The organism is Kribbella sp. NPDC051718 (assembly GCF_040681515.1).
Classification (GTDB): domain Bacteria; phylum Actinomycetota; class Actinomycetes; order Propionibacteriales; family Kribbellaceae; genus Kribbella.
Genome location: NZ_JBFAYZ010000008.1, coordinates 283,572 through 338,520, shown reverse-complemented (window position 1 = coordinate 338,520; position 54,949 = coordinate 283,572). Strand labels below are relative to the sequence as shown.

Here is a 54,949-nt window from a genome sequence, read left to right as displayed (position 1 = left end):
GTCGCCGTCGGCCCGCAGCGCCGCGACTTCACAGGGGCTGGCGACGCGGGCACCGAATTTCTGGGCCTGGACCGCGGCGGTTGCGGTCAGCTCGGCGCCGCTGATGCCGGAGGTGAAGCCGAGGTAGTTCTCGATCCGCGAGCTGGCCGCGGCCTGTCCGCCGGCCGCGACGGAGTCCAGTACCAGGGTCTGCAGGCCTTCGGAGGCCCCGTAGACCCCAGCGGCCAGGCCGGCCGGGCCGGCGCCGATCACGAGCAGGTCGACCTCGTCATCGCCGGCAGGCCGGTACGACAGCCCGAGGTGCTCCGCGAGAAGGCTGGGGGTTGCGTGTCGAATGACGGCGCTGGGGGTGATCACGACCGGCAGGTCCTCGGGGGAGGCCGAGACGGCCCGCGCCAGCGCGGCGCCGGTGGGTGTGTCGATCTCGTTCCAGGTGTGCGGTAACTGCAGCCGGGCGGCGTAGGTCCGTAGCGCGAGGGCGGCCGCAGAGTTGTCACTGCCGACGATCTCGACGCTGCGCGCCGCCTGTCCATCGCGCAGGCTGCGGCGCCGTGCGATCAGCGCCCGCAACACGAGGTCGGACAGCTCCGGGTCGCGATCCATCATGGAGCGGAACGCAGTCGGGTTGATCCGCAAGATGGCCGACGCTTCGGCGGTCCGCGCGCTGAGATAGGCCGATTGCCGCGTCAGGATGTTCAGCTCGCCGCTGAACTCGTGGCGGCCGTAACTGGCCACGACCGCCTCGTCATCGTCCGAGGTCGAGGGCCGTACGATCTGCACCCGGCCGGATTCGACCAGGATCATGTCGCACGCATCATCGCCGGCCCGAAAGATCCATGTGCCGCCCGGCAGTTTCGCCGGGACACCGTAGGCACTCAATCGTCTCCACTGTTCGTCGGTGAGGACGGGTTGGGCTTCAGAAGCATTCGGTGTGGACATCGGGTTCCTCCGTCTGGGTTGATGCTTGCGGGTCCTGCAACCGCGGGCCAGCCAAGGAGTTCTCGACGGCGCGTTCGCGACGAGCAGCCTGGCCGGATCACGGGTTCTGGGTGGATGACCCCTGCGCGCCGGATCTGGCGCGGCCGGCGGCGCCGGTGTCATCGCCGTCGCGACGAGCCAGGCTGGTGGCGCTGTTGGCGACCCGCGACAGGCGCCGATCCGAGCCGAGGGCCGGGGTCTGCTCAAGCATGTAGAAGCCGCTGATCAACGCGTAGCAGCCCAGCATCGCTGGGATCGAGAACAGCCCGACAACCGTCGCGACTGGGTAGAGCACACCTCCCAGGCCGAAGCGGATTACCCATCGGCGACGCTCGCTCGGGCTCACATCCTTTACCGACAGATGGTGGCCCAGAATGTGGCGCAGCATCAGGGTGAAGCTCAACGCCATGCCCTCCGAGGACGCGCCATAGAGCATCACCGCCAACCGGGCATCCTGGCCGCCATCCCGCATGAAGCTGGCCAGGGTCGCCGTGGTGAACGGGATTGTCGTCGCCCACGACAACAAGAGCAGGTTGTAGAACAGCAGGCCCCGATCCACCTTCTGCGTGAAGGCGAGCAGCGCGTGGTGGTTGACCCAGATGATGCCCACAACGAAGAAGCTCACCGCGTAACCCAGAAACGACGGCCACTCATGAGCCAACTGCCGGCTCAGGCTGTCCGCCGCCTCCCGGTCGACGTGGAGATCGAGGACGAGGAGCGTGATCACCACGGCGAGAACGCCGTCGCTGAACGCCTCCAGCCTGCTCGTGCCCATCACATGACCTCACACCCTCGGCTGCATTGTGAAAACCAATGTAGCAGGGTTTGCGGTCGCCCTACGCCGGAAGGGATCCGGCTGGCGACACGAGGCTCTAGCGCGACGTCAGGTGCGCGTCCGCGGAGTTCGGGGCTCGGCGCGCTAGGCGGGGTAGGCGGCAGTGTGCAGGGTCTCGACCTGGTCGAGAGGAATCTCGCGGCCGCGCTCGTCAACGAACGCGACCCGGACCGGCCTGCCGGTCTTGCGCGACTGGCGCACGACGGTCGGCCCGTCATCCCAGGGCATGTGATCGTCACCCCATTGCTGCAGGCCACCGATGACCACATGCAGTTCCCGGCCGGCCTCGGTGAGGTGATACTCGTAGCGCGTACGGCTGCCCGGCTCCTGGTAGGCCTCCTTGGTCATCACGCCGTACTCGACCAGGGTGTTGAGGCGATCGCTGAGCACGTCCGGTGCCATCCCGAGGGACTCCCGGAAGACCTCGAAACGGGTCTCGCCCTCCAGTGCGACGCGCAGGATCAGCAGCGTCCATCGCTCACCCAAAATCGACAGGCTGCGCGCCACTGAACAGCTGCTCTTCTGCAACACCGCGATCGGCATCGGTTCCGCCTCCGGATTCTCACGGCCACGCGCCTGCGCGGGAGGATGTCATAACCCGACGAGTCTACCAACTTTTCCAACCCAGGCCCGGTCAACACCCCTCCCGGCTCGGCGGCCCGCACGCCACCTGCCTTGCTTTTTCCAAGTCAGTATGTCAGGGTGAGTGCGATAGATGGAGGCCAGCGCACAGTCGAGTCGGCGACGACCCCTGGGGACGGGTTCTCGCAGGCCTGAGGTTTCTCCATCTTCGGCCGCTTGGCCACATCCCCGAAGCCGCTGCGAAGGCAGGTCCGATGAGGGCCGTCCGTTGGCGCGCTTGTCCTTGCTCAGAACGGATCGACATGCAGATTGACGGCAGCACTGCTTTGGTGACCGGCGCCAACCGCGGCCTCGGCCGGCACCTGACCGAGCAGCTGATCGCCCGCGGCGCGACCGTCTACGCGGCGGCCCGCAACCCCGACAGGATCGATGTCCCCGGTGCTGTCCCGATTCAGCTCGACGTCACCGACCGGGCTTCGATCGCCGCGGCCGCCGCGCAGACTCGCGGCGTGTCCATCGTCGTCAACAACGCCGGCTCGTTCACCGGCGCCGGGCTGGTCGACGGTGACCGCGACGACCTGGAACTGGAGATGCGTACCCACTACTTCGGTCCGTTGGACGTGATCCGGGCGTTCAACCCGCAGCTCGCGGCGCACGAGCGCAGCGCCATCCTCAATGTGTTGTCGGTGCTGTCCTGGGTGTCATACCCCGGCTACACCGGCTACTCGGCCGCGAAGTCCGCGGCCTGGTCGCTGACGAACGGAGTACGTGGCGAACTGGTCGCGCAGCAGACCCAGGTCAGTGCGCTGCACGTCGGCTATATGGACACCGACATGGTCGCCCACGTCGACGTCGCCAAGAGTGACCCCGCCCTGGTCGCGGCGATCGCGCTCGACGGCCTGGAATCCGGCGAGCTCGAAGTCCTCGCTGACGACATGGCCCGTGCAGTCCGGACGAACCTCGCCGGCGGCGTCGCGGCCCTTTACCCCGAGCTCCTTCGACCAGCCGCATAACCCCACCCGACCTACCTATTACGCGCCCGCGGGCGCGAGGAGACAGCATGTCCACACCGAACATTCCGGCACGACCCGTCGTGTTCATCCACGGGCTGTGGATCCACTCCGACGCCTGGCAACCCTGGCAAGCCCTGTTCGCCGATGCCGGGTACAGCCCGCACGCCCCCGGCTGGACCGGCGACGCCGCCACCGCCGCCGCAACCCGTGCGCACCCCGAAGCCCTGGCTGGGCTCGGCGTCGCCGAACTCACCGCCGGCTACGCCCGCTACATCGCGGACCTGCCCAGCAAACCCATCGTCATCGGCCACTCCTTCGGCGGCCTGATCGCCCAGAAGTTGCTCGCCGACGGCCACGCTGCCGCCGCGGTCGCTGTCAGCCCGGCACCCATCAAGGGGGCTGACAAACTGCCGCTGGCCCAGATCCGCTCCGCGCTGCCGGTGCTGCGCAACCCCAAGAACAAGGCCCGCGCCGTGGCCTTGAGCGCCAGGCAGTTCCGCTTCGGATTCGGCAACACCCTGAGCAAAGCCGAGTCCCGGCAACTGTTCGACACCTACGCCATCCCCGGTCCCGGCCGCACCATCTTCGAGCTCACCGCCGCAAAGAAGGACCCACAGTCCCCGACAGCCGTCGACACCAGCCTCGACCGCCGCGGGCCGCTGCTGATCACCGGAGCCACCAAGGACCACACGGCGCCCGAGGTCGTCGCCCGCCAGGCGCACGACCTCTACGCCAACTCGGCCGCGGTCACCGACTACCACGCCTTCGAGGGGCGTGGCCACTCGCTCGTGTTCGACAGTGGCTGGGAAGACGTGGCCAGCTACGTCTTGCGGTGGGTCGTCGAACACGACCCGACTCAGGACTCCGCCAGCTTGGACGGCACCGCTGCCACCAGCACCCCGGGCGCATGAGCGCAGTCGCGGGCGCTGTGGCGCTGGTGACCGGTGGGCAGCGCGGCCTCGGGAAGGCCATCACCGACGCGCTGCTTGCCGCCGGTGCGACCAAGGTCTACGTCACCGCCCGCACCCCGACGCCCGAGACCGACCCACGGATCATCCCGCTGCGCCTCGAGGTCACCGAACGCCAGTCAGTGCTCGACGTCGCGGCGCAAGCTCGCGACGTGTCGATCCTGGTCAACAACGCCGGCGAATCCGCACGCGAGAACATCACCACGACCAGCGACAACAGTATGTGGCGGGTCTTCGACGTCAACGTGTTCGGGCTACTGCGCGTCTCGCAGGAGTTCGCGCCCATCCTCGCCGCCAACGGCGGCGGCACGCTGGTCAACATCTTGTCGGTCCAGTCCTGGACCGCCGGCGCCGGCGTCTACGGCGCATCGAAGGCAGCGGCCTGGTCGATCACCAACTCGCTGCGCGTCGCCCTGGCCGACCAGCACACCCATGTCCTCGGCGCCCACCTCAGCTACACCGCCACCGACATGACCCACGATCTAGAGGTCGTCAAGAACCCCGCAGGGGACGTCGCCCGGCAAATCGTCGAAGCCATCGAGGCCGACGCGGCCGAGGTACTCGCCGACGACTCCAGCCGGGCCTTCAAAGCGGTCCTGTCCGGACCGGTCGAAGCACTGCAACTACAGCTCGTCGAAGGCGAGCTGCGACCTACGACGGCCTGACCGGATCGTTGCGCGTCAGCGGTAACCGCTGTCCCGAACACGCCACCCGGCTGTGTTCGACCCCGACTCTCACGAAGGAAATCCCATGAAGTTCTTCCCACGGCACGGCCGAACGGCCACAGCCCTGGCCGCAAGCGTCCTCATCGGCGCCGGCGTCCTCACCGCCTCGCTCACCTCCGCCTCGGCAAACCCGCCGCAGCACTCGAGTACGCCGCTCTACGTCGCCGCCGGGCCGAAGCCGACCGTCGTGCTGGTGCACGGCGCCTGGGCCGACGGGTCCAGCTGGAGCGGCGAGATCGCCCAGCTCCAGCACCTCGGCTACCCCGTAGCCGTCGCCCCACAACCCGGCCGCGGACCGGCATCCGACAGCGAGTACCTGCGCGACTACCTCGCCGCGATCACCGGCCCGATCGTGCTCGCCGGACACTCCTACGGCGGATTCGTGATCACCGACGCCGCGACCGGCAACCCCAACGTCAAAGCCCTGGTGTACATCGACGCGTTCGCCCCTGACCAGGGTGAGTCGATCGGCAGCCTCACCGCGGGATCCGGGTCGATCCTCGAACCCGCCCTGACCAACCCGGCCAGCGTCTTGCGGCTCACCGGCTACCCCGGCGCCCCCGCCGGAGCCGGCGACTCCTACGTGCTGCCGCAGACCTTCGCGACCGGGTTCGCCAACGACCTGCCCCGCAACAAAGCCGCCCTACTGGCCGCAACCCAGACCCCGTTCGCGACCGGCGGTTTCAGTGAACCCTCCACGACCCCGGCATGGAAGACCATCCCGTCCTGGGCGCTCATCAGCCGGCAGGACAAGGTCATCCCGCCGCACAGCCAAAAGCTGATGTCGGCCCGCGCCCACGCCCACGTCACCGAAATCGACGGCTCTCACCTGTCGCTGATCTCGCAACCTGACCAGGTAACCCGCGTCATCGTCAAAGCGGCCACCACGACTCGCTGACCAGACGAAGCGCTTGGCCCGGCGCAGACCCACTGCGCCGGGCCAAGCACCACGCCCCTGCGGTGTGTCAGGACCGCCGACGCCGCTCGCAGTCATCACCGCTCGAAGTCAGCATGTTCGCCATCGGCAGGACCATGTTCGGCTGCCGATGCATGTGCTTCTCACAGAACTCCCGAAGGCCACTGCGATGGTCGGCCTCCCCCCAACCGAGCTCGGCGCCAGCCGAACTACCACCGGCATCTGGTCACCGAAAGGACACGCCGTGCAATTCCTCGCGACAGCAACGATCACCAAGCCCGAGCAGCTGGTCCACTATGCCGAACTAGAGACCGCCGTACTCAACCAGTTGCGGGCCGAAGGAACAGTCACATCGGCCTACCGCTACACCGCCAAACACGGCGTCGTCGGCATCTTCCAGCACGACAGCCTCGCCAGCCTGAAGGCCGAGATCGAGCGACTGCCCTTCGTCAGTGAACACCTGATGACCTTCGCCTACGACGAAATCGTTGAACTCTAGCCAAACGGCGACCTCCCGATCATTGACGGCAGCGGCAGCTTCACGCTGCAGCAGGATGTTCAGCGCCTCGTCCGGCGCGGCGACCTCGCCGACAGACTCGATCACCCGCTTCGAATGGCGCGCGTGGGAGCTGACATCGATCCCCTCGATGTCCAGCAGGTGTCGTGGTCGTCGCTCAACAGCGGGTATTGAGTTGAGTCATCAGTTCGCGATTGGCCGCTCGTGCCGCAGCGAGTTCGTCTTCGCGTTCCTCGAGTTTGCGGCGTAGCTCAAGGAGTTGCTGCTCGCGGTCGGTAAGTGTCTCCTGGAGGCCGCGGATGTCATCGGGTGCTCCGAGGCCGCTATCGCGATAGACGGCCTGGCCGAGGCTTTCCGGCAGCCGGTGTTCCAGGGCTCGGACGTGTTGTTGCAGTCGGGTGTTGTGCGCGCGGATGTTGAGCAGGTCGGCGCGAAGAGACGCAACGCTGGTTTGCGCCGTTGTTGGTTGCAGCTCTGCGGGGACAGCGGCCGCGGCCAGGACAGCGGCGTGCAGGTCGGGGTGGCGGTGGATGAAGCTGCGATGCACTCGGGCAGCACGCGCAATGGAGGACACGGTGATGTCTGCGCCGGCGGAGACCTGCTCGGCGATCGCGTTGTGGACCTGCAGGCGCCTCCGCGCGGTGTCGCGGCGGCGAGCCCGCGCCAATGGCTGCTCCTGACCAGTCGCGGAATCCGCCGGGCCACTTGTTTGGATCACCGGCCGGCCGGCCGGACATCGCGCGGGTCGCCGCTGGCCGGTGGTGCGATTGGCATGCCTAGGTGGACCACCGCCTGGCGTGTCGTGCGGAGGACGCCGATCGCCTCGGTGATCTGGTCGCGTTCAGCCGGGGTGAGGTCGTCGACGTGGTCGTCGAGCTGTCTGATCAGGGCGCGCACCTTCTCTATCTCGGTGTCACTGGGCACGGCCTCGGTTCGGGCCCACGGTTCGAGTTCGGTAGCGGCGATGACGCGTTCTCTGTCTGCGAGCAGCCGATCCAGGTGGGCGCGAAGTTCGGGCAGATAGGAGACGTCGGTGCGGAAGTGGCCGCACCCGAGGCAGCGGAACCGGAAGGGGCAGGCACTGCCTCCTGCTTGGACGTTGGACGGTTCGGTACAAGTGCCGTAGGGGACGGCGACCTGGCCGACGCGCATGCGGGCGCGTTCGCTGTCGAGCAGGACGGCAACTTGGCGCCAGACCCGATTGCCGGAGCCGTCGAACTGGTGGTCGGCCACTCGGGTCACCGCAGCCCGCGTGCGGACCTCGGTGATCCGGTAGTAGGCCTCGGTCGAGTGGACACTGCGATGGCCCATCAGCTCGCGCAGCACCTCGATCGGTGTGCCTGCGTCAGCGTGCCGCTGGGCGTAGGTGTGTCGGTAGGCGTAGGCAACGACCGCCGCGTGCGGGAAGATCCCCCCGTCGGTCAGCCTGAACTCGGGTAGCTGGTCGACCCACCCGCGGTGAAGGTTCGTCAGTCCCGTCGCGCGTAGCGACTTGGTTCCTTGTGGGTTTGCCGAGGCGGCCGGGATCAGGACCAGGTGACGCGGGTCGGCGGCGGGGAAGGCCTCGCGGACTGCAGCCTGCTGCCCGCGAATCAGGGCCGCGGTGCTGTCGGGGATCGGCAGCCGGCGCTGTAGCCGATTCTCCTTGTAGTCGGTGTAGATCAGTACGTACTTGCCGTCGCCGTCGCGGTCCAGGCAGTCCAGCGGGAGCTGGCAGACCTGGTCGGGGCGGCGGCCGGTGTCCATGAGGACCTCCACCGCCACTCGCGAGGAACGACCGCTCCTGGTCTCCAGCAGCGGCAGTGCGTCGTTGAGCACGTTCATGACCTCGTTTGGCAGCGCGCGGCCAGGACCGTCGACGTGGGCCGGCGGCGGGACGTCTTCGGGCCGAACACCGAACTCGCCCGGGAGCCCGGCTGCGCAGCCGTCAGGCCGGGTCATGCCGAGATCCCGCGCGTCGCGCAGGACGGTCCGGACATGCCGGACGACCTGATACCGCCGATTCGCCGAGATTGCTTCGGTCTGCTCGAGATGGCCCAGCCGGGTCAGGAACGCCACGATGTCCGGCCGGCCGAGCGCGGTCGGGTTGAGGCCGTGGTCGACGCGGGTCAGTCGCAGCGTGGTGGACAGTTCGGCCAGGGACCCGATGTGGGTTCGCACCACCATGCCGGCGCTGTCGCCGCGGCGCCGGGCCAGGTCTTCGCTGGCCCAGTGCTTGGCGACTTCTCGCAGCCACGGCTGGGTCAAGATGGTGAAGTCGATCCGGCCGACCGAGCCAAGGACGGCCAAATCCCAGTGATCCTTGCGCTGCTCCTCCCCGGGGGTGGTTGTCGCGCGGTCGACGTCGCGCACCAGCAACGCGACCAGGCTCTTCACGTCTTCGCCGAGACCGTCCAGATTGATATCACGCAGGCTGGCAACCTGTTGATGCCGCGCGGCCCGTGCGAGCCGATTCGCTTGAGAAGGCCGAGTCTTCCTGCCCTGCCCGGCGCGCAACTGCAGGCCACCGAGGAACTCGAGCACGATCGGCCGCGGCAGGCCGCGGAGGTTCGCGACACCGGACACGGTGACGCCATCCTCGCGGCGGCACCACTCAGCCAGATCCGCGTCGACATCGCTGCGCAGTGTCTCGTGCCATCGCTGTGAGTGGAGCAGACACAGGCCGACGCCGTTGTAGGCCAGCCGCAGGCAGGCGACGACCCTGCATGGCCCCCAGCTCGGGAAGGGCCGGACGTCGGAGCGTGCCAGGAATAGCGGGACGTCGGCTGGATCGATCCGGCCGAACAGGTCGCGGCATCGAATGGTGTGCGAGTTGCACAACCCCATGGTGCGGGCGTACATCGGTCGTTGGCATCGGTCGACTCGGCAGAGTCGTTCATCGAACAGCCACCGACCCTCGGCGCCACCGTGCCTCTTCGCCGGCGCCGAAGCGATGAACTGCTCAGGCGACAACCCACTGTCGGTCTGCCGCCGCCGGCAGCCGTTGCAGAGCTGTTTGCTGGTTTCGACCCTGCAGCCTGGCACCGAGCAATGCGACCAGCCGAGCAGTCGGTGATCCGGCGACGGCCGCAGCAGCGCCTGCTCGGCATCCTAGCCGGCCTCGGCCAGGAACACAGGATCCAGCAAGGCCTCCAGCCGCGACAACCGCAGGTCGTCCCCAAAGCCTGCACCGACGACGAGTGCGGGATGCGGGGTGGTCATCGGCGCCCTGTGGTGTCCCGAGCGAGCCGATCCACTGCCGCTCGTAGCCGCGCTGGCGCTGGATGTGCGTAGACCTGCGTCGAGGCCAGACTCGCGTGTCCCAGCAGGGCCTGCGCCTCGTCCAAGGTTCCGCCTGCATCCAGCACGTTGCTCGCGAAGGCGTGGCGCAGCATGTGTGGATGCACCGGTCGCTCCAGTCCCGCTCGGCGCGACAGCGCCGCCAGCAGTTCGGTCACCGATCCCGGCCGCATCGGTGCACCAAGAGGCTCCCGGAACAGGTTCACCAGCACGAAGTCGCAGCCAGCGGCGGCCGGCACCTGCTGTCGTTCCCAGCAGTAGGCGTCGTAGGCCTGCACCACCAAGAAGTCCAGCGGCACGACCCGGGACCATGGTGACTTCGCGATCGCGCCATTCGGCGCGTCCTCCCGGCGAACGACGTGCAGGTGCTCGCCAGGAACCTCACAACCCAACGACCTCGAATCCAGCGCCATATGCATGTCGGGGCGCCGAAGGCCCGCCGCCTCACCCCGCCGTAGGCCGGCCCGGCCGAGCAGCACCACGATGAACCGGTCCCGCGCCGACCGGCATGCGCGCAGCAACGCGAGCGCGTCGTCGTCGCTGGACCTCGCCGACTGACGCCGGAACCGACAGCCGATGACGCGGCCTGGCCACGAAGCGCAGGCCATTGCGCTCGCCGCGCAGATCCGCCGGCAGCCAGCGATCGTCACTGATCTCGTACAGAGCCGACAACACCCGAGCCGGAGCCTCGCCTGCTGCAACCGCGTGCTTCAAGAACTCGCGCACCGCGACCAGGACCGCGTTGATCCTGCCCGCCTGCCGCACCACCAGCCCCGGCGAGCTGATCCCAGCGCCTGCAGCAGGCCCCTCTGCATGGCGCAGCCACAGCATGAACGCGCCCAGCCGATCTACCGCGTCCCACCAGTCCCTGTGGACCTGCCCGCACCACAGCAAGTACAGCGAAACCGACGTCGCGTACGTCGTCGTACCCTCCGCGCGACCCCGGCCAAACCGCAGATGCCGCAAGAAGTCGTCCGCGGCCCGATGCATCCGGAGATCCCCGTCCAGCACCGTCCAATACCGAACACCCGACGGCAGTTGCACCGCAAACACTCGCACTCCGCCTCCCGCGGCCCACCCGTCACCTGACACGAGCGCCAACGTAGAACCTCGCGGCGCGCACGCCCTCACCCCAGAGCGGGGTGTCGTAGACGTGCCAAATCGGTCCTCAACGCGACAGTGCACGACACAAAATCCAGCCCTCTAAAAGGTCAAACACCGCGAGACGATCGAAGTGATCGTCGGCGCCGTCACCGGCAGCCTGAGACATCCAGAGGTCGCGGTGTGCGGGCTGTATCGAGGCCGTGACCTGGAGATCGTCGGGCGGACCGTGCCGCTGGCCGCGGCCCAGGCGGCCGAACTCGCTGCGGCCCTGAAACCCGCCGGCGTCCGGCATCCGTGGCCCGACGAGATCGGCCCCGGCCATTGGGGCCGCGGCGCGAAGAAGGTAGCGATCGTCAAGGTCAAACCGGTCGTCGTGGTCGAAGTCGCCGCCGACGCAGCCAAACAAGGCGACCATTATCGCCACCCCCTGCGGTTCCACCGTGTTCGCGCAGACCTCACCCCCAATGACGTCAAGCGCCTCAACCCCTAGGCAGCCGAGCTACTGGGTCGGCAGTGCCCGGGCCGCAGTACCGGTGAAGAAACCCCCGACTCACCCCAGTCTCGCGGTACTTAATTAGGCGGCAGTTCGAGGTACGGAGTGGAGTTCGGCTGCGAACGCGGCACCGTAGTGGGCCAAGTCAGGGTCGCGCGGATCGGCGGGGTGGCAGTTGATGCCTTGCCAGATCCAGAGCCTTCCGCCGCCCGCCGAGATCCCGCCGGGCGCGTAACCGAGGGCCCAGCCGGCCGCGTCCGGTTCGGTGCGATGCATCCGTTGTGCGGCTCTGATCCGGTCGCGGAACTCGTCCTCGAAGTAGATCTGCCCGTGGCCTGGTCCGCCGTCGAGCCTGATCGTGGGTCCACCTGCCATCAGTTCACTCTCCTCGATGTCAGGGAGTCTGTTGTCCGGCGGGGCGGAGGTCGGATTGCGGGATCCAGGCGATGTGTCCGTCGCGGTCGCGGACCCGGCCGAGCCATTGGCCGCCGTCGCGGATCCAGGCGTCCAGTTCGGCGGGCTCCCAGGCAGTCAGGTGCTCGACGGGCTGGGGCGGGTCAACGCTGCGGACATCGTCGGCTGGGCGCGGCCCGTGAGCGTTGAACTGCAGGTCGAGATCGGTCTTGATCCGCTCGGCCTCGGTCTTATCGAGATTCGGCGCACGCCAGCCGTTGACCGCGCCGTCCCACACGCCGTAGGTGCCGTCGCCGGCGTCGGAGGGGCGCACTGTGAACCGTCCAAGCATGGCACCCACGATAGCCGATGTTCGAACATATGTTCTAGTCTCGGTGTTAACGGGAGGAACGTGTATGGGCTACGACAATCCGCCGGTGAAGTGGTCGGAGCTGGAGCGGCGCCTGTCGAACCGGTCGCGGCCAGGCAGCGACGGAGGCCGCCCCGCGGCAGGCGACGGTGGCGATTCGCCGGCGTGGAGTCAGCATCGCGGCCCGTACGTCCCCGCGGCCGATGGTGAGTCGCCGATCGATCGGGCGGCCCGGCTCCGCGCGGAGGCCGTCCCGTACGCCGAGTTGCATGCGCATTCGACGTTCTCTTTCCTGGATGGTGCGTCGCAGCCGGAGAGGCTGGTGGAGACCGCGGCCGATCTCGGCCTGCACGGTCTGGCGCTGACCGATCATGACGGCTTCTACGGTGCAGCGAGGTTCGCCGAGGCCGCGACGGCGCATGGTGTGCCGACGGTGTTCGGTGCGGAGTTGTCGCTGGGGCTGTCGGGTCCGCAGAACGGTGTGGCGGATCCGGAAGGCAGTCACTTGCTGGTGTTGGCCGAAGGGCAGGAGGGCTATCACCGGCTGGCCGGCGCGATTACCGAAGCCCAGCTCGCGGGCGGCGAGAAAGGCCGGCCCGTGTACGACCTGGAGGAACTGTCTGCCCGCGGCCGCGATCACTGGATCGTGCTCACCGGATGCCGCAAGGGCGCCGTACGGCAGGCGCTCGAGGCCGGGGGAGCAGTCGACGGGCCGGCTGCCGCCGACCGTGAACTCGACCGGCTGGTCGCGCTCTTCGGTACCGACCGGGTCGTGGTCGAGCTGACCGACCATCAGTTGCCGACCGACTCGACCCGCAACCGGATCCTCGCCGACCTGGCCGCGACGCGGGGCCTGCCGGTGGTGGCGACGAACAACGTGCACTACGCGAACCCGCGCGACCACCAGCTCGCCGCGGCGCTCGCCGCAGTACGGGCACGGCGTGACCTTGACGCGATGGACGGATGGCTGCCGCCGGCCGGCATGGCGTTCCTGCGCTCCGGCGCTGAGATGCGGCAGCAGTTCCGTCGGTACCCCGGAGCGGTGGAGTACTCAGTGCGGCTGGCCAAGCAGCTCGGGTTCGACCTGCGTCGCGCGAAGCCGCGGTTGCCGTTGCGGGACGTGCCGGAGGGGCAGACCCCGATGAGCTGGCTGCGGCACCTCACCTACAGCGGCGCGAAGACCCGCTACGGCACCCGCGAGCAACGCCCGGACGCCTACCAGCGCCTCGACCGGGAGTTGGACGTGATCGAGGAGCGCGGCTTCCCAGGCTATTTCTTGATCGTGTTCGACATCTGCCGGTTCGCCCGCAACAAGCAGATCCTCTACCAGGGCAGGGGATCGGCCGCGAACTCTGCGGTTTGTTACGCGCTGGAGATCACGGCGGTGGACAGCATCTTGTATGGCTTGCCGTTCGAGCGGTTCCTGGCCGCGACCCGCACCGAGGAACCCGACATCGATGTCGACTTCGACTCCGACCGGCGCGAAGAAGTGATCCAGTTCGTCTACGGCAAGTACGGGCGCCGCAACGCCGCCCAGGTCGCCAACGTCATCTCGTACCGGCCAAAGTCCGCGATCCGCGACGCCGCCAAAGCCCTCGGCTACTCCGTCGGCCAGCAAGACGCCTGGTCCAAGAACATCGACGGTTGGTCACCCGATATCGCGGCCGGTGGCGGGGGAGAGGGCGACATCCCGCAACGCGTCACCGCCTTGGCGACCCAGTTGCTGAAGTTCCCGCGGCACCTGGGGATTCATTCCGGTGGGATGGTGCTGACGGAGCGGCCGGTGGGGGAGGTGGTGCCGATCGAGCATGCCCGCAAGGAGAAGCGGACCGTGTTGCAGTGGGACAAGGACGACTGCGCATGGATGGGACTGGTCAAGTTCGACCTGCTCGGCCTCGGCATGCTCGCCGCGCTCCAGTACTGCATCGACCTGGTCCGCGAGCACACCGGCGAGGCCTGGTCGCTGCACACCATCCCGAAGGAGGAAGCCGGCGTCTACGACCAGCTCTGCCGCGGAGACTCGGTGGGGGTGTTCCAGGTCGAGTCCCGCGCGCAGATGGCCACCCTGCCGAGGCTGCTGCCGCGCCGCTTCTACGACCTGGTCACCGAGATCGCGTTGATCCGTCCCGGGCCGATCCAAGGTGGCGCCGTGCACCCCTACATCCGCCGCCGCACCGGCCAAGAACCCATCACCTACCTGCACCCCAAACTCCAACCGGTTCTCGAGCGGACGCTGGGTGTGCCGTTGTTTCAGGAGCAGTTGATGCAGATGGCGATGGCCGTCGGCGGCATCGACGGCGACGAGGCCGACCTGCTACGCCGCGCCATGGGCTCCAAACGCGGCATCGATAAAATCTCGTCCCTGAAAACCAAGCTATTCGACGGGATGAAGGCGAACGGGATCACTGGCGACCTGGCGGAGGAGATCTACGACAAGATCGAAGCGTTCGCGAACTTCGGGTTCGCCGAGTCCCACTCGATCAGCTTCGGGCTGCTCGTCTACACCTCCACCTGGTTCCGCCTCCACTACCCAGCAGCCTTCCTCGCCGCCCTCCTGCGCGCGCAGCCGATGGGCTTCTACTCCCCGCAATCACTGGTGGCCGACGCCCGCCGCCACGGCGTCGAAACCCGCCGCCCCGACCTCGACCGCTCCGGCATCAACGCAGACCTCGAACACCTCGTCGACGGCCAGCAACTGAGTGGCCCGACCGGCGACCCGGCCTGCCTGGTCGACCCTCAGCCCGTCGTAGGCCCCTTCGACCTCAACGCTCCGTTCTCGACCAGCACGCATCGCCGCGACGGCGCCTACGCCGTACGGCTCGGGCTGACCGATGTCCGGTCGATCGGCGAGAAGGACGCCGAGAAGATCGTCGCCGAACGCGACAACGGCGGCCCGTACACGTCGATGGCCGACCTGGTCCGCCGGACCGGGATCACCGCCAAACAAGTCGACGCGCTCGCCACTGCAGGTGCGTTCGACTGCTTCGGCCTCGACCGCCGTCGAGCGATCTGGCAAGCCGGTGCCGCCGCCGAAGAACGCCCCGACCGGCTCCCCGGCATCACCGCCGCCGGGCCGCCGCCGATGCTGCCCGGGATGAGCGAGATCGAGACCGACATGGCCGACCTGTGGTCCACCAGCATCACCACCACCAGTCACCCAGTTCAGCGCATCCGCGGCTGGCTCCGCGAACAAGGAATTCTGTCCGCCGCCGACCTCCGCCAAGCCGACGACGGCTCCCGCGTCCGGGTAGCCGGCGTCATCACCCACCGCCAACGCCCCGCCACCGCCTCCGGTGTCACCTTCATCAACCTCGAAGACGAAACCGGCATGGCCAACATCGTCGTCTCCATCGGCGCCTGGACCGCCAACGCCAAAACCGCCCGCACCGCCGCCGCCATCATCGTCACCGGCCGCGTCCAACGCACCGGCCAGGTCGTCAACCTCAACGCCGAAAAACTCCAACTACTCCCACTCGCTGCCAAAACCAAATCCCGAGATTTCCGGTAGTGCTGGGTTCGGTGACCGCGGTCAAGAGCATGGACGCCGTGGGGCTCAATGGAACGCTGCGCGAATGTCGAAGAACGGTGAGGGATGTCACGTCGGCTACGACAACGGACGAAGCGAACTGCGGCCAAAGGTGAGCTGAGATGGTTGTTGGAGTCGGAGCCAGTCTGCGATGAACTCTAGCGCGGCGCCGAGTTTGCGGACCACGGCGAGTCTCGGCCTCTGACACCCTGCCAGACAAGGTGCCAGACCCTAGCTGTCGATGGCGAAATTCAGAAACTCGGTATAGGGAGTTCGGTGTTCGCTCCAGCGCTTGACGGGCTCGTCCGGCAATGCGCGATGGCTGACATGAGTGAGGACGAGGTCGGTCTTCGCGCGGGAGATGGCAACGAAGAACTCAGAGAGAGCTTCCTCGTCGTTGCCCCAGAAGAGCTCCTGTTCGACACCGAGCACGATGACTTTCTCGAACTCCAGCCCCTTGCACTTGTGGATAGTCAGAAATCGGACTGCGCCCTCGTCGGAAAGGCGTTTGAGAGCGGTAGCTGGGTCGCCATCGACCTCGAGTTCGTGCCCGAAGGCGTTGAATGCTTGCGAGATGACGTCGTCAAGCCTGTTCCCCTGCTGGTAGCTCGGCGACAAAGCGATGAGCGTCGGCCTGCCGATGTGATCCAGAAACTCGTTGACGAGCCGTTTCCAGGTGTCCAAATGGTCTTTGACGAATTCGGACGTGCGGACGTGCGTCCGCGCCTCATGGAGAAGTCGTCTGAGCCGGCTGTCGAACTGGCGAGCGGCCTCTTCGGTGAGAGCCGCGCGATGTGCGAGCCGAAGTAGATCACTGTAGGCGTGGGACTGCCGGTCCTCGGCAACCACGCGGATGAAGTCGAAGATAATGGCCGCGACGGGCTCGGCGGCAAGGTCTTGGCTTGCCTGCTCGTTCCGGTAGGGGATGCCGCGCTCCTGCAACTGCTGGGCGAGCGGCGCGGCGACCAGGTGCGGTTGCTGCCTGACCAGTACGGCGATCTCGGCGGGTGGCGTGTCTGTGAGCCAGTCCTCGATCAGGTCCGCGACCAACTGGGCCTCTTCCTGATCGGTGGCGGCAGCAATGCTCCGAATGCTGCCTTCCTCACCCGCGAGGTCTTCGTCGGGGCTTACTGCGGCTGGGTCCATGACAGCGACGATCCGATTCTGCATCCGGCGCAAGCGCGGCGCAGATCTACGGTTCAGGTACAGCGGTAGTGGCAAGGCGTCGAAGTCGTCAGCGAAGTCTTCGAGGACGCCGTGGAGGGCGCCGGCCCAAACCATGATCCGTTGCTTGACGTCTCCGACCGCAATGAGCATCGCCGTGGTACCTGCGAACGCGGATCGGACAAGTGCGTATTGGTTTTTCGTGGTGTCTTGGAATTCGTCCAGGAAGACGTGGCTGTAGGTTTGGCGGAGAGCCCCTCTTGGGTAGCCGCCAGTGTCGAGGATCTTGAGCGCCAGCGGGACGAGGTCGTCAAAGGTGATCTGTACGCCTTGGATCCGGTCGTGCTGATCCAGCAAGTAGTCGGCTGGCAGAGCGTCGATGCCGGTCAGGAGCCCGCGGTAGTTGTCGACAAGCCGCTTCGCGAAGCCATGGAAGGTGAAGCTGTCGAAGCGTGCAGCCAGCTCGATGCCGGACCGGAGCCGAACGCGGTCGCGGAGGTTCCGGGCCGCGTCGACCTTGAAGGAGATCGCCAGAATCCGCCGCGGATAGGGGCAGTGGCCGGTGCGCAGCAAGAAATCGGCTCGCTGGGCGAGCAACTCCGTCTTGCCTGCGCCAGGACCGGCAGCGACCACGACATTGCGATCGATGGTAGTCACCGCACTGAGGCCGTTGGGCTCGAGCACCAGGCCGCCGGAAGGTTGCCAGTCGGCTGCTGGAATCACTCCGGTAGCCCCGCCAGGTCTTGCCGAATACGTTCGAGCATTCGTTGAAGAACTTGCGGAAGACCGCTGATCAGGTCCTCGTCGCTGAGATTGGCCATGGCGCCCAGATGCGTCGCAGGCTTGCTCTGCAGGTCGAATTTGGCGTGGTAGCTGTCGAAGAGGTTCAGAACCTGCTCGGGAAGGCGGTCTTCGTTGACGTGGTTCTTGCCGAGGACAGACACGATGACCTTCTCGTCTGGTGTCGCGGGCTCAACCCCGTACGCCTCCGGGAAGGCGACCATCAGCATTAGGTCCAGATCGACCGGCTCGGAGAAGAACACGCCCTGCTGCTCAAGCACGAAGATCGCGCCTTTGCCGTTGGCGTAGAGCGGGAAGTCGATAGGTTGATCCCACTTGGGGAGTGCGGCGATTTTCGCTGGGTCGAAAGTTCCAGGGCGGATGGCGTTGACTTGCTTCAGTGCGTTGTGGACCCGGCCCCATCCGGCTTGATACCGACCGCAGTCGAGGTCGAGCAGCGTTACGGAAGGGATTCGCAGTTCGTTCAGCAGCCGCCAGAAGTGGTTGACGTGGCGGCCCCCAAGGGGGACCACCGCGACGGAAGCGTCGTCCTCGGCGATGCCGGCCGCGGCGAGGACACGCGGCAGGACGATGAGCTCGCTGTCGCCTTCACCGAGGATCACCAGGCGCGAGAAGTACAACTCGGGGTAGGCCAGCACTGCTTCACGAACGTACTTGGCCGCATCAGAGTCCTTCTCAGGCAAAACGATGCGGTGTACGGCGGTCTCGCGTTCGTTGTTGAGCCGCAGAAAGCGGATCGACTCCGGCTCGACCCGCTTGAGCAGTGCCGGCGCGTGGGTGGCGATCAGCGCCTGGGCGTCGCCGAAGCCGCAGGCGTCTCGAAGCCGACGGACGATGCGTCCCAGATAATGCGGCGCAAGGCTGTTTTCGGGCTCCTCGAGCGCGATGATCAGGTGGACAGGCGGTCGGAGGCGATCCCGATCGAGGGAGGTGTCGAGACCAATCAGGACGCGCCGCGCCATTGATTGCCAAGCGAGGACCAAGGAGATGTAGAGGAGCGACTTCTGGCCATCGCTCAGTCGCTCATAGGCTATTGGCGAACCAGTGTGCGAAGGCAGGAATGTAACGGTTAGCTGACGAAGAACGCTCTCGAGTTCACCCTGCCCGAAGGTCAGGGCCGGATCCTTGAAGAAGGTACCGCGATGCAGCGCGGACCACTCTTTCTCCAAGCGCTCACCGATGCTGGTCACAGTGCCGTTGGCGCTGAGGGCGTCAGTGATCTGGGTCGACAAGTCGGTGAGGATGTCTCGCTGCCCTGTCCAGTCTGCCGCGCGCAGCGTTCGCCCCAGCAAGGACGCGGTGGTATAGGCCATGTGCTCGCCAGGATCACGACGTGCCGGCAGGTAGTGGGTCTCGATCTGGCTGCGGTCGTACCGGGACATCTCGGCCGTCTGGGTCGGCTCGCCCTTATCGTCCACCTCCAAGACGTACTCGATCTTCTCGTCAATCTCACCGTCGAGGGCCAGCGACGCGGTCAGCCGGATCCGGACCGAAGGAACGCTGCCCTCGGCATCGATCGACATGTGCGCGAAGAACGGCGGTACGGCTGCGTGCGGGTCTTCGTCGCCTGCCTCGGGAAACTCCAGATCGACCTCGAGCCAGAGCGTCGGCAGATCCTCGTCAAGATCCGGCGCCGTCAGCGCGATATGGAAGTCCTCCCGGCGAACGGTCCGCTGCGAGACCAGAGGGCTAAAGAGCCGGGACAGTCCTTCGAGGACCACTGTCTTCCCTGCACCGTTGGGCCCGAGGAGATAGATGACGTCGCCGAGCTCGATTGAGGTCGGGGCCGGCCCGAACGATTGAAAGTTGCTCATCCTGAGCGTCGTGATCTGCACGCGGCCTTTCCATTCCCCAGCAGTGTGACGTGCCGGACGACCAGTATGGAGGAAGACATTGACAGAAGCCGGCATGCGCGGTCGCCGGCGCCGCGCCCGGTTGTGCCGCCGGACGGCTATCGCCCGGAAGCCCGGCCGCAGCTCCGCTCCTGCTCCGTCACTGCTCCGTGAAAAGGGCGCGAAACGGTGACACTTGATGCGAAGTAGTGAGTGTTCGGGAGCAGGCCACGGCTCTGAGGTCGCGGCTACTCGATCGCGGCCTTGACTTGGTCAATGTGCAGGTCAAGCCAGGTTTTGAAGGACTGCAGCTCGGGGTTGAGCTCGCGGACCAGGGTGGGGTCGCGGTCGCCGGTGAAGCGGGCGGAGTCTTCGGCGTAGTACTGGAACATGTTGGCAGCCCCGTAGGCGTTGCTAGATGAGGTCGGGGTCTTCGAAGGCTTGTTGGATGGCGTTTGTGGCTTCGGGGTTGGGGGCTTTGCGGTCGTAGTAGTGGTCTTGGGTCATGGAGATTCGGGAGTGGCCCAGTTGGTTGGCGGCGTTGCGGGGAGTCTGGCCGGCGCTGTCTAGGGCGGTGGCTACGGTTTTGCGGAAGGCGTGGGAGGTGATCCAGGTGAGTGTGTCGGTGGGGATGGGGGCGGCGGCTTCGTCTGCTTGGGTGAGTAGGGCTTCGGTGGCTTGTGGGGTGGGGCTGTAGGTCCAGAGGAGGGTGGTGGCCATGGTGCGGTCGACCTTGATGCGGCCGGTTTCGATGAGTTCGATCCTGTTCTTGGGCCAGTTGAGGGTGTTGGCTACTTGTTCGCGGGTTAGGCCGGCTTGGCGGCGGGTGGCGCGGAGGGCTTGGCCTAGGTTGCGGCGGGTTTTGTTGCCTACGGGGGCGAGGGCGGTGCGTAGGGAGCGGCGGACGTTGTTGGGGTCGCGGTAGCCGCCGGTGGTGTCGGTGAAGATGGGGTCGTCGAGGCGGATGCCGGCGGCTGCTCTGGTGCGGAGGGTGGCGAGCAGCCAGTTGGGGAGGCCGACTTGGCGGTTGCTGGCCTTGGATTTGGCTGGCTTGCGGATGAGGCCTTCGCCCTTGATGCGGACGATGGTGTGGGTGATGTCGACGGTGCCGGTGTCGAGGTCGATCTGGGACCAGAGGACGGCGAGGGCTTCGCCGATGCGGACGCCGGTGCCGAGCATGAAGGTGACCAGGTCGGGGAGGTCGGCGCGGACGGCTGCTTCGTCGGCTCTGAGGTGTTTGCGGAGGAGGGTGATCTCTTCGGCTTGGATGGCTCGAGCAGGCTTCTTGGCGGGGTGTTCGATGCTTTCGACTTCGCGGACCGGGTTGACGGTGATGGCGCCGTAGCGGACTGCGAGCTGCATCATTCCGGAGATGACGGCGCGACAAGTCTTGGCTGTCGGCGGGCCGGCGTTCTTCTTGATGTTGGAGATCACGGTGTCGACCCGCGGTGTGTTGGCTTCGCCGATGCGGAGTTCGCCGAGGGCGGGGCGGACATGGTTCTTGATGGCGCGAAGGTAGGTGTCCATGGATGTGGGGGAGCGGGTGCCGTCGGCGATCTGCTCCTTGAATTTGGCCACCCAAAGATCAAGGAGGTGGTTGATCTTGTGCATCGCGGTCGGCTCGCCGCCCTGGCCGGTCTTGGCGCGGTCCTTGAGCTTGATCAGCAGCTTGTTCTTGGCTGCGGTCGGCGTTCTGCCGAACGCTGATACGAGCCGGACCTGACCATCATGGTCGCGGAACTTCGCTTGCGCGCGATGACTGATCGCGTTGCCGTCGTCGTCTGTTTTGACGACCTGGGTTCGGACGTCGCCCCAGGTTCCGATGGGTAGAGGGGGTCTCGCCATCTCAAGCCTCCAACCTGTTGGATGGTTGGCTGCTCAACGGCTGGCGCGGTGGAGGATCCGGGGTTGCGAGAACTATGCAAAACGATGTGAGGTGACGCACAGTCACGATCAGATAAAGATCGCTGGTCGGGGACGGATGCTCGACGCAGATTGTCGAGCTGGGCGCGGCTGGAGAGCCTGAACGGGCTGGGCGCCAAAGGGATGCGTAAAGGGTGCGCTGACAACACAAAGGCCCGAGAACAGATTGCGATGTCTGCTCGGGCCTTGGTGTTGGTGCGCCGCCAGGGACTCGAACCCCGAACCCGCTGATTAAGAGTCAGCTGCTCTGCCAATTGAGCTAGCGGCGCATGTTCTGTTGTGCTTGCGAACGAAGAGGATCGTAGCAGGGGTTTTGGGTGGAAGTGAAATCGGTATGTCAGGGGCGGAGGTCCAGGACGGCCATGGCTGCGTTGTGGCCGGCGATGCCGCTGACGGCGCCGCCTCGGCGGGCGCCGGAGCCGCAGATGAGGAGGTTGGCTACGTCGGTTTCTACGCCCCAGCGGCCGGCCTCCGCGTCGTCCTCGGCCCAGGGCCATTGGAGGTCGCCGTGGAAGATGTGGCCGCCGGGCATGCCGACGGATTCTTCGATGTCGACGGGGGTTTTGGCTTCGATACAGGGGTTCCCGTCGGCGTCGCGGGCGATGCAGGGGTCGAGTGGTTCGGCCAGGTAGGACTCCAGACCGGCCAGCACCCGGCGTACCGATTCGTCGCGGGCCGCGTCGTTGTCGGCGGCAAACAAGCGGGTCGGGAAGTGGACGCCGAAGACGGTCAGGGTTTGGTGGCCTGAGGCAACCAACTCCGGGCTGAGGATGGACGGGTCGGTGAGGGAGTGGCAGTAGACCTCGGAGGGCGGTACCGAAGGCAGCGAGCCGTCGGCTGCCGATCGATAAGCGGTCTCCAGCTGGCTGTAGTCCTCGTCGATGTGGAAGGTGCCCGCGAAGGCCCGCGTCGGGTCATCGCCGGAACGCAACTGGGGGAGCCGGGAGAGCAGCAGGTTGATCTTCAGCTGCGAACCCTCGGGCTTCTCGGCGACGGGTCGACCACGCAGCCCGGCCAGAACAGTAGGCGCGACGTTGGCGAGCACGTAGGAGCAGTCCACCGTGCGCTCTCCGTCACCACCCATCCACGTAACTGCCCCGCGAGTCCCATCGGCTTCCACCGACGTCACGGAGGCGTTGACGACCACAGAGGCGCCCGCACGTCGAGCAGCGCCGGCCAGTGCGTCCGTCACGGCACCCATGCCGCCCACAGGTACGCGCCACTCGCCCGTACCGTTGCCGATCAGGTGGTAGAGGAAGCAGCGGTTCTGGATCAGTGACTCGTCGTGCAGCCCGGCGAAGGTGCCGATCACTGCGTCGGTCGCCACCACGCCCCGCACGGTATCGTCCGCGAAGCGCTGCTCCACGACCTCACCGAAGGGCCGCTCGACCAGTGCCTCCCACAGCGCGGGGTCCACCTGCTTGCGGAGCTCCGCGACGGACGGGAGCGGCCCGAGCAGGGTCGGCGCGACCGCGCCGGCCAGCGACGCGACAGAGTTGTAGAACGAAGTCCAGGCCTCGTACTCCGAATCGCCGCCAGTCAGAGCCGCAAAGGATGCCCGGGTAGCCGCCCCCTCGGGCCGCTCGACCATGAGGCCCAGGTCGCGCCCATCCCGGCGTACCGGCGTGTATGACGCCACTGATCGCGAGCGGAGCTCCAGGCCCAGACCGAGGTCGGCCACGATCTTGTCGGGCAGCAGGCTGACCAGGTACGAGTACCGCGACAGGCGAGCGTCCACGCCCGGGAACACCTGCTGGCTGACCGCTGCACCGCCGGTATGGCCCTGCTGCTCGAGCACCAGCGTGCTGAGGCCGGCACCGGCCAGGTACGAAGCCGCGACGAGGCCGTTGTGGCCGCCGCCGACGATCACGACGTCGTAGAAGTTCTGCATCAGACCGGCCAATCCAGTTCGCGGTACGCGGCGTCCCAGAACATCCACTCGTACCTGGTGGTCGTGGAGAAGTGCCGGTGGCAACGGTCGCGTTCGCCCTGGCCCACCTCGGCGTCGAGCCGGTCTGTCACCGCCAGTACAGACTCTACGACCGCATCGAACTCCTCGGATCCGTAGGCGGCAATCCACTCCGCATAGACCGGGTCCGGCGAGGAGTGCTTGAGCAGCTCCCGCCCGACCTCGCGGTAGATCCAGTAGCAGGGCAGTACGGTCGCCACTGCCTCGGCGTACGTCCCGGTGGCGCAGACGGCGGTCAAATAGGACATGTACGCCGTAGTGGTCGGCCCAGAGCCTACGGAGTCGACGTCGGCCGAGGTGAGGCCCAATGAGCCCAGCAACGAGCTGTGGAGCTCCTGCTCGACAGCGATCGCGTCTGCGGCGTGGCGGGCGAACATACTGACCGCCTCCTCGTCCACCGCCCGGGCGGCGACCAGGGCGAGCGCACGGGAGTACGAGCGCAGGTAGTGGCTGTCCTGGACGATGAAGTAGCGGAAGGCGCTGTGCGGCAGAGTCCCGTCGGTCAGCCCGGTGATGAAGGGGTGCCGGACGATCCCGGCGTACACCTCGGCGGCCCCGGACTCCCACAGCTCCTTGGAAAACGTCATCCCCAGCTCCTCGCGTCGACTCCGCCAGAGCCTAGCCGCCAGGGTGTCAGCTCTTACAGCGACGAATGTGGCTGACCGGCCGTACCCTGACGCCATGACGATGCAGGGGGATCTCTCGACCAGCACCGCCGACGACAGCGCCGCCGACACCCGGGTGGCGATGCCGCCGGACACCGCCTTGCTGAGCCGGATCCGGTCCTCGGTGATCGGTGACGACCAGGTGATGCCGGGTCCGTATGGGCCGCGCCGGGTCACGTACGCCGACTACACCGCCTCCGGCCGGGCGCTCAGCTTCCTCGAGGACTTCATCCGCGAGGAGGTGCTGCCCCGGTACGCGAACACGCACACCGAGTCGAGCGGCACCGGTCTGCAGACCACCCGGTTGCGTGAGGACGCCCGCCAGATCATCCACGACAGCGTCGGCGGTGACGACGAGACCGCGGTGATCTTCTGCGGCTCCGGCGCGACCGGCGCGATCGACAAGCTGATCGGCATCCTCGGTCTGCGCATCCCGGCCCAGCTGGACGACGAGTACCACCTGACCGCCACGATCCCGCCGGAGCAGCGGCCGGTCGTCTTCATCGGCCCGTACGAGCACCACTCGAACGAGCTGCCCTGGCGCGAGTCGATCGCCGACGTGGTGGTGATCGGCCAGGACGCCGACGGGCACATCGACATCCCGCTGCTGGAAACCCAGCTGGTGAAGTACGCCGAGCGGCCGCTGAAGATCGGCTCGTTCTCGGCCGCCAGCAACGTCACCGGCATCGTCAGCAACACCCACCGCGTCTCGGCGCTGCTGCACCGGCACGGCGCACTGTCGTTCTGGGACTTCGCCGCTGCCGCGCCGTACGTCGAGATCGACATGTACGGCGGTCGCGACGCGGACCCGCTCGCGTACAAGGACGCGATCTTCCTCAGCCCGCACAAGTTCATCGGCGGACCCGGTACGCCGGGAGTGCTGGTCGCCCGTCGTGAGCTGATGCGCAACCGCGTCCCCGACGTACCGGGTGGCGGCACGGTCGCCTTCGTGAACCCGACCGAGCACCGCTACCTCGACGACCCGATCCACCGCGAGGAAGGCGGTACACCCGCGATCATCGAGTCGATCCGGGCCGGCCTGGTCTTCCAGCTGAAGCAAGCGGTCGGCATCGACGTCATCCGCGCGCACGAGGACGCGTACCTCCGTCGTGCCGTCGAGGCCTGGCGTGCCGAACCGGGCATCCAGATCCTCGGCAACCTCGACGCGGAACGACTGTCGATCGTCTCGTTCGTCATCAAGGCGCCCTCGGGTCGGTACCTGCACCACAACTACGTGGTGGCGCTGCTCAACGACCTCTTCGGCATCCAGTCCCGCGGCGGCTGTTCCTGCGCCGGCCCGTACGGTCACGCCTTGCTGGACATCGATCTGGCCCGCTCGGCCGAGTTCGCCGAGGAGATCGTGCACGGCTGCGAGGGCATCAAGCCGGGCTGGGTGCGAGTCAACTTCAACTACTTCATCTCCGAAGCGGTCTTCGAGTACGTCGTCGAGGCGGTTCGCCTGGTCGCGCAAGAAGGCTGGCGGCTGCTCGGCGACTACCGCTTCAACCCGGCCAACGGTCTCTGGAAGCACTACCGCGGCCCGGTCGAACCGCCCATGCGCCTGTCCCAGGTCGGGTACGACGCCGACGGCCAGCTCCGCTATCCCCGTCATGACGACAAGGCGCCCGAGTCAGCGCTGGTCGGCTACCTGGCCGATGCCCGTGCTCTGCTCGCCGCCTGTCAGCAGAAAGCACCGGAGACAGAGGCGACGGTCAACGAGGAGTTCGACCACCTGAGGTGGTTCGACCTCCCAGCGGCCTGCGTCAGGAAGTAGCAGTCCGCAAGGCTTGCTGGTACGCCCCGTCAGCCCCCACCGTCCACGGCACCCCGTTGAGCAGCAGGGTCCGCCCGGCGATGGGCGCTTTCGCTGTCGCCAGTACGGAGGCGGTCTTCTTGTGGCAGCCGCTGCGGTAGATCCGCTGGGTGACCCGTACTGCGATCGCGCCGGCGCCCTCGGCGTACGTGACCACCTGCGGCTCCTGCGCGCAGCCGGTCGGGGTGGCGACGATCAGCACGACCTGCTGCGGATTGCCCTTCACCACCTGTACTTCCATCACGCCGACCGCGACCGGGCGCCGATCGACGGACGTGGTCGGACTGGTGACTGCTTGGGGCTCCGGCGTCGGCTTCTCCTCGGGTGCGGATGACCCGAACACCTTCGACAGCACGAACACGGTGAAGGCGAGCATCCCGACCAAGAAGGTCACCACGACGGCGATCCCGTACCCGAACCACGCACTGCCCGACGACTTCACGCCTCGGATCCTAAGGGGGTGTGGGTGGCGAAGCCCCCACCCGCGCCGAAGGCGCAAAAAATACCGAAGGCGACCCGCTCTGCGCTTTGCGCAGACACAGATCGCCTTCGACTTCGAGGGTGAGTAACGGGACTTGAACCCGCGGCCCCCTGGACCACAACCAGGTGCTCTACCAGCTGAGCTATACCCACCATGTTTCCCGCCGCCTTAATCAGCGCGACTGGAGAATCATAGCGATGAAGGTCAGGAACTTGAAATCGGGGTGCTGACCAACGTCGCGGCCGCTTTGGCGGTTTCCGTGTCCGGGCCGGGCAGCGGGACGAAAACTGTCTGGCGGTAGTAGCGGAGCTCGGCGATGGACTCGGTGATGTCGGCCAGCGCGCGGTGGTTGCCGTTCTTGGCCGGCGTCGCGTAGTACACCCGCGGGTACCAGCGGCGGACGAGTTCCTTGATCGAGCTGACGTCGACGTTGCGGTAGTGCAGGTGGGACTCGACCTTGGGCATGTCGCGGACCAGGAAGGTGCGGTCGGTACCGACCGAGTTGCCGGCCAGCGCGGCCTTGCGCGGCTCCTTGACGTAGCCGGAGATGAAGTCGAGGACCTGCTGCTCGGCGTCGGCGAGCTCGATGCCCTGCGGCAGCTCGTCGAGCAGGCCGGAGCCGGTGTGCATGTCGCGGACGAAGTCGCCCATCTGCTCCAGGGCAGCCGGTGGTGGTGCGATCACCAGGTCGATCCCGTCGCCGAGCACGTTGAGTTCGTAGTCGGTGACGAGCACGGCGACCTCGATCAGGGCATCCTTTTCGAGATCGAGTCCGGTCATCTCACAGTCGATCCACACCAGCCGGTCGTTCATGGGCACCCACCTTAGCCGTCCCGGGACGGCTGTCCCGCCGATACCGGGCAAACCTCCCGTAGAGATCCGGGCTAACACTGTTGCGGCGTCACTACTGACGGTGTTGTCCTGTTCTACGTACTCGGGGGAGTGCACACGGGGACACGGAGGTGGGGCTATGGAGGGGACGGTCGCAAGGCCGAGGCTGACCAAGCTGCTCAGCGAGGGCGCTCGCCGCCGCTTGCTGACCGTGGTGGCCGACGCCGGGTTCGGCAAGTCCACTCTGCTCAGTGCCTGGGCCGCTGAGCGCCCCTGCGCTTGGTATACCGTCCGCGCCGAGGACCGCTCACTAGCTGCGATGGTGACCGGCCTGGTCGAGGCGCTGCGCCGCCAGGTGCCCGCACTGTCGGCTGTGCTCGCCGCTGAGCTCCAGGGACCGCGCGGCCCCGACGCTGACGCGGAGCAGGGCACCAGAGCTCTCGCGTACGCCGCTTTGCTCGCCGACGCACTCGAGCAGAACCTCACCGGTGACGTGGTGCTCGTGCTGGATGACCTGCACGAGCTCAATCCGGGTGACCCGGCAACGAAGTTGATCGAGGGCCTGGTACGAGTCGCACCGCCCTCGCTGCATCTAGTGGTCGCGTCCCGGACAGCTATGCCCTTCGGGATCGACCGCCTGCGTGGCAGAGGCCAGGTGTTGGAGATCGACGCGACTGCATTGGCTTTCACCGTGCAGGAGACAGTTGCCGTGCTCAACGTAGTACTGGGCGAAGGGGCGGAGGAGCTTGCTGAGCCGTTGCATGCCGCAGTACAGGGGTGGCCGGCTGCTGTGCGGCTGGCTGTCGAGGCACTGCGGACAGTACCGGCTACTGAGCGGCCGGGACGGCTGCAGCGAGCGCTGCGGTCGGATGGGCCGCTGTATGACTACCTGGCCGAGGAGGTCTTTGCAGCTGAGCCTCCGTCGGTACGCCGATTGGTTGCCGCGGTCGCCGTCTTGCCCAGGTTCAGTGCCGAGCTCTGCCAAGCGGTAGGGCTCACCGAGAACGCGGAAACCCTGCAGCAGTTGCGTACTAGAGGTCTGCTCGTCTCTGCCGGCGAGGTGGACGGCTATGAGCTCAACCCCCTGGTACGGGGCTTCGCCATCGACAGGTTGTCAGCGGACGAGGTCGGCATGGCCGAGCTGACACTGCAAGCAGGGCAGTGGTTCGAGTCCGTCGGGGACCAGCGAGACGCCCTGGCTTGCTACCAGGCAGTGGACTCAACCCATGTGGCCCGGATGCTTGCCGAGCGAGGTCAGGTGATGGTCCACGGCGGTCTGGGAGAAACAGTGGTTGCCGCGGTCACCTCTCTGCCCGATGAGCTGCGGGACGCCGCAATGGACCAGCTGGAAGGCGAAGCTCGGCAGGTGCTCGGGGATTGGCAGGGCGCGGAGAACTGCTTCGACCGGATCATCGTGCCGGAGGGCGAAATCCCTGTCGCCATTGCTTGGCGGTTAGGTCTGATCCATCACCTGCGTGGCAGGACCGACGTAGCGGTTGCCGTGTATCGCAGGGGACGGATCGACGGGCAGCACCCGGCTGACGAGGCGCTACTGCAGGCCTGGTGGGCCGCCGCGCACTGGCTGCGTGGAGAGTTCGACGAGTGCCGTGAGTTGGTCGGGGGCGCGGAGGCATCGGCCAAGGCGTCGGGCGACGATCGGGCGCTGGCGATCGTCCATACAGTGCTGGCCATGCTCGCCGCCGTCGACAGCGATCCAGTGGGCAACGCCTCGCACTACCTACGTGCCCTTGAGTACGCCGAGCGCGCAGGCGATCTGCTGCAGTCGATCCGCATCCGGGTGAACCGCGCCTCGCACCACATCGACGAGGGCTACTACTCGCTCGGCCTGGACGAGTTGGAGATCGCACTGGAGTTGGCGGATCGGGCCGGCTTCGCAGCGTTCCGTGCACTGGCGTTGAACAACAGGGGTGAGGCGCTGCTGCGCCTGGGCCGGCTGGACGAGGCGATCGTCGAGCTGGAGGCCTCGCGGGCGCTCTACCAGAAGCTGGACTCGAAGCAGATAGCGCTGCCACTCGCAACGCTCGGCGAGGTCTATCGGGAGCGGGGAGACCGGGCAATGGCAAGAGCTTGTTATGAGGAGGCGATCGCCGTGGCGGACTCCAAGGACGTGCAGTCAGTGGTGCCGGCGCTGGCCGGCCTGGCACGCGTACTGGCGGTGGAGGAGCCGGAGCGAGCCGCCGAGCTCGCTGGTCTCGCCCGGCAGGCAGTGGCCTACGGTCCAGTGCTGGACTTGTCCGGCGCGCTGGTCGGCCTCGGCTGGGTGTCGCTCCATGCAGGTAACAAGGACGAGGCTGCTGACGCCGCGATGGAGGCGGCTGCCCTGTGCCGTCGACGCCGCGACCGGGCGGGGCTGGCAGACGCACTCGAGCTGTATGCGGCTGCTGATGGCGGCGAGGTGCTGCACGAAGTACTGAACATCAGGCATGAGTTAGGCGACCCGCTGGGTCAGGCGCGGGCTGAGTTGATGCTGGCTCGGCGCACGCAGGGTAGTGAGGGGCGCGAGCTGGCGCTGCAGGCCCACCAGCAGTTCCTGGCCGCGGGAGCGACCCGCTACGCCGCAGCGGCTCTGGCGGCTAGTCAGCAGACAGGACCCGCTCCGGTGCGCATCGAGTGCCTTGGCGGCTTCCGCGTACTACGAGACGGCAAAGCCATCCAACTAGGCGAATGGCCGTCGAAGAAGGCCCGCGACCTCCTCAAGATCCTCGTAGCCCGCCGCTGCCGCCCAGTCGCCCGGGTGCAGCTACTCGACCTGCTCTGGCCGGACCAAGGAGAGTCAGTCGCCTCGCCGAGACTCTCCGTCGCCCTCTCGACCGTGCGCTCAGTGCTGGATCCGGAGAAGCGCTACTCGCCCGACCGGTTCGTCGGGGCCGACCGGGCGACCATCTGGCTGGACGGCGACCAGACCTCCGTCGACGTCGAGGGCTTCCTTCGCGACGCCCGGAGCGGCCTGGACGGCACCAGCATGCCGCTACTGCGAGCGGCGGAGGCGGCGTACAGCGGGGACTTCCTGGAGGAGGACGTGTACGCCGACTGGGCCGCGGGGATGCGTGAGGAGGCCCGAGCGCTCTACGTCCGCGTCGCGCGGGTGCTGGCTGAGCGGGGGAAGGATGATCCTGACGCGGCCGCCGGGTACCTGCTGCGGATCCTGCAGCGTGACCAGTACGACGAGCGAGCCCACCTAGGGCTGGTGGGTGCTTTCCAGGCGAGCGGAGCCCATGGCGAGGCCAGGCGGGCGTACCGGACCTATATCCAGCGCATGGCCGAACTAGAGGTCGAACCGGCTCCTTATCCCGCCGTCCCAGCCCGGGTTTAAGACTGTCTGAAGGTTTGTCCGCACCCTCGTCCCATGGCAGCTCCGGTACACAATGCGGACGTGACCTGCGAGTTCGGGGTCGCAGGCGGTGAGCAGCACGGCCTCCACTCGGGTCGTGACTACCGCGCGGCGGCCGGTACGCCGATCAGGGCCACCATGGCCGGGGTCGTCGTCCGGGTGCTGGCCCATCAGGTCGTGGTCGAGTCCAATGCCATCTGGCATCTCTACGACCATCTGGCCGAGCCGGAGGTCCGTCAGGGCGACACGGTGGAGACAGGGGATCGCCTTGGCTTGGCCAGCGGGCCACACCTGCACTACGAGGAGCGGGTGATGCCGTACGGGACCGGTGATCACCGGAACCCGCGGTTCGACCTGCATCCGAACACCAGGCTTCGGGCGTAACGGGAGGGAAGAAGGGGTGGAGATGGCGACGAGCGGGCCGGCCGTGGAGGGAGCGGCCGAGCCGCTCGAAGCTAGCATCAGCCGGATGATCGCGACCAGGTTCGTCACCGACCGGCTGGCCATGCTGCCGCTGCGGGTGGAGTACGCCGAGGCGATGACTCCCGTGCTCGCGGATCCGGGGCTGTACGAGTTCACCGGTGGTGAGCCGCCGACGGCAGGGGCGCTCACCGAGCGGTACCGGCGACAGGTGGCGGGGCCGGGGCGTCCGGGGGAGTCCTGGCTCAACTGGGTGATCAGCGCTACGCAGTACGACGAACTGGTCGGCTATGTGCAGGCCACCGTGCTCGGGGACGAGGCGGAGATCGCCTGGGTGCTGGGGACGACCTGGCAAGGGCTGGGCTATGCCAAGGAAGCCGCTGTGGGGCTGGTCGGCTGGCTAGAGGCTCACGGGGCAGCGCGGATCATCGCGCACGTCCACCCCGACCACATAGCGTCTGCCGGCGTCGCGGCGGCCGCCGGGCTTCGGCGTACCGAACAGATGGACGACGGCGAATTGCTCTGGGTCAGATAAAAAGAACGAGCCCGGCCGAAATCGGCCGGGCTCGCTCAAGCGGTGGTTCAGACCGGGCGGACGTTCTCCGCCTGCGGGCCCTTCGGGCCCTGGGTCAGGTCGAACTCGACCTTCTGGTTCTCATCGAGCGAACGGTAGCCGTCCGCCGCGATCGCCGAGTAGTGCACGAAGACGTCGGCGCCGCCGCCGTCCTGAGAAATGAAGCCGAAGCCCTTTTCACCGTTGAACCACTTCACTGTTCCGCTGGCCATGATCTGCTCCTTGTGTGGGGCGGGTAACAGGTCCCGACGGTCGTCGGTCCCCTGGTTGCCGAACGAGCCCTCCCACACCGGACCGAGGCCCAGAAATGAGAAAACGCCCTGCGGATCACAAATCCGCGGGCGTTTCAAAAACGAACGGGGAACTGCAAAACTGCAACCGTCAGAAACGGTAGCACACCGTGGCTGTCCGCACCCGCCCCGGCCACAGCGAATTTCTCACCAGGATCCGCGATGATCCGGGACCAGCAGCGTGAACGGGATGATCAGCAGCAAGACAGCGGCGAACACCACGAAACTGTGCGCCTGGGCCAGCCCGCCGTTGCCCGCGTGGGCCAGCAGAGTGGTGGTGACGGAGACCGCGACGATGCCGCCGGACTGCCGGAACATGCCGCGCAATCCGGCGATCGCTGAGATCTGATCGGGAGCAAGTTGCAAACTTGCGTTGTTCGAGGCGGGGATGGAAAGCCCCATCCCGACCCCGGTGATAGCGGCGGCCAGAGCCAGCCAGCCGTACGGTGTAAGGCCGTGCGGCGCCAGCGCCATCACCGTCATCCCGCCTGCGACGAGCAGGAACCCGCCGATCATCGGTGCTCGATAGCCGGTACGCCGGAGCGCGAAGACCGCCAGCCCGGCGACGCAGATCATCCCGACGGCCCGGGCGGTGAGCAACGTCCCGGCTTGCAGCGGCTGGATGCCGTAGCGCGATTCGGCGTACAGCGGGACCAGGGCGCCGAAGCCCAGGACGGCCGCGCCGAAGAGGAAATTGATCGCGTTCATCGCGCCGAAACCGCGGCCGCGGAGCAGGGTGATCGGGATGAACGGGGCCGCGTTGCGGTTCGCGTGCCGGACGAAGAGGAAACCGAGCGTGACCGCAATCACCTCGGCGGCGATGAACAGCGGATCGGTCACCGAGGCGCCGCTGCTGCCGAGCGAGGTGATCCCGTACATCCCGAACAGGATCGTCAGGGCCAGCAGCACGGCCCCGGCGGTGTCGACGCGACCGGCCGGTTTGGGGGTGCTGCGCGGGATGAAGCGGGCGCCGAGCGCGATCAGCAGGATGCCGATCGGCACGTGACGATGAAGATCTCCCGCCAGGACCAGTACGTGACGATGATGCCGCCGATGATCGGGCCGAGGATGCCGCCGATCGGGAAGATCGAGGTGAACATGCCGATCGCCCGGTCCCGCTCCCGGCCGAACTGCTCGGCCACGATCCCGGTCGCGGTCGGCATGAACGCGCCGCCGCCGATCGCCTGGAACGCACGGAACACGACCAGCAGGTAGATGTTGTCGGCCAGGCTGCAGCACAGGGAGGCGACCGTGAACAGCACGGCGGCGCCGAGGAATACCCGTTTGCGCCCGAACTGGTCACCGAGCCGGCCGGCCAGCGGCATCACGATGATCTGGCCGAGGGCGTAGATGGTGATCGTCCAACCGCTCCAGTTCAGCTCCGCGTGCAAGTCGCCGCGGATGGCGTTGAGCGCGGTCGCCACTATGGTCTGATCGATCGAGGCCATCATCAGGCCGATCGCGACGATGCCGAAGACCAGCCGCCGGTGGGCCAGCGGCTCGTCCGTGGCCTGGTCGGCGGTCAGCTCTGCTGAACTCGACGGTTCCATCGATGAACAGACTACATTGCTTGCCAGCAGGCAATAAAGGCCGAAATGAGATCCCTGAGATGACCGACACCGAGACGTTGAGCAAGCTCCGCGGCGTGATCTCCCGGCTCGCGCGCGAGCTCAACGCCACGGCCACCGCCGAGGGCCTGACCCCGACCCAGGCCTCGGTCCTCGGCCTGATCGCCTTCCGCGGCCCGCTGGGCCTGACCGAACTGGCGCAACTCGAAGGCCTCAACCCGACGATGCTGTCCCGCGTCGTCGGCAAGCTGACCGAACTCGGCCTGATCCAGCGCGACCCCAACCCCGACGACCTCCGCGCCATCCGCGTCGAAGCCACCGACGCCGGCCGTCAGCTCCACGAACGGGTGAAGCTCCTCCGCACCGAGGCCATCGGCACCTGCCTCGACCAGATCCCGACCGAGTCGGCGCAGACGATCGTCAATGCCCTACCCGCCCTGGAGGAACTAGCCCAAGCCCTCCGCGCTTCGCACTAATGGAGTGCTTTGATGGGGCGCGTGGACTTCGAAGGACGGACGGCGCCGTTTCGTCGTGAGTTGCTGGCGTTGTGTTACCGGATGTCTGGGTCCAACCATGACGCCGAGGATCTGTTGCAGGAGACGATGATCCGCGCGTGGCGGGCCTTCGATCGGTACGACGAGACGCGCGCCTCGCTGCGGACCTGGCTCTACCGGATCGCCACCAACACCTGCCTCACCGAACTCGAGAACCGTGGCCGTCGCCCGTTGCCATCGGGGCTGGTCGCCAGCGGTGACGATCCGGAAGGCCCGCTGCGTAAGGGTGCTGAAGTTCCTTGGCTGCAACCGTTTCCGGATGATCCGGCGACGGTTGCGGAGGAGCGTGGCACGCTCCGGCTGGCGCTGATCGCCGCGCTGCAGTTCCTCCCCGCCAAGCAGCGCGCAGTACTGATCCTGCGCGACGTCCTGGCCTGGTCCGCCGCCGAGACCGCTGAAGTCCTCCAACTGACACCCGCCGCGACGAACAGTGCGCTGCAACGCGCGCGGACGAAGCTCAAGGAGACAGGTCTGGCCGAGGAGGACGTCCTCGAGCCGGACGACCCCAAGTGCGTCGACTTCCTCAACCGCTACATCGCCGCCTTCGAGCGAGCTGACGTCGCGGCCTTCACCGACCTGCTGACCGAGGATGTGCTGCTGGAGATGCCGCCGTTCTACAACTGGTTCCGCGGCCGGGAGTATCACCTGCGCTTCGTCGCGCGGGTCTTCAGGCTCCGCGGTACCGACTGGCGCGTCCACCAGATCGCGGCGAACGGCCAGCCCGGCATCGCGGTCTACCGCGGCGACGGCGACGGTGGGTATGTCCTGCACACGCTGCACGTGTTCACCGTCACCGCGGCCGGCATCTCCCACAACCACACGTTCCAGGACGACGGGGTGTTCGCGGCTTTCAAGCTCGCCGGTACTGCGTAAGTACCGCAGCCCCCACCTGCTCCGACGAAACGCAGGTCAGGTGGACCGGCGCCGACGTCGGACCGAACAGCCGCTCGCCCGCGCCCACGATCGACGGGAAAGTGAGCAGCCGGTACTCGTCGATCAGCTCGTGTTCCTGCAGCAGGTGCACCACGCTCGCACTGCCTGTCACGACTACCTCGCGTTCCTCGCGCCGGACGGCGTCGACGACGTCTCCGTCGACCAGCGTCGAGTGGGACCACCCGGAGACGTCCGTGAGATGACGCGAAGCGACGAGCTTGGGGATCTTGTTCATCTTGGTGGCGAAGTCGTCCGTACGGGTGGGGAAGAGCCCGCTGAAGAGCTGCCAGGTCCGGCGGCCGAGCAGCATGACGCCGTCGTCCAGCGTCGCGCCGAGCCGGAACTTGTCCCCGCCGACGGCCTCCGGTCCGTGCCGGAAGGCCCAGCCCCCGTACGGCGTACCGCCTGATCCGTCCGGATCGGTGACGAAGCCGTCGAGGCTGACGAACGCGATCGCGATGACTGTGCCCATGACTGAAGTCCTTTCGGAGGTTGCTGTCACGGGTACGTACCGGCGGGCCGGCGCGAACTCATCGGTGCTGCCTATCAAATCATCGGAAATGTGACCTACGTCATGTCTTGACCCGTTCTCGGCGCTCGGCCTACTGTATGCGGTATACCAAGCCGCTCCGGAAGGTGGGACCGATGGAGAGTCGGTTTGCCGTCAACTGCTCGATCCTGTTCACCGAACTGCCGTTGCTGGACAGGCCTGCGGCTGCTCGGGCGGCCGGGTTCGAGGGGGTGGAGTTCTGGTGGCCGTTCGACAGCGCGTTGCCCGGCGATGCGGAGGTCGACGCGTTCGAGCGGGCGATTCTGGATGCCGGGGTTCAGCTTGTCGGGCTGAACTTCGCTGCCGGAGACCTGCCGGGTGGCGATCGTGGGCTGGTGTCCTGGCCGCAGCGGTCGCTGGAGTTCCGGGACAACATCGCGGTGACGCTGGGGATCGGCGAGCGGCTGGGGTGCCGCGCTTTCAACGCGTTGTACGGCAATCGGGTCGACGGCGTGCCGGAGGCTCAGCAGGACGAGCTCGCGATCGAGAACCTCGCGCTTGCCGGTACGGCGGCCGGATCCTTCGGAGCGACCGTCCTGGTCGAGCCGGTCAGTGGCGCCGCACGCTATCCGTTGCTGACGGCAACTGATGCGGTCGAGGTGATCGACCGGGTCGAACGCGAGTCCGGCGTGACCAGTGTCGGGCTGCTCGCGGATCTGTACCACCTGACCGTGAACGGTGACGACGTGAGCTTGGCGATCACCAAATATGGGGATCGCGTGGCGCATGTGCAGATCGCCGACGCGCCGGGGCGTAACGAGCCCGGCACAGGCGAGATCCAGCTGGAGCGGTACCTCGGCGAGCTCCAGGAAACCGGATATGACGGCTGGATCGGGCTCGAGTACAAGCCCAGCGGTAACACCCGAGACAGCTTCGCCTGGATCCATCGCACCTGAGACCAAGGAGCCCTGTATGCCCCGAATGACTGCCGCCCGCGCGGCGGTGGAGATCCTCCGTCGCGAAGGCATCACGAACCTGTTCGGCCTCCCCGGTGCGGCCATCAACCCCTTCTACAGCGCGGTTCGCGCCCAGGGCGAGCTCAAGCACGTGCTCGCCCGGCACGTCGAGGGCGCCTCGCACATGGCCGAGGGCTACACCCGCGCCAAAGCGGGAAACATCGGCGTCTGCGTCGGTACGTCGGGGCCGGCCGGCACCGACATGATCACCGGCCTGTACTCCGCGTCGGCCGACTCGATCCCGATCCTGTGCATCACCGGGCAGGCGCCGGTCGCGAAGCTGCACAAGGAGGACTTCCAGGCCGTCGACATCTCCTCGATCGCGGCGCCGGTCGCCAAGTGGGCAGTGACGGTGCTGGAGGCGGCGCAGGTCCCGGGCGCTTTCCAGAAGGCGTTCCAGTTGATGCGCACCGGTCGTCCCGGGCCGGTGCTCATCGATCTGCCGATCGATGTCCAGTTGACGGAGATCGACTTCGATCCTGACCTGTATGTTCCGCTGCCGGTCGCGACGCCGCGTGCTTCGGTCGCGCAGGCTTCGGAGGTGCTGCGGTTGCTGGCCGAGGCGGAGCGCCCGCTGATCGTTGCCGGTGGTGGGATCATCAACGCGGACGCCGCTTCGCTGCTGGTGGAGTTTGCCGAGCTCACCGGCGTACCGGTGGTGCCGACGTTGATGGGGTGGGGGACCATCCCTGACGACCACCGGCTGATGGCCGGGATGGTCGGGCTGCAGACGTCGCATCGGTACGGCAATGAGACGTTGCTGGCGTCCGATCTGGTGATCGGGATCGGGAATCGGTGGGCCAATCGGCACACGGGCTCGGTGGCGACGTACACGCAGGGGCGGAAGTTCGTCCATATCGACGTGGAGCCGACGCAGATCGGGCGGGTGTTCGCGCCGGATCTGGGCATCGTGTCCGACGCGAAGGCGGCGCTGGAAGTGTTGATCCATGTCGCCCGGGAGAGTGCGCCGCTGCGTGATCGCTCGGAGTGGGCGGCTGCTTGCCGGGAACGGAAGCGGACGATGCTGCGGCGGACCGACTACGACGACGTTCCGGTGAAGCCGCCGCGGGTCTATCAGGAGATGAACAATGCCTTCGGACCGGAGACCCGGTATGTCTCCACGATCGGGTTGTCGCAGATCCAGGCCGCGCAGATGCTGCACGTGTATCGGCCGCGGCATTGGATCAACGCCGGCCAGGCAGGACCTCTTGGCTGGACCGGTCCGGCGGCGCTGGGTGTGGCGGTCGCGGATCCGGAGGCGACTGTCGTCGCGCTGTCGGGTGACTACGACTTCCAGTTCCTGATCGAGGAGCTGGCGGTCGGTGCGCAGTTCAACATTCCCTACATCCATGTGGTGGTCAACAACGCCTACCTCGGGTTGATCCGGCAGGCACAGCGTGGGCTGGAGATGGACTACTGCGTGCAGTTGTCGTTCGAGAACATCAACACGCCAGAGCTGAACGGCTACGGCATCGATCACGTGAAGGTCGCGGAAGGCCTTGGCTGCAAGGCGTTGCGGGTGTTCGAGCCGGACGGCATCCTGCCGGCGCTCGAAGAGGCGAAGAAGCTGATGGTCGAGTACCAGGTGCCGGTCATGGTCGAGGTGATCCTGGAGCGCGTCACCAATGTGTCGATGGGGACGGAGATCGACAACGTAGTCGAGTTCGCCGAGCTGGACGGCGTACAGAACCCGATCCCGACCGCCTCCGGCCTGCGAGACTAGGAGAATCAGCATGAAGGTTGCGATTCTGGGCGCCGGCGCGATCGGCGCGTACGTCGGTGCCGCGCTGCACCGTGGTGGGACCGAGGTGCATCTTGTTGCCCGCGGCCCCCATCTGCAGGCGATCCGGGCGGACGGGGTGCGGGTCTTCAGCCCGCGCGGAGACTGGGTGGCCCGTACTCCGGCCACCGACGACCCCGCCGAGATCGGGCCGGTGGACGTCGTCTTCCTCGGGCTGAAGGCGAACTCGTACGCGTCCTGCGGCCCGCTGATCGAGCCGCTGCTGCACGACAAGACGGCCGTCGTGGCCGCCCAGAACGGCATCCCGTGGTGGTACTTCCACGGCCTGCCGGGCCCGTACGAGGGTCGCCGGATCGAGTCGGTGGACCCGGGTGGTGAGGTGACCCGGGTCCTCTCGCTCGACCGCGCGATCGGCTGCGTCGTCTACTGCTCGACCGAGTTGGAGGGGCCGGGCGTCGTCCGGCATCTCGAAGGCACCCGCTTCTCGATCGGCGAACCTGGTGGTGGTCGATCGGACCGGTGCCTGGAGTTCAGCGAGGCGATGATCGCCGGCGGGCTGAAGTGCCCGGTCGAGGAGGACATCCGCAACGACATCTGGATCAAACTCCTCGGCAACGCCGCCTTCAACCCGATCAGCGCGCTCGCCCGCGCCACGATGGTCGAGATCGCCCAGCACCGCGGCACCCGCGCGATGATCCGCCTGATGATGGAAGAAACCCTCGAGATCGCCGCCGCCGTCGGCTCCACCCCCGACATCTCCGTCGACAAACGCATCGACGGCGCCGAACGCGTCGGCGAACACAAAACCTCCATGCTCCAGGACCTCGAGAAAGACAAACCCCTGGAACTGGATGTAATCCTCGCGGCGGTCGTCGAGCTTGCCGACCTCACCGACACCAAGGCCCCGACCCTCCGAGCAGTCCACGCAGTAGCCGACCTCCTCTCCACCAAAGTCGGCACCACCCCCATAGCCCACGCCCCCACAGCCGCCCGAGCCGTCTAGCTCAGACGACCGCCCCAGCCCTCCAGACCCAGGTGGGTCCGAAGCCGCGTGCCCTGCCAGGCCCCTCCGGACCCACCTGCCTCCACCCGCACGCCGTACGCCTGTCCCGCTCGACAGGAGGTAGCCGCCCGGCAAGCCTCCGCACCGGTTGGTCCACGCTCAGCTGACCGAGGTCATGGCGAGCACCTCCTGTCGAGCGGCACAGGCTAACCGTCAGGACTGGCCTGGCAAGCCGGTCGGGATGATGGCCGCAGGGCGGACCGGTACGGGGTATCTGCCGAGATCGCGCCGAGCCGAGTGCGTGCGTAGCTCGGCCGGCAGCGGGTCGGGCAGTTTGCTCCGGCGAACCGTGTGGGCGGTTGCCTGATGGAACAGTCCACCGGGGTGTTCTTCGAGCTCGACCGGGTCGAGGTGCGGCTCGACCAGCTCCCGGTAGGCGGCGCCGTACCAGGTCCACCAGACGGGGTACGGCGTCAGGCCGAGGAACCGGCCCTCGTTGTCATCGAGGCGCACTGTCGATTGGGATCTTTCGTCGTACCAGACGGATCGACCGTTCCAACCGACCCCCGTGACCACCTCAGCCGTCGCGAGGAAGCAGTTGCGCCTTGCGGCGTAGGCGACGAACAGGTCGTGCGCTGCGGACCTCGACGTCGGCTCCCGCAAGGGTGGCGCCAGCATGCTGACCTCGGTGGTCCAGATTCCGGGGGACCGGGAGAAGGTGCCGCCGACGTACGGGGCGGTCGTGCTGAAGAAGACCAAGTCGTCCACTTCGGTCAGTTTGCTCAGAGCGGCCGGGTCGTCGAGGCGATGCGGTAGCGGTTCGTAGGTTCCGTACCGGCGTGGTGTCGCCGCCGGAAGGTGCTGGGCACAGAGCGACAGCCAGTCGTCGACGGGAGAGGTGGACGACACGTCGTACCAGTTGAACTCGACCAGCTGGGTACGGCTGTCCGTGGGCATGGTCCAACGTAGAGCATCGGAGTCGGGTAGACGGTGTCTACGACCATGGTGTAGACACTGTCTACGTGATGGTTCTGGGGATTTCGGTTGCGGCGGCGGTGTGTCATGCCGGGTGGAATTTGTTGATGAAGCGGGCCGGGCAGGAGGGGGTGCAGCTCGTTTGGTTGTGTGCGGTGTTGGGGGCGCCGGTGGCTGTTGGGGTGTTGGTGTGGGGCGGGGTGCAGGGGGAGTTGGCTAGGACGGGGCCGGCTGGGGTGGTGAGCATGGTTTTGCACACCGGGTACTCCGTGGTGTTGCGGTGGGCGTACAAGAACGGTGACTTCAATGTTGTGTACTCCGTCAGCCGGGGGACGACGCCTGTTGTGGTGATGCTCGCTGCGATTCCGTGGGTTGGGAGTCCATCGGTGTGGGGGTGGTGTGGGGTCGCGGCGGTTCTCGTCGGCGTGATGGTGATGGATCGCGTGGCGGTGGCGGTTTGTAGTGCTGGTTACACGTTGTGGGACGGGTATGCGATCGCCTCGCTCGGTGCGAGTGTGCTGCCGTACCTCGCGGTGACCAACGTCGGGCAGCTGGTGGTGCTGAGTTTGGTCCTGGGGCCTCGGCGGCGGCTGGGTTTTTCTGGGTGGAGGCAGGCGTTGCCGATCGCGGTTCTGACGCCGGCCAGCTACGGGCTGGTGCTGGTGGCGATGTCCCTCTCACCGGTCAGCACGGTGGCCGTCGGCCGGACACTCAATGTTGCTGTGGGCAATCTTCTCGGAGTCGTCGTACTCCGGGAACGCCTGACCCTCGTAACCCTGGCCGGCCTGACCGCGGTCGTGGCCGGCGTCCTACTCGTATCGATCGAAACCTGATGCCGGCTACAAATCGGTTGGACCCAGCGATGCGCCGGCGGTGAACTCTGCGATCCGGGAGGCCATCGTGTCGAGCTCCAGGACGACCAGCTCGTTCACTCCTCGACGGACGACAGGCCCTGGTACGTACAGCGTGTGCTGAGGCCCGCGATGCCAGTACCGGCCGAGGCAAAAGCCGTTCACCCAGGCAAAACCTTTGCCCCAGGCATCGGTCCTGAGGAAATGGCCGACCGGACCGTCGGCGTCGAAGGTCGCTCGCCAGGCGGTCGGGCCCGGGCCCGCAGCCACCGCCCCACCGGACTCCCAGGGTGTGGGAACGGCGTCGAGGTCGATCACGCAGGTCGACCAGTTGGTGAGTGGGATCGAGTCGAGCAGGACGCCGCCGATCAGCCCCTTCGGCTCGCCGATTCGGGGGCCGTAGTTGACCCGCCCCTGATCCTCGACGACCAGTTCCAGCCGGCCGCGGCCGTGTGGCAGGAGGATGGCGCGGTCGTGGTTCTCGCGTTCCAGCACGCCGACCGGATGTCCGTCGAGCAAGACCTGGGCACGATCGCGAACCTCGCCGACCGAGAGCAGTGCCGGCCCCTCGACGTCGATCTCGGTCCGGTAGACGGCGAGCCGGGCGCCCAGTTCGTCCAGAGTCGGCAGCGTCGCCGCAGCCGTCCACCGGCCGCGCACCGAGACCGGGTCGCCCAGAGGTACAGAGAACTCCGGTGCCGGCTCGACCGCATCCAGTGTGAGAGGCGGTACCGGCGCATAGCGGGAGATCACCTCCCGGAACGCGTGAAACTTCGCGGTGTAGTTGCCCGCCTCGTCCAGTGGCGCGTCGTAGTCGTACGACGTCACCGTCGGCCGGTAGACGCCCTTGTCGTTGGCCCCGTTGGTGAGGCCGAAGTTCGTACCGCCGTGGAACATGTAGACGTTGACCGACGCCCCCGCCGCCAGCAAGGTATCCAGCTCGGCCGCTGCCTCGGAGACCGACGTCGTGTGATGCGGACCGCCCCAGTGGTCGAACCACCCGTCCCAGAACTCCATGCACATCAACGGCCCCGACGGCTGATGCACCCGCAACGTCCGCAGCCTTTCGGTACTACGCGAGCCGAACGACCCAGTACGCAGCACGCCGTCCAGCCCACCCGCCGCGAGCATCTCGTCGACCGGCTGGTCCACGGTCACCAGCGGCACCGTGATCCCGGCCTGGCCGATCAGGTCCGCGATCGCCTTCAGGTAAACCTGGTCGTCCCCGAAGGCGCCGTACTCGTTCTCGACCTGGACGAGCAGCACCGGCCCGCCCCGATCGACCTGCAGCGGCGCCACGATCCGCAGCACCTGCTCCAGGTACTGCGAGATCGCGGCCATGAACCGCTTCTCGTACCGCCGAACCCCCACGCCCGGCTCCTGGAAGAGCCAGGCGGGGAGGCCGCCGTTGTCCCACTCCGCGCAGATGTACGGGCCCGGCCGGACGATCGCGTACATGCCCGCCTCGGCGACCAGGCCGAGGAACCGGGCCAGGTCGAGGATCCCCGAGGTGTCGAAGACCCCGCGCCGCGGGCTGTGGGCGTTCCACGGCACATAGGTCTCGATGGTGTTGAGCCCCATCAGGCGGGCCTTCTCGATCCGGTCCGCCCAGGAGTCCGGGTGGACGCGGAAGTAGTGCAGGGCGCCGGACAGGATCCGGAACGGCGCACCGTCGAGGAGGAAATCGGACTCACCGATCGTGAAGTCGGACATGGATCCCTTTCTGCGCGGGAATCGGGCCTGCGCGGGAATCGTGGTGATCAGCCGTTGGTCTGGAAGCCCTGCTGGTTGCCGTACCCCACCAGGGCGTCCTGCCAGGCCTTGAGCGCCGGATTCAGGTCGGACTTGGCTTGGTACGCCTTGCCGACGGTGTCGCCGAAGATGCTGTTCGCGTAGAGCTGGAACGGCAGGTAGCTCCAGTCCTTCACGACCGAGCCGGCCGCGCCGGTGAGCACCTGGTTGATCTTCTGCCCACCGAAGTACGCGCTCGGCTTGTCGACGAAGGCGGGATCCTTGAGGTCGGCAACGGTCGACGGGAAGCCGCCGCTGGCCAGGAAGGGCTTCACACCGTTGTCGTGGTTGAGCCACTGGACGAAGCCGGCCGCCAGCGCCGGGTTCGCGCTCTGCTTGAGGACCGACTCGGTGCTGCCGCCGTTCTCCGCGGTAGCCGGTTGCCCGTCGTACGTCGGCAGCGGGGCGACCGCCCACTTGCCGGCGCCAGCCTTGACCGACGACTCGAGTACGCCCGGCATCCACGCGCCGACCGCCAGCGAGGCGATCGTGCCGTCGCCCAGCGCCTTGAACCACTCGTCCGACCAGCCCGGGATGCTCGCCACCAGGCCGCCCTCGACGAGCTGGTTCCAGACGCCCGTCCACTTCTGAGTGCCGGCGTCGGCGAGGTTGATCGTGACAGCCTTCCCGTTGGTGCTGAACGGCTTGCCACCGGCCTGCCAGATCATGCTGGTCGCGAAGCCGGCGTCACCGGTGTCGTTGGTGATGAACTTCTTCGGGTCGGCGGCGTGCAGCTTCTTGGCGGCCGCGATGTACTCGTCCCAGGTCTTCGGCACGGTGATGCCGTACTTGTCGAAGACCTCCTTGTTGTAGAACAGCGCCATCGGGCCGGAGTCCTGCGGCAGCCCGAAGAGTCCGTCGCCGGCGTGGACCGCCGTCCAGGTCGACGGCGTGTAGGCCGACTGGAAGCTGTCGAACCCGTACTGCCGCAGGTCGACCAGCGAGCCCGGCAACGCGAACTGCGGCAGCGCCTGGTACTCGATCTGCGCGACGTCCGGCGCCCCCGACCCGGCCTTGATGACGTTCTGCAGCTTCGTGTACTGGTCGTTGCCGGTTCCGGCGTTGACGTAGTTCACCTTGACGTTCGGGTACTCCTTCTCGAACGCCTTCACCTGAGCCTCGGCGGACGGCGTCCAGCTCCAGTAGGTGATGCTCCCGCCCTTCTCGAGCGCGGCCTTCACAGCATCCGGTGACGCCGCCGGCTGGTCGCCGGCCCCGCTCTTGTCCGATCCGCCACACGCGGCGAGCAGGACCGACGCGGCGGTGACAGCCGCGGCCGTCGCCACTAGGTTCCGCAGGCCCCGCCGATGACTGGTCTTCATGATGTTCCCTTTCACTGTTCCCACTGCTGGTTGCTCTGGCCGTTGCAGGCCGAGACGGTGACTGCGCTTCCGTTGCCGGCGCCGGCAGCCTCGAGGCAGAGCCCCGGCTGGTCGCCGCCGGCGATCGTCTTGTCCGGCCGGAGCTCCCACGTCTGGCCGGACGTGCCTGCACAGGCGTCGATGACGGCGGAGCCGCCAACGCCCGCGGTGAGGCACTTGTTGCCGTAGATCCGTAGTTCCTTGGCGGCCGTGAGGTTCCACGACTGGTTGCCGCCGCCGTTGCAGTCCCACAAGTCGAGAGCCGTGCCGTTGGTGGTGGAGGCGCCTGGTACGTCGAGGCAGCGGCCGCTCTCGACGCCTCGGAGCGCTGCACCCGGCGGTGCGGGCGGCAGAGTGTTGACCGGTTCGTTCTTGAGCAGACCCCAGCCCCACTGCAGCTGGGCCAGCCCGCTCGCGTTGTTGACGGCGAGGTCGCGCTCGCTGACCCGGGTGGTCATCGAGTAGGAGTCGCCGTCGCGCAGGCCCGGCCAGTAGACGACGCCCATCTTCTGCTCGCGGGCGACCTGGGTGAGCGCGCCGAAGTACGAGGTGGAGACGTTGCCTTCGTGGTTGCCGTAGTTGAGGCCGGTGGTCATGGGGGAGCCGGCCTCGTCGATGATGGTGCGCCAGCCGTACTGGCCGATGCGTGGCCGGAGGTTCGCGAGCCATTCGGCCTCGGTGGTGGCGTCGTCCCAGAAGCCGTAGAAGTGCAGCGACAGCAGGGTTCCTTGCAGCGCGCGGACCGCGCCGACGCCGGTGACGTTGTCGTTGTAGCCGGTACCTGAGATGACGACTCGTCCACGCGGCACATCGCGGTGCCGGGCGAGCCAGGAGGTCGTGACACCGACCCACTCGTCGAGCGAGTAGCCGAACGGCTCGTTCATCGGCTCGAAGTACACGCGCGGGTTCTTGCCGTACTTCTTGACGACGGTGTCCCACATGGCGGCGTAGGCCACCGGGTCGTCCACCCGGCCGTCCTTGGCGTCATTGGCTTCCCAATAACTGAGGATGACCTTGAAACCATCACGAGTGGAGGCGTCGATCGCGGCCTGGTACGACCGCCACCAGTCGGTGCCGACGCTCGACGGGTTGATCGGCAACCGGATCGTGTTCGCCTGCAGTTCCTTGCGGAACTCGCGCACGATGCCGGTCGCCTTGCGATAGGTGGTCGCGTAGTCGTCCGTGGTGCTGAGACCGGACGGTACGACCTCGTCCGACGCGTAGTTGTCCCGAGGATCCGCCCAGTTCACCCCGCGGTACTCGCGGGTGTTCGCCGGCGACGCGGCTGCGGGGAGCGCCGTCACGACACCGGTCACCAGGACCAGTGCGGCGGCGGCATGGAGCCAAGCTGCAGGTTTCATCCACAGTCCTTTCATTGTTTGACGCTGCCCGCGGTGAGGCCGGACTGCCAGAAGCGCTGGAGCAGGAGGAAGGCGACGACGAGCGGAACGATGGTCAGCAGCGAGCCGGTGATCACCAGGTTGTAGATGGGTCGCGCGCCGACGCCGGTCGCCTGGTTGCTCCACTGGGTGAGCCCGACGGTGAGCGGATAGAGGTTCGGTTTGCTGAGCATGATCAGCGGCAGGAAGTAGTTGTTCCAGGTCGATACGACCGCGAACAGCAGGACCGTGACGATGCCGGGGGCCAGGAGACGCAGGGCGACGGTGAAGAAGATCCGGATCTCCCCGGCGCCGTCGATCCGGGCCGCTTCGAGCAGGTCGTACGGCACGGCCTCGGTCGCGTAGACCCAGATCAGGTAGAGCCCGAACGGGCTGATCAGCGACGGGATGATGATCGCCCAGACCGTGTTCGTCAGCCCCAGCTTGGAGAACATCAGGAAGGTCGGCACGGCCAGAGCAGTCCCGGGGACGGCGACCGCACCCAGCAGCACGGCGAAGACAGCGCGCCGGCCGGCGAACCGGTACTTCGCAAGCCCATAACCTGCCGCAGTCGCCAGCAACGTAGCGCCGCCGGCCCCGACGACGACGTACAGCAGCGTGTTGCCGAGCCAGCGCAGGAAGATGCCGTCGTCATAGGTCAGGGTGTCGCGGATGTTGCCGAACAACGCGAACGAGTCGCCGAACCAGAGCCCCGGACTCGACACCAGATCGCCCTGCGTCTTGGTTGCACTGAGCAACAACCAGAGCAGCGGGACGAGCGTGTAGACCAGGTACAGCACCATCAGCACGGTCAGCAACGGCGACCGCTTCGGCCGCAGCGTCGACGCCGCCGTACTCACAACGCCTCCCGGGATCCGCGCAGCTGGACCACGTAGGCGATCACCGCGGTGATGATGCCCATCACGATCGCCACCGTCGCGGAGTAGTTGAACTGCTGACCCGCGAAGGACAGGTTGTAGGCGTACATGTTCGGGGTGTAGTAGGTGGTGATCACGTTCGGCGCGAGCGTGCGCAGGATGTTCGGCTCGTTGAAGAGCTGGAAGCTGCCGATGATCGAGAAGATGGTGGCGATCACGATCGCGCCGCGCAGGGCCGGCAGCGTGACCGCCCGGATCGTCCGGAAGGTGCCGGCACCGTCGATGGCGGCCGCCTCGTACAACTCGGCCGGTACGGTCCGCAGGGCCGAGTAGAAGATCAGCATGTTGTAGCCCACGAACTCCCAGGTGACGATGTTCGCGATGGACGGCAGCATCCATTTCCCGCTGAGCGGCTGGATGGCGGTCGTGCCGAGCAGGTTGTTGAGGTCCGCGGCCAGCCCGAAGTTGTCGCCGTAGATGAAGCCCCACATCAAGACGGCGACCACGCCCGGGACCGCGTACGGGAGGAAGATCACCACCCGGAAGAAGCTCGCGCCGTGCAGCCGGGCGCTGTCGATGGCGAGCGCGGCCAGCAGGGCCAGGACGAGCATCACCGGCACCTGGACGACCAGGAACAGCAGCACTCGTAGGAACGACTCCCACAGCTTCGAGTCCTGGATCGCGTCGACGTAGTTGTCCAGCCCGACGAACACCGTGCCGCCGAAGAAGGCCTGGTCGCGGAACAGGCTCAGGTAGATCGCGTAGCCGATCGGCGCCAGGAAGGTGAGCGCGAACACGGCGAGGAACGGCCCGACGAACAGCCATCCCCTGGTCTCTCGGTGCATCTGCCCACAGCCTCCATGTTTACGTCAACATTTCTGGCGAGGAAGCTAACGTGTTTACGTCAACATGTCTATAGTTCGGCGGAGACGACCGAAGGGGGACGCCGATGACCGCGGACGAAACGCCGGTACGCCGCCGACGCGGCGCATCGATGGCCGACGTCGCCCGGCTGGCCGGTGTCTCGGGGCAGACGGTGTCCCGGGTCGCGAATGGCCGGCGCAATGTCGACGAGGCCACCCGGGACCGGGTGCTGGCCGCGATGCGTGAGGTCGGCTACCGCCCGAACAGCGCGGCGCGGGCTCTGCGCAACGGGCAGTTCCGCAGCATCGGCGTGATCGCCTTCGAGCTGTCCAGCTTCGGCAACACCCGGACGTTGGACGCGATCGCCGCGGCGGCCACGTCCAGCGGGTACGCCGTGAACCTGATTCCGGTGCTGCACGGCACCCCGCACGACCTGTCGGGCGCCTTCGACCGGCTCGGGGAGCAGGCGGTCGACGGGGTGATCATCCTGATCGAGGCCCATCGGCTGGACGAGGCCGATGTGCAGATGCCCGAGGGGATGCCGGTCGTGGTGATCGACTCGAACGCCGATCTCGACTACCCGGTCGTCGACACCGACCAGGCCCAGGGCTCCCGGTTGGCGACCGAGCATCTGCTCGACCTCGGGCACCGTACGGTCTGGCATCTCGGCGGCCCGGAGGACTCGTACGCCGCCTCACGCCGGCTCCGATCCTGGCGCCAGACCCTGACCGACCACGGCTGCCCGGTACCGCCGGTGCTGACCGGTGACTGGTCGGCCGGCTCCGGCTACGCGGCCGGCCGCAAGCTCGCCGCTGACCCCGAGGTCACCGCCGTCTTCGCGGCCAACGACCAGATGGCCCTCGGCCTGCTGCGCGCCCTGCACGAGGCCGGCCGGGCGGTACCCGAGGACGTCAGTGTGGTGGGCTTCGACGACATGGAGGAGGCCGCTCAGTTCTGGCCGCCGCTGACGACGATCCGCCAGTTCTTCCCGGAGGTCGCACGTCGCAGCGTCGACGCCCTGATCGAAGGCATCCGCACCGGCGAACACCACCACCAGCCCGTCGCCGTCGGCACCGAGCTGGTGGTCCGAGCCAGCACAGCCCCGCCTCGCCGCTGACCAACGGTGGAACGGCGCCGGGTCAGCAGCGGAGCGGCGCCGGGTCAGCGGCGGAGCAGCGCCGTCCCGCTGGTGATCAGCGACCGGACAGCTGCTCGACGACCTTGAGCAGTGCTGAGTGGTCCAGCGATCCGTTGCCTTGGGCACGTGCTGAGGCGACTAGCTGGGCGACGATGCCGGTGACGGGCAATGAGACTCCCGCGGCGCGGGCGGATGCCAGGGCGATACCCATGTCCTTGTGGTGCAAGTCGATCCGGAAGCCGGGCTCGAACTGGCGGGCCAGCATCGAGGCGGACTTCAGATCGAGGATCCGGTTGCCGGCCAAGCCACCGGCCAGTACTTCGAGCCCGCGCTCACCGTCGACGCCCGAAGCCTCCAGGAGCACAATCGCCTCACTGACCAGCGCGATGATGCCGGCCACCATCAATTGGTTCGCCGCCTTCACCGTCTGACCGGCGCCGTGTCCGCCGACATGCACGATGGTCCGACCGAGGTCCTCGAAGATCGGCCGCGCCGACGCGAAGTCTTCCGCCGAACCACCGACCATGATCGACAACGACGCCTTGATCGCGCCTTGCTCGCCACCGCTCACCGGCGCGTCCAACACCCGTACTCCGCGCGCCGCGCCCTCGGCAGCAACAGCTAGCGAGGTCTCCGGTGCGATCGAACTCATGTCGATCAGCAAAACCCCCGGTGCGGCCGCCTCGAGCACCCCGCCCGGCCCGAGGACGACCTCCGAGACCTGCGGTGAGTCGGGCAGCATTGTGATGACGACCTCCGCGCCGTCCACTGCCGAGGCGATGTCCGGCGCGGGCTTGCCACCGGCCTGCAACAGCTTCTCGACGGACGCGGGGACTACGTCGTACCCGGTGATCTCTTGCCCGGCCGTGATCAGGTTCGCAGCCATGTGCGAGCCCATGATGCCGAGCCCGATGAATCCGATCTTCGCCATACTGCTTGCCCTTCTGCTGGACGAGGAGTGGGGAAGGGGGGAGGGGAGGGGTCAGTGCACGAGCAGTTGGTCGAGGGCCTCGCGCATCAGCCGGGCGGTCTCGCTCGGCGTCTTGCCGACCTTGACGCCGACGGCTTCGAGCGCCTCGTGCTTGGCGGCCGCGGTACCGGACGAGCCGGACACGATCGCGCCCGCGTGCCCCATCGTCTTGCCTTCGGGTGCGGTGAAGCCGGCCACATAACCAACTACGGGTTTCGTAACATATGAGCTGATGAACGCGGCCGCGCGTTCCTCCGCGTCACCGCCGATCTCGCCGATCATCACGATCGCCTCGGTCTCGGGATCGTCCTGGAACGCCCGCAGCGCGTCGATGTGCGTCGTCCCGATGATCGGGTCGCCGCCGATCCCGATCGCCGTCGTGAAGCCGTACTCCCGCAGCTCGTACATCATCTGGTACGTCAGCGTGCCCGACTTCGACACCAACCCGATCCGGCCCGGCCCGGCGATGTCCGCCGGAATGATCCCGGCGTTCGCCTTGCCGGGACTGATCAGCCCGGGGGAGTTGGGCCCGATGATCCGCGTCGTGCCGGATGCCTCGGCGTGTGCGAAGAAAGCAGCGGTGTCATGAACCGGCACACCCTCGGTGATCACCACCACCAAAGGGATCCCGGCGTCGATCGCCTCGATCACCGCGCCCTTGGTGAAGCGCGGCGGGACGAAGACGATCGACACGTCCGCGCCGGTGGACTTCACTGCATCGGCACACGAGCCGTAGACCGGGATCGACCGCTTGGCGAAGTCGACCGACTGGCCGCCCTTGCCCGGCGTCACGCCGCCGACGATATTGGTGCCTGCGGCAAGCATTCGCGAAGTGTGCTTCTGCCCCTCGGCGCCGGTCATGCCCTGCACGACGACCCTGCTGTTCTCGGTCAAGAAGATTGCCATGTCCGTGCCTCCTAAGCAGCCAGCTCGGCGGCGCGGTCCGCGGCGCCGTCCATGGTGTCGACCACCGTCACCAGCGGGTGGTTCGCCTGCGCGAGGATCCGCCGGCCCTCGTCCACGTTGTTGCCGTCCAGCCGGACGACGAGCGGTTTGTTCGCCTGGTCGCCGAGCAGCTCCAGCGCCTGCACGATGCCGTTCGAGACCGCGTCGCAGGCGGTGATCCCGCCGAACACGTTCACGAACACACTGCGCACCTGCGGATCGCCGAGGATGATGCTCAGCCCGTTCTTCATCACCTCGGCCGACGCGCCGCCACCGATGTCGAGGAAGTTCGCCGGCTTCACCCCGCCGTGCGCTTCACCGGCGTACGCGACCACGTCGAGCGTCGACATCACCAGCCCGGCCCCGTTTCCGATGATGCCGACCGAGCCGTCGAGCTTGACGTAGTTCAGCCCCTTCTCGGCGGCCGCGACCTCCAGCGGATCCCCGTCGGCCTTGTCCTCGAAGGCTGCGTGGTCGGGATGCCGGAACGCCGCGTTCTCGTCCAGCGTCACCTTCCCGTCGAGCGCCTCCAGCGATCCGTCGGCCAGCTTCACCAGCGGATTCACCTCGACCAGCGAAGCATCCTCCTTGATGAACACGTCCCACAAAGCCCGTACTACGGAAGCCGCCTCCGCGGGGAATCCCGCAGCAGCCACGATCTCGGCAGCCTTCGCCTCGTCGACCCCAGTGGCCGGATCGATCGACACCTTGGCGATCGCGTCCGGGTTGGAGTGCGCGACCTCCTCGATCTCGACGCCGCCCTCGGTGCTCGCGATGCACAGGTAACTGCGGTTCGCCCGATCCACCAGGAAGGAGAAGTAGTACTCCTCGGCGATCTCCGCAGCCGGGGCGAGCAACACCCGACGCACGGTGTGTCCCTTGATGTCCATGCCGAGGATGTCGCGGGCACGCTCGGTCGCCTCGGCCGGCGTGGTGGCCAGCTTGACTCCACCCGCCTTGCCCCGGCCGCCTGCCTTCACCTGGGCCTTCACGACTACCCGGCCGCCGAGGTCTTCCGCGGCCGCGGCGGCGTCGGCCGCGTCCTCGATGACTCGCCCGAGAGTGACCGGAACGCCGTGCCGGGCGAAGAGTTCTTTGGCTTGGTACTCCATCAGGTCCATGCAGACGACTGTATTCTGTATGCACTCCTATCACAAGACCTTCTCAACTCTGGACAACCGCCACCGCGGAGGAGTACCAAGAACACATACGGTATGCAGTAGTCAGGAGGCGCTGATGACAGCACGCGACGTGAGAGACGTGTACGGCCGCCAGTACCGGGTCGGTGAGGACCCGCGAGAACTCACCGGCCATCCGAGGCGGTGGCAGCTGTGGGCCGCCTGGGCTTGCATGGTGGCGATCAGCCCTCTGCAGTACTCCTTCGGCTCGGCGGTTCTCGACCTGCAGGGCAACCGTGGCTGGGGTTTCGTCCAGACGATGTGGCTGCTGGCGATCTTCGTCGCCTGCCAGGCGCTCGTCGCGATCCCAGCAGCGTGGCTCCAGCGGATACGCCGGGCCTCGCCGACCCAGCTCGTAGTACTGGGTGGTGTTTTTGCTGCCGCCGGTCTGGCGACCCTGGCACATGCCGGTAGCTATGCGGCTGTGGTGGCTGGATATGCGTTGATCGGTGGAGTCGGGGCCGGCCTTGTGTACGCCGCCTGCATCACGACCGCCGGTCGATGGTTCCCGGACAAGCGGGTCGCCACGATCGGGTTCGTGACGGGTGGCTTCGCGGTCGGTGCGGTACCGAGCATCGCGCTGCTGACCATCTTCGACTCGTCGGCCGGACATCGCGTGGTCTTCGACCTCGCCGCTGCAGTGGCTTTGCTGGTGGTGCTGACGGCAGGCGGTGTACTGAAGGATCCGCCGCGGCATTGGTGGCCGGCTGACCTCGAACCGCAGTCCTGGGCGATCGACCGCAAACTCAATCGCAGTATCCCGAACAACATCCCCGCGGCGCGGCACTATCGCCCTGGTGAGGCGATGCGTACCGGCGCGCTGCCGCTGATGTGGCTGACCCTCGCACTCTGTACTGCGCTGTCGCTGTTCGGCATCGCATTCGTCGTCAGCTATGCGATGCAGGCTGAGCTGGGTCTGGCCGTCGCCGGGTTCGCAGCCGGATTGCTTGCCGCAGTCAACGGTCTTGGTCGATCGTTCGCGGGTCACCTATCGGAGCAGTTCGGTCGTCGGCGAGTGCTGGCGGCGGTACTGATGATCGAAGGTCTCGCTCATGTCGGACTCGTGCTGGCGGGCGAGTCCGGCGTCGGGTGGGCATTCGTGTTCTGCGCGATGTTCGCCGGCCTCGGCGGTGGCGCCTTCTACGCGATCATGGCGAACCTGGTGCTGGAGTTCTTCGGCGAGAACAGCCTGCTGCAGAACCACGCGATCCTCTACAGCGCCAAGGCGTTCGGCGGTCTGGTGGGCATCGGAGTGACGGCCAGTCTGGTCGAGGCGATCGGCTATCGGCCGGTCTTCCTGATCGCCGGCTTCCTCGGCCTCGGTACGGCGATGACGGTCCGGTTCCTCAAACAGCCCGGCCGGCCGTCGCTGACCGTCCGGCGTCAGTTGGGGACTCCGGTCGCCGGAGTAGTCCGGCCGGGCGAGTGAGCCAGGCGGAGTACGGCCGGATGGCGCGGCCCGAGCCGTGCGTACTGGAGCTCGTCTCCAAGCTGGCCAGGGAACCATGGACGGATCGGCCGGCCTGCGTCCACCCCGTCCTCGGATCGATCGCCCGGATGGTCCACGACCACAGTACGAAGGCCGGGCGACGAGCCCTTCTGCCCTTCGCCCCGGACTTCCTGCAGACGGCAAGTGTTGGCTACGAAGGATCGGCCCGCCTGGTGGCGCTCTGTACGTCGACGGCCCTCGCAACCGCCGAGGAGTTGGTCGAGGACGAACGAAGACGCTTGTCCAACGCCCGCCGTACGGCGCTCTTTCTACTCGGTACTGCGGATGAACCGGCCGGCCCGGCCAGATGGTGGCTGCCCGCGCTGAATCGGTTCGCGCTAGGCGAGCCGTTCTACCGCACTTTCGTCGCCCCCGAACAAGCTGCCGAAGCCGTGGCCGTCACCGCGCGAACGGCAGACGACATCCGGCTCCGTCAGCTGTTGAAGCAGTGTCTAGCGGTTCAGGGGGCTCGGCGGCCTGGTGCGCCCAGCCCCTCGTGGTCCGCGTCGCCCGTCGCCCAGAGATTGTGGTTGTAGTCGTCGTCCGGGATGGCCACCAGCTCCTGCAAGCGCGGCGGACCGACCTGCTCCTCGAGTCGCCGCAGGTCCGTCGAGCACCTGGTCACGTCGTCGATCAGGCGCAGTACGTCGAGATGCGCGCCGAGCTGATTCCGTAAGCCCGCAAGGGCTTTCTCAAGATTCTGTACCGCGCGACGGGTCTGGCCGAGTTCGTCGTGGATCGACATGGCAACTCCCTGCTGAGCTCTGGACAAGGTGATCGGCAGTGCGGTATGACTACGACTACCAAATACTGTATGCAATCTACAGGCTGATAATCCAGCACGGCCTTCCTCTGAGGAGATGACTGCCAGATGGCCCAGACAGTGTCCGAAACGAACGCGGTTGCCCAGGTGACCGAGCCGGAGCCGAGCACCGCCACCATCTCGGGTGGGCATCTGGTGGCGAAGGCCCTCAAGGCCGAGGGCATCGACGTGATCTTCACCCTCTGCGGTGGACACATCATCGACATCTACGACGGCTGCGTCGACGAGGGCATCGCCGTCGTCGACGTCCGGCACGAGCAGGTCGCGGCCCACGCCGCCGACGGCTACGCCCGGATGACCGGCAAGCCCGGTTGCGCCGTCGTCACCGCCGGCCCCGGTACCACCGACGCCGTCACCGGTGTCGCGAACGCCTTCCGCGCGGAGAGCCCGATGCTGCTGATCGGCGGCCAGGGCGCGCTGAACCAGCACAAGATGGGCTCACTGCAGGACCTCCCGCACGTCGACATGATGACGCCGATCACCAAGTTCGCCGCCACCGTGCCGCACACCGCGCGGGTGGCCGACATGGTCTCGATGGCGTTCCGCGAGTGCTACAACGGCGCTCCGGGTCCGTCGTTCCTGGAGATCCCGCGCGACATCCTGGACAACTCGGTCCCGGTCGAGTCGGCGACGATCCCCGAGGCCGGCCGGTACCGCGCGTCGACCAAGAGCATCGGCGACCCGGCGAGCATCGAGGCGCTGGCCGACCTGATCTCCCGGGCGGAGAAGCCGGTCGTCCTGCTCGGCACCCAGGTCTGGACCGCTCGCGGCAGCGACGCGGCGATCGACTTCGTGCGCCAGCTGAACATCCCGGCGTTCATGAACGGCTCGGCGCGTGGCACGCTGCCGCCCGGCGACCCGCACCACTTCCACCTGTCCCGCCGGTACGGCTTCAACAACGCCGACCTGATCCTGATCGTCGGCACGCCGTTCGACTTCCGGATGGGCTACGGCCGCCGGCTGCCGAAGGGCGCGACCGTGGTCCAGATCGACATGGACTACCGCACCGTCGGCAAGAACCGCGACATCGACCTCGGCCTGGTCGGCGACCCGGGCGCGATCCTGGCCGCCGTCACCCAGGCCTCCTCGGGCCGGATCGCGAAGGCCGGTGACCGCAAGGCGTGGTTCAACGAGTTGCGGGCCGAGGAGGACGCGGCGTACCAGAAGCGGCTGCCGCGGCAACTGTCG

At 67.1% G+C, this 54,949-nt stretch carries 52 protein-coding genes and 2 tRNA genes (2 of these 54 only partly in view); 21 read left to right on the top strand and 33 right to left on the bottom strand.

Features of this window, described 5'->3' with window-relative positions; translation table 11 throughout:
• From AB0M15_RS29450 to AB0M15_RS29440, 3 genes are all read right to left on the bottom strand, one after another.
• Positions 1 to 939 carry the 5' portion of an FAD-dependent oxidoreductase gene (locus tag AB0M15_RS29450; protein ID WP_363824766.1) on the bottom strand. It extends 747 nt beyond the left edge of the window, so the window shows 939 of its 1,686 coding nt (coding positions 1-939); its start codon is at positions 937 to 939; the stop codon falls past the left edge of the window.
• 97 nt (positions 940 to 1,036) lie between these two features.
• Positions 1,037 to 1,753, bottom strand: a complete 717-nt coding sequence (locus AB0M15_RS29445; protein ID WP_363824764.1) for a TMEM175 family protein — start codon at positions 1,751 to 1,753, stop codon at positions 1,037 to 1,039.
• A 144-nt stretch (positions 1,754 to 1,897) separates the two neighbouring features.
• Positions 1,898 to 2,356 carry a helix-turn-helix domain-containing protein gene (locus AB0M15_RS29440; RefSeq protein WP_363824762.1) on the bottom strand — a complete coding sequence of 153 codons (459 nt, stop codon included), beginning with the start codon at positions 2,354 to 2,356 and terminating at the stop codon, positions 1,898 to 1,900.
• Between the two features lie 341 nt (positions 2,357 to 2,697).
• Here AB0M15_RS29440 and AB0M15_RS29435 point away from each other — a divergent pair, with 341 nt between their 5' ends.
• The 5 genes from AB0M15_RS29435 (at position 2,698) to AB0M15_RS29415 (ending at position 6,516) form a co-directional block, all read left to right on the top strand.
• Positions 2,698 to 3,408, top strand: a complete 711-nt coding sequence (locus AB0M15_RS29435) for an SDR family oxidoreductase (protein ID WP_363824760.1) — start codon at positions 2,698 to 2,700, stop codon at positions 3,406 to 3,408.
• A gap of 47 nt (positions 3,409 to 3,455) precedes the next feature.
• Positions 3,456 to 4,319, top strand: a complete 864-nt coding sequence (locus AB0M15_RS29430; protein WP_363824758.1) for an alpha/beta hydrolase — start codon at positions 3,456 to 3,458, stop codon at positions 4,317 to 4,319.
• Entirely contained in the window at positions 4,316 to 5,041 is a 726-nt protein-coding gene (locus AB0M15_RS29425) for an SDR family oxidoreductase (RefSeq protein ID WP_363824756.1), read from the top strand. The genes AB0M15_RS29430 and AB0M15_RS29425 overlap by 4 nt, the downstream gene beginning before the upstream one ends.
• 85 nt (positions 5,042 to 5,126) lie before the next feature.
• Positions 5,127 to 5,999: an alpha/beta hydrolase gene (locus AB0M15_RS29420; RefSeq protein WP_363824754.1), complete on the top strand. Its 873-nt coding sequence runs from the start codon at positions 5,127 to 5,129 to the stop codon at positions 5,997 to 5,999.
• A 262-nt stretch (positions 6,000 to 6,261) separates the two neighbouring features.
• Complete coding sequence (locus AB0M15_RS29415) at positions 6,262 to 6,516, top strand: hypothetical protein (protein ID WP_363824752.1); 255 nt, start codon at positions 6,262 to 6,264, stop codon at positions 6,514 to 6,516.
• Positions 6,517 to 6,691: 175 nt separating this feature from the next.
• Here the strand turns inward: AB0M15_RS29415 and AB0M15_RS29410 are convergent, their stop codons facing one another.
• From AB0M15_RS29410 to AB0M15_RS29395, 4 genes are all read right to left on the bottom strand, one after another.
• Entirely contained in the window at positions 6,692 to 7,201 is a 510-nt protein-coding gene (locus AB0M15_RS29410; protein ID WP_363824750.1) for a hypothetical protein, read from the bottom strand.
• A 47-nt stretch (positions 7,202 to 7,248) separates the two neighbouring features.
• On the bottom strand, positions 7,249 to 9,375 hold the full coding sequence (locus tag AB0M15_RS29405) for a site-specific integrase (RefSeq protein ID WP_363824748.1): 2,127 nt from the start codon (positions 9,373 to 9,375) through the stop codon (positions 7,249 to 7,251).
• A 356-nt stretch (positions 9,376 to 9,731) separates the two neighbouring features.
• Positions 9,732 to 10,295, bottom strand: coding sequence for a tyrosine-type recombinase/integrase (locus AB0M15_RS29400; protein WP_363824747.1), 564 nt, complete (start codon positions 10,293 to 10,295; stop codon positions 9,732 to 9,734).
• Complete coding sequence (locus AB0M15_RS29395; protein WP_363824742.1) at positions 10,258 to 10,803, bottom strand: hypothetical protein; 546 nt, start codon at positions 10,801 to 10,803, stop codon at positions 10,258 to 10,260. Before AB0M15_RS29395 ends, AB0M15_RS29400 begins: the two co-directional genes overlap by 38 nt.
• Positions 10,804 to 11,047: 244 nt before the next feature.
• Between AB0M15_RS29395 and AB0M15_RS29390 the strand changes: the two genes are divergently transcribed.
• Entirely contained in the window at positions 11,048 to 11,407 is a 360-nt protein-coding gene (locus AB0M15_RS29390) for a hypothetical protein (protein WP_363824740.1), read from the top strand.
• Positions 11,408 to 11,491: 84 nt separating this feature from the next.
• Here AB0M15_RS29390 and AB0M15_RS29385 read toward each other — a convergent pair whose 3' ends face one another.
• Positions 11,492 to 11,785 carry a hypothetical protein gene (locus tag AB0M15_RS29385; protein ID WP_363824738.1) on the bottom strand — a complete coding sequence of 98 codons (294 nt, stop codon included), beginning with the start codon at positions 11,783 to 11,785 and terminating at the stop codon, positions 11,492 to 11,494.
• A 19-nt stretch (positions 11,786 to 11,804) separates the two neighbouring features.
• Complete coding sequence (locus AB0M15_RS29380) at positions 11,805 to 12,155, bottom strand: hypothetical protein (protein ID WP_363824736.1); 351 nt, start codon at positions 12,153 to 12,155, stop codon at positions 11,805 to 11,807.
• Positions 12,156 to 12,219: 64 nt separating this feature from the next.
• Between AB0M15_RS29380 and AB0M15_RS29375 the strand changes: the two genes are divergently transcribed.
• Positions 12,220 to 15,681 carry an error-prone DNA polymerase gene (locus AB0M15_RS29375; RefSeq protein WP_363824734.1) on the top strand — a complete coding sequence of 1,154 codons (3,462 nt, stop codon included), beginning with the start codon at positions 12,220 to 12,222 and terminating at the stop codon, positions 15,679 to 15,681.
• Between the two features lie 249 nt (positions 15,682 to 15,930).
• Here AB0M15_RS29375 and AB0M15_RS29370 read toward each other — a convergent pair whose 3' ends face one another.
• The 7 genes from AB0M15_RS29370 to tenA form a co-directional block, all read right to left on the bottom strand.
• Positions 15,931 to 17,586 carry an ATP-dependent helicase gene (locus tag AB0M15_RS29370; protein ID WP_363824732.1) on the bottom strand — a complete coding sequence of 552 codons (1,656 nt, stop codon included), beginning with the start codon at positions 17,584 to 17,586 and terminating at the stop codon, positions 15,931 to 15,933.
• Complete coding sequence (locus AB0M15_RS29365) at positions 17,583 to 19,499, bottom strand: AAA family ATPase (protein ID WP_363824730.1); 1,917 nt, start codon at positions 19,497 to 19,499, stop codon at positions 17,583 to 17,585. Before AB0M15_RS29365 ends, AB0M15_RS29370 begins: the two co-directional genes overlap by 4 nt.
• 245 nt (positions 19,500 to 19,744) lie before the next feature.
• Positions 19,745 to 19,888 (bottom strand): hypothetical protein, encoded by a 144-nt coding sequence (locus tag AB0M15_RS29360; protein WP_363824728.1) that lies wholly within the window; start codon positions 19,886 to 19,888, stop codon positions 19,745 to 19,747.
• A gap of 22 nt (positions 19,889 to 19,910) precedes the next feature.
• Positions 19,911 to 21,341, bottom strand: a complete 1,431-nt coding sequence (locus AB0M15_RS29355) for a tyrosine-type recombinase/integrase (protein ID WP_363824726.1) — start codon at positions 21,339 to 21,341, stop codon at positions 19,911 to 19,913.
• A 271-nt stretch (positions 21,342 to 21,612) separates the two neighbouring features.
• Positions 21,613 to 21,688 (bottom strand) — tRNA-Lys (locus AB0M15_RS29350).
• A gap of 68 nt (positions 21,689 to 21,756) precedes the next feature.
• The gene (locus tag AB0M15_RS29345) at positions 21,757 to 23,310 is read right to left on the bottom strand and encodes an NAD(P)/FAD-dependent oxidoreductase (RefSeq protein ID WP_363824724.1); all 1,554 of its coding nucleotides are present in this window, start codon (positions 23,308 to 23,310) and stop codon (positions 21,757 to 21,759) included.
• Positions 23,310 to 23,975: a thiaminase II gene (gene tenA, locus AB0M15_RS29340; RefSeq protein WP_363824722.1), complete on the bottom strand. Its 666-nt coding sequence runs from the start codon at positions 23,973 to 23,975 to the stop codon at positions 23,310 to 23,312. The genes AB0M15_RS29345 and tenA overlap by 1 nt, the downstream gene beginning before the upstream one ends.
• Positions 23,976 to 24,069: 94 nt before the next feature.
• On the opposite strand from tenA, the gene AB0M15_RS29335 reads away from it, so the two are divergent.
• On the top strand, positions 24,070 to 25,827 hold the full coding sequence (locus AB0M15_RS29335) for an aminotransferase class V-fold PLP-dependent enzyme (protein ID WP_363824721.1): 1,758 nt from the start codon (positions 24,070 to 24,072) through the stop codon (positions 25,825 to 25,827).
• Here the strand turns inward: AB0M15_RS29335 and AB0M15_RS29330 are convergent.
• The 3 genes from AB0M15_RS29330 to orn form a co-directional block, all read right to left on the bottom strand.
• Positions 25,817 to 26,308 (bottom strand): hypothetical protein, encoded by a 492-nt coding sequence (locus tag AB0M15_RS29330; RefSeq protein WP_363824719.1) that lies wholly within the window; start codon positions 26,306 to 26,308, stop codon positions 25,817 to 25,819. The two genes, AB0M15_RS29335 and AB0M15_RS29330, sit on opposite strands and share 11 nt — an antisense overlap.
• A 118-nt stretch (positions 26,309 to 26,426) precedes the next feature.
• Positions 26,427 to 26,499 (bottom strand) — tRNA-His (locus AB0M15_RS29325).
• A gap of 52 nt (positions 26,500 to 26,551) precedes the next feature.
• Positions 26,552 to 27,160: an oligoribonuclease gene (orn, locus tag AB0M15_RS29320; protein ID WP_363824717.1), complete on the bottom strand. Its 609-nt coding sequence runs from the start codon at positions 27,158 to 27,160 to the stop codon at positions 26,552 to 26,554.
• 157 nt (positions 27,161 to 27,317) lie between these two features.
• On the opposite strand from orn, the gene AB0M15_RS29315 reads away from it, so the two are divergent.
• From AB0M15_RS29315 to AB0M15_RS29305, 3 genes are all read left to right on the top strand, one after another.
• A complete protein-coding gene (locus tag AB0M15_RS29315) occupies positions 27,318 to 30,512 on the top strand; it encodes a tetratricopeptide repeat protein (protein WP_363824715.1) in 3,195 nt (1,064 codons plus the stop codon).
• Between the two features lie 33 nt (positions 30,513 to 30,545).
• Complete coding sequence (locus tag AB0M15_RS29310; RefSeq protein ID WP_363824713.1) at positions 30,546 to 30,914, top strand: M23 family metallopeptidase; 369 nt, start codon at positions 30,546 to 30,548, stop codon at positions 30,912 to 30,914.
• An 85-nt stretch (positions 30,915 to 30,999) separates the two neighbouring features.
• The gene (locus AB0M15_RS29305; RefSeq protein ID WP_363824711.1) at positions 31,000 to 31,485 is read left to right on the top strand and encodes a GNAT family N-acetyltransferase; all 486 of its coding nucleotides are present in this window, start codon (positions 31,000 to 31,002) and stop codon (positions 31,483 to 31,485) included.
• Positions 31,486 to 31,532: 47 nt separating this feature from the next.
• Here AB0M15_RS29305 and AB0M15_RS29300 read toward each other — a convergent pair whose 3' ends face one another.
• From AB0M15_RS29300 to AB0M15_RS29290, 3 genes are all read right to left on the bottom strand, one after another.
• A complete protein-coding gene (locus AB0M15_RS29300) occupies positions 31,533 to 31,736 on the bottom strand; it encodes a cold-shock protein (protein WP_026163488.1) in 204 nt (67 codons plus the stop codon).
• A 225-nt stretch (positions 31,737 to 31,961) separates the two neighbouring features.
• Complete coding sequence (locus AB0M15_RS29295) at positions 31,962 to 32,816, bottom strand: MFS transporter (RefSeq protein ID WP_363824709.1); 855 nt, start codon at positions 32,814 to 32,816, stop codon at positions 31,962 to 31,964.
• The gene (locus AB0M15_RS29290; protein WP_363824707.1) at positions 32,795 to 33,364 is read right to left on the bottom strand and encodes an MFS transporter; all 570 of its coding nucleotides are present in this window, start codon (positions 33,362 to 33,364) and stop codon (positions 32,795 to 32,797) included. The genes AB0M15_RS29295 and AB0M15_RS29290 overlap by 22 nt, the downstream gene beginning before the upstream one ends.
• Positions 33,365 to 33,423: 59 nt before the next feature.
• Between AB0M15_RS29290 and AB0M15_RS29285 the strand changes: the two genes are divergently transcribed.
• Positions 33,424 to 33,858: a MarR family transcriptional regulator gene (locus AB0M15_RS29285; protein ID WP_363824705.1), complete on the top strand. Its 435-nt coding sequence runs from the start codon at positions 33,424 to 33,426 to the stop codon at positions 33,856 to 33,858.
• 12 nt (positions 33,859 to 33,870) lie between these two features.
• A complete protein-coding gene (locus AB0M15_RS29280) occupies positions 33,871 to 34,809 on the top strand; it encodes a sigma-70 family RNA polymerase sigma factor (RefSeq protein ID WP_363824703.1) in 939 nt (312 codons plus the stop codon).
• Here AB0M15_RS29280 and AB0M15_RS29275 read toward each other — a convergent pair.
• Entirely contained in the window at positions 34,787 to 35,341 is a 555-nt protein-coding gene (locus tag AB0M15_RS29275; protein ID WP_363824701.1) for a dihydrofolate reductase family protein, read from the bottom strand. The genes AB0M15_RS29280 and AB0M15_RS29275 overlap by 23 nt on opposite strands.
• A gap of 173 nt (positions 35,342 to 35,514) precedes the next feature.
• On the opposite strand from AB0M15_RS29275, the gene AB0M15_RS29270 reads away from it, so the two are divergent.
• The 3 genes from AB0M15_RS29270 to AB0M15_RS29260 are packed head-to-tail and all read left to right on the top strand — an operon-like array spanning position 35,515 to position 39,119.
• Complete coding sequence (locus AB0M15_RS29270; protein ID WP_363824699.1) at positions 35,515 to 36,315, top strand: TIM barrel protein; 801 nt, start codon at positions 35,515 to 35,517, stop codon at positions 36,313 to 36,315.
• A gap of 16 nt (positions 36,316 to 36,331) precedes the next feature.
• Entirely contained in the window at positions 36,332 to 38,098 is a 1,767-nt protein-coding gene (gcl, locus tag AB0M15_RS29265) for a glyoxylate carboligase (RefSeq protein WP_363824697.1), read from the top strand.
• 10 nt (positions 38,099 to 38,108) lie between these two features.
• Positions 38,109 to 39,119: a 2-dehydropantoate 2-reductase gene (locus AB0M15_RS29260; protein ID WP_363824696.1), complete on the top strand. Its 1,011-nt coding sequence runs from the start codon at positions 38,109 to 38,111 to the stop codon at positions 39,117 to 39,119.
• Positions 39,120 to 39,332: 213 nt separating this feature from the next.
• Here AB0M15_RS29260 and AB0M15_RS29255 read toward each other — a convergent pair whose 3' ends face one another.
• Positions 39,333 to 40,076, bottom strand: a complete 744-nt coding sequence (locus tag AB0M15_RS29255) for a hypothetical protein (RefSeq protein ID WP_363824694.1) — start codon at positions 40,074 to 40,076, stop codon at positions 39,333 to 39,335.
• A gap of 263 nt (positions 40,077 to 40,339) precedes the next feature.
• On the opposite strand from AB0M15_RS29255, the gene AB0M15_RS29250 reads away from it, so the two are divergent.
• Positions 40,340 to 40,927: a hypothetical protein gene (locus tag AB0M15_RS29250; RefSeq protein WP_363824692.1), complete on the top strand. Its 588-nt coding sequence runs from the start codon at positions 40,340 to 40,342 to the stop codon at positions 40,925 to 40,927.
• A gap of 6 nt (positions 40,928 to 40,933) precedes the next feature.
• Here AB0M15_RS29250 and AB0M15_RS29245 read toward each other — a convergent pair whose 3' ends face one another.
• Genes AB0M15_RS29245 through AB0M15_RS29225 form a run of 5 tightly spaced genes read right to left on the bottom strand, consistent with a single transcriptional unit; the run spans position 40,934 to position 47,199 of the window.
• Positions 40,934 to 42,658, bottom strand: a complete 1,725-nt coding sequence (locus tag AB0M15_RS29245; protein WP_363824690.1) for a beta-galactosidase — start codon at positions 42,656 to 42,658, stop codon at positions 40,934 to 40,936.
• Between the two features lie 47 nt (positions 42,659 to 42,705).
• Entirely contained in the window at positions 42,706 to 44,058 is a 1,353-nt protein-coding gene (locus tag AB0M15_RS29240) for a sugar ABC transporter substrate-binding protein (protein ID WP_363824688.1), read from the bottom strand.
• A gap of 11 nt (positions 44,059 to 44,069) precedes the next feature.
• On the bottom strand, positions 44,070 to 45,458 hold the full coding sequence (locus AB0M15_RS29235; RefSeq protein ID WP_363824686.1) for a ricin-type beta-trefoil lectin domain protein: 1,389 nt from the start codon (positions 45,456 to 45,458) through the stop codon (positions 44,070 to 44,072).
• Between the two features lie 11 nt (positions 45,459 to 45,469).
• Positions 45,470 to 46,336: a carbohydrate ABC transporter permease gene (locus tag AB0M15_RS29230; RefSeq protein WP_363824684.1), complete on the bottom strand. Its 867-nt coding sequence runs from the start codon at positions 46,334 to 46,336 to the stop codon at positions 45,470 to 45,472.
• The gene (locus AB0M15_RS29225) at positions 46,333 to 47,199 is read right to left on the bottom strand and encodes a sugar ABC transporter permease (protein ID WP_363824682.1); all 867 of its coding nucleotides are present in this window, start codon (positions 47,197 to 47,199) and stop codon (positions 46,333 to 46,335) included. Before AB0M15_RS29225 ends, AB0M15_RS29230 begins: the two co-directional genes overlap by 4 nt.
• A gap of 104 nt (positions 47,200 to 47,303) precedes the next feature.
• Here AB0M15_RS29225 and AB0M15_RS29220 point away from each other — a divergent pair, with 104 nt between their 5' ends.
• Positions 47,304 to 48,335, top strand: a complete 1,032-nt coding sequence (locus AB0M15_RS29220) for a LacI family DNA-binding transcriptional regulator (RefSeq protein WP_363824680.1) — start codon at positions 47,304 to 47,306, stop codon at positions 48,333 to 48,335.
• A 76-nt stretch (positions 48,336 to 48,411) separates the two neighbouring features.
• Here the strand turns inward: AB0M15_RS29220 and AB0M15_RS29215 are convergent, their stop codons facing one another.
• Genes AB0M15_RS29215 through sucC form a run of 3 tightly spaced genes read right to left on the bottom strand, consistent with a single transcriptional unit; the run spans position 48,412 to position 51,392 of the window.
• Positions 48,412 to 49,287 carry a 2-hydroxy-3-oxopropionate reductase gene (locus tag AB0M15_RS29215; protein ID WP_363824679.1) on the bottom strand — a complete coding sequence of 292 codons (876 nt, stop codon included), beginning with the start codon at positions 49,285 to 49,287 and terminating at the stop codon, positions 48,412 to 48,414.
• A 51-nt stretch (positions 49,288 to 49,338) separates the two neighbouring features.
• Positions 49,339 to 50,232, bottom strand: coding sequence for a succinate--CoA ligase subunit alpha (gene sucD / locus AB0M15_RS29210; protein WP_363824677.1), 894 nt, complete (start codon positions 50,230 to 50,232; stop codon positions 49,339 to 49,341).
• An 11-nt stretch (positions 50,233 to 50,243) separates the two neighbouring features.
• A complete protein-coding gene (sucC, locus tag AB0M15_RS29205) occupies positions 50,244 to 51,392 on the bottom strand; it encodes an ADP-forming succinate--CoA ligase subunit beta (protein WP_363824675.1) in 1,149 nt (382 codons plus the stop codon).
• 115 nt (positions 51,393 to 51,507) lie between these two features.
• Here sucC and AB0M15_RS29200 point away from each other — a divergent pair, with 115 nt between their 5' ends.
• Entirely contained in the window at positions 51,508 to 52,878 is a 1,371-nt protein-coding gene (locus AB0M15_RS29200) for an OFA family MFS transporter (RefSeq protein ID WP_363824673.1), read from the top strand.
• Positions 52,875 to 53,474: a hypothetical protein gene (locus tag AB0M15_RS29195; protein WP_363824671.1), complete on the top strand. Its 600-nt coding sequence runs from the start codon at positions 52,875 to 52,877 to the stop codon at positions 53,472 to 53,474. Before AB0M15_RS29200 ends, AB0M15_RS29195 begins: the two co-directional genes overlap by 4 nt.
• On the opposite strand, the gene AB0M15_RS29190 is transcribed toward AB0M15_RS29195, so the two are convergent.
• Positions 53,399 to 53,683, bottom strand: a complete 285-nt coding sequence (locus tag AB0M15_RS29190; RefSeq protein ID WP_363824669.1) for a hypothetical protein — start codon at positions 53,681 to 53,683, stop codon at positions 53,399 to 53,401. The genes AB0M15_RS29195 and AB0M15_RS29190 overlap by 76 nt on opposite strands.
• A 126-nt stretch (positions 53,684 to 53,809) precedes the next feature.
• On the opposite strand from AB0M15_RS29190, the gene AB0M15_RS29185 reads away from it, so the two are divergent.
• A protein-coding gene (locus AB0M15_RS29185) for a thiamine pyrophosphate-binding protein (RefSeq protein ID WP_363824667.1) crosses the window boundary here: on the top strand, positions 53,810 to 54,949 show its 5' portion. 585 nt of this gene lie beyond the right edge of the window; only the first 1,140 of its 1,725 coding nucleotides appear in the window; the start codon lies at positions 53,810 to 53,812; its stop codon lies beyond the right edge, outside the window.

Coding starts and splice junctions, on each gene's coding strand:
- AB0M15_RS29445 (WP_363824764.1), bottom strand. CDS start 1,753: ATGGGCACGAGCAGGCTGGAGGCGTTCAGCGACGGCGTTCTCGCCGTG.
- AB0M15_RS29440 (WP_363824762.1), bottom strand. CDS start 2,356: ATGCCGATCGCGGTGTTGCAGAAGAGCAGCTGTTCAGTGGCGCGCAGC.
- AB0M15_RS29435 (WP_363824760.1), top strand. CDS start 2,698: ATGCAGATTGACGGCAGCACTGCTTTGGTGACCGGCGCCAACCGCGGC.
- AB0M15_RS29430 (WP_363824758.1), top strand. CDS start 3,456: ATGTCCACACCGAACATTCCGGCACGACCCGTCGTGTTCATCCACGGG.
- AB0M15_RS29425 (WP_363824756.1), top strand. CDS start 4,316: ATGAGCGCAGTCGCGGGCGCTGTGGCGCTGGTGACCGGTGGGCAGCGC.
- AB0M15_RS29420 (WP_363824754.1), top strand. CDS start 5,127: ATGAAGTTCTTCCCACGGCACGGCCGAACGGCCACAGCCCTGGCCGCA.
- AB0M15_RS29405 (WP_363824748.1), bottom strand. CDS start 9,375: ATGTACGCCCGCACCATGGGGTTGTGCAACTCGCACACCATTCGATGC.
- AB0M15_RS29395 (WP_363824742.1), bottom strand. CDS start 10,803: ATGCATCGGGCCGCGGACGACTTCTTGCGGCATCTGCGGTTTGGCCGG.
- AB0M15_RS29385 (WP_363824738.1), bottom strand. CDS start 11,785: ATGGCAGGTGGACCCACGATCAGGCTCGACGGCGGACCAGGCCACGGG.
- AB0M15_RS29380 (WP_363824736.1), bottom strand. CDS start 12,155: ATGCTTGGACGGTTCACAGTGCGCCCCTCCGACGCCGGCGACGGCACC.
- AB0M15_RS29375 (WP_363824734.1), top strand. CDS start 12,220: ATGGGCTACGACAATCCGCCGGTGAAGTGGTCGGAGCTGGAGCGGCGC.
- AB0M15_RS29360 (WP_363824728.1), bottom strand. CDS start 19,888: ATGTTCCAGTACTACGCCGAAGACTCCGCCCGCTTCACCGGCGACCGC.
- AB0M15_RS29355 (WP_363824726.1), bottom strand. CDS start 21,341: ATGGCGAGACCCCCTCTACCCATCGGAACCTGGGGCGACGTCCGAACC.
- AB0M15_RS29345 (WP_363824724.1), bottom strand. CDS start 23,310: ATGCAGAACTTCTACGACGTCGTGATCGTCGGCGGCGGCCACAACGGC.
- tenA (WP_363824722.1), bottom strand. CDS start 23,975: ATGACGTTTTCCAAGGAGCTGTGGGAGTCCGGGGCCGCCGAGGTGTAC.
- AB0M15_RS29335 (WP_363824721.1), top strand. CDS start 24,070: ATGACGATGCAGGGGGATCTCTCGACCAGCACCGCCGACGACAGCGCC.
- orn (WP_363824717.1), bottom strand. CDS start 27,160: ATGAACGACCGGCTGGTGTGGATCGACTGTGAGATGACCGGACTCGAT.
- AB0M15_RS29315 (WP_363824715.1), top strand. CDS start 27,318: ATGGAGGGGACGGTCGCAAGGCCGAGGCTGACCAAGCTGCTCAGCGAG.
- AB0M15_RS29310 (WP_363824713.1), top strand. CDS start 30,546: ATGGCAGCTCCGGTACACAATGCGGACGTGACCTGCGAGTTCGGGGTC.
- AB0M15_RS29305 (WP_363824711.1), top strand. CDS start 31,000: ATGATCGCGACCAGGTTCGTCACCGACCGGCTGGCCATGCTGCCGCTG.
- AB0M15_RS29300 (WP_026163488.1), bottom strand. CDS start 31,736: ATGGCCAGCGGAACAGTGAAGTGGTTCAACGGTGAAAAGGGCTTCGGC.
- AB0M15_RS29290 (WP_363824707.1), bottom strand. CDS start 33,364: ATGGAACCGTCGAGTTCAGCAGAGCTGACCGCCGACCAGGCCACGGAC.
- AB0M15_RS29285 (WP_363824705.1), top strand. CDS start 33,424: ATGACCGACACCGAGACGTTGAGCAAGCTCCGCGGCGTGATCTCCCGG.
- AB0M15_RS29280 (WP_363824703.1), top strand. CDS start 33,871: ATGGGGCGCGTGGACTTCGAAGGACGGACGGCGCCGTTTCGTCGTGAG.
- AB0M15_RS29275 (WP_363824701.1), bottom strand. CDS start 35,341: ATGGGCACAGTCATCGCGATCGCGTTCGTCAGCCTCGACGGCTTCGTC.
- AB0M15_RS29270 (WP_363824699.1), top strand. CDS start 35,515: ATGGAGAGTCGGTTTGCCGTCAACTGCTCGATCCTGTTCACCGAACTG.
- gcl (WP_363824697.1), top strand. CDS start 36,332: ATGCCCCGAATGACTGCCGCCCGCGCGGCGGTGGAGATCCTCCGTCGC.
- AB0M15_RS29260 (WP_363824696.1), top strand. CDS start 38,109: ATGAAGGTTGCGATTCTGGGCGCCGGCGCGATCGGCGCGTACGTCGGT.
- AB0M15_RS29255 (WP_363824694.1), bottom strand. CDS start 40,076: ATGCCCACGGACAGCCGTACCCAGCTGGTCGAGTTCAACTGGTACGAC.
- AB0M15_RS29250 (WP_363824692.1), top strand. CDS start 40,340: ATGGTTTTGCACACCGGGTACTCCGTGGTGTTGCGGTGGGCGTACAAG.
- AB0M15_RS29245 (WP_363824690.1), bottom strand. CDS start 42,658: ATGTCCGACTTCACGATCGGTGAGTCCGATTTCCTCCTCGACGGTGCG.
- AB0M15_RS29240 (WP_363824688.1), bottom strand. CDS start 44,058: ATGAAGACCAGTCATCGGCGGGGCCTGCGGAACCTAGTGGCGACGGCC.
- AB0M15_RS29235 (WP_363824686.1), bottom strand. CDS start 45,458: ATGAAACCTGCAGCTTGGCTCCATGCCGCCGCCGCACTGGTCCTGGTG.
- AB0M15_RS29225 (WP_363824682.1), bottom strand. CDS start 47,199: ATGCACCGAGAGACCAGGGGATGGCTGTTCGTCGGGCCGTTCCTCGCC.
- AB0M15_RS29220 (WP_363824680.1), top strand. CDS start 47,304: ATGACCGCGGACGAAACGCCGGTACGCCGCCGACGCGGCGCATCGATG.
- AB0M15_RS29215 (WP_363824679.1), bottom strand. CDS start 49,287: ATGGCGAAGATCGGATTCATCGGGCTCGGCATCATGGGCTCGCACATG.
- sucD (WP_363824677.1), bottom strand. CDS start 50,232: ATGGCAATCTTCTTGACCGAGAACAGCAGGGTCGTCGTGCAGGGCATG.
- sucC (WP_363824675.1), bottom strand. CDS start 51,392: ATGGACCTGATGGAGTACCAAGCCAAAGAACTCTTCGCCCGGCACGGC.
- AB0M15_RS29200 (WP_363824673.1), top strand. CDS start 51,508: ATGACAGCACGCGACGTGAGAGACGTGTACGGCCGCCAGTACCGGGTC.
- AB0M15_RS29190 (WP_363824669.1), bottom strand. CDS start 53,683: ATGTCGATCCACGACGAACTCGGCCAGACCCGTCGCGCGGTACAGAAT.